Raw genomic sequence first — 57,407 nt, forward strand, 5'->3', positions numbered from 1 at the left:
AAATCAGTCCCTCTGTTGCAGCCGTAGGGAATCACGGCAAAAACCCAAAAGCCAGAGGGCTTTTTCAGCAGCCTGCTAGGCCGCGCTGCGCACGCTGCCGATCACATTGACCAGCTCGTCGACGATGCGCTCGACCTGGCCGCGGTCGTCGCCCTCTGCCATGACCCGGATCAGGGGTTCGGTGCCGGAAGGACGGATGAGGAGACGACCGTTCCGGGCAAGCTCGGCCTCGGCGTCGGCGATCGCCTCGCGCACCGCGGCGTCCTCCAGCGGCTTGCCCTTAGCAACGCGGACGTTCTTCAGGATCTGCGGCACCGGCTCGAAGCGGCGGCAGACCTCGCTCACCGGCTTGCCCTGGCGCTTGACCACGGCAAGGATCTGCAGCGCCGCGACCAGGCCGTCGCCGGTCGTTCCGAAATCGGAAAGGACGATGTGGCCGGACTGCTCGCCGCCGACATTCAGGCCGTCCTGGCGCATCTGCTCGACGACGTAGCGGTCGCCGACCTTGGTGCGGTGCAGCTTGAGGCTCCGTGCCTCGAGGTAGCGCTCGAGACCGAGATTCGACATTACCGTCGCGGCGATGCCGCCGCCCTTCAGCATGCCGTCGGCCGCCCAGCTGTCGGCGATCACCGCCATCAACTGGTCACCGTCGATCACCGCGCCGGTCTCGTCGATGATCAGAACCCGGTCGGCGTCGCCGTCGAGCGCGATGCCGATATCCGCCCGCACCTCGTGCACCTTCTTCTGGAGCGCCAGCGGATGCGTCGACCCGCATTCGAGGTTGATGTTGACGCCATTCGGCTCGGTGCCGACCGTGACGACTTCGGCGCCGAGCTCCCAGAGGGCCGAGGGTGCCACCTTGTAGGCGGCGCCGTTGGCGCAGTCGATGGCAATCCTGAGGCCCTGCAGCGTCACGTCGCGCGGCAGCGTCCGCTTCGCCTGTTCGATATAGCGGTAGATGTCGCCGTCGACGCGTTTGGCCCGGCCGATGTCTTCCGGCTTGGCGAGCTGCGCCGTCATGTCCTGGTCGAGGAGCTCTTCGATCTTCTCCTCGATCTCGTCGGAAAGCTTGTAGCCGTCCGGTCCGAACAGCTTGATGCCGTTGTCGCGGAACGGGTTGTGCGAGGCGGAGATCATCACGCCGATATCGGCCCTCAGCGAACGCGTCAGCATGGCGACGCCCGGCGTCGGGATCGGGCCGAGCAGGAAGACGTCGAGCCCGGCCGCCGTGAAGCCGGCGACCATGGCGTTTTCGAGCATGTAGCCGGAAAGCCGCGTGTCCTTGCCGATCACCACCCGGTGCCGATGCGCGCCGTTTCTGAAAATCGTTCCCACCGCAATGCCGACCCGCATGGCGAGGTCGGGCGTCATCGGAAAAATATTGGATTGCCCGCGAATACCGTCGGTGCCGAAATATCTGCGCTTCATCGAAACTCCATCGTCCTGCTTCGGCAGGCTCTCTTTAGTCGGCCGCATCCGTTTGCGTGTTCCGCGACTGGTTTTCATCTACCCGGGACCTCGCTTGCGGGCCTGTCATTCAGGATGAGAAACACGAGGCGGTATTTCACCCCATCCACTCTCAACGATCCGATCGCCCTTCCCGATCGCATCGGGAAAATCAAGTGGTTTTGCGCCATTTTTGGCATAAAACCGTGAAAAGCGGCAGCATGCTACCATCAGAAATCATTACAACGCGTTACCGATCGTCGCTTCCGATGCCTGTCGTCCGAAACCGGCCGCAATAGATAACCTGCACGTCAAGGCCCTGCAGGCGGCTTTCCCCGTCGCGGTGAGGCGCGCCGCCGCAGAGACGATAGGCGCATCGCAAAAAAGCCGCCGTTCCATCAGGAACAGCGGCTCCGATTGGTCATTCTGCTGCGGCAGGCCTATTGCGGCTGCGGCTCGAAGCCGCCTTCGGGCTCTTCGCCCTTGTTGCCGACCTCCTTCTTCGTGCCAGCCGAGGGAACGGCCGAGCCGCGATGCGGCGGCGTGTCGTCGCCGAGGTCGCGGGCCGGCTTTTCGCCGCGGATCAGCGCCTTGATCTCATCGCCCGTCAGCGTCTCGTATTCGAGCAGCCCCTCGGCGAGCGCCACGAACTCGTGGTTCTTTTCCGTGAGAATGCTGCGCGCCGCCTCATAGGCATCGTCGATCAGGCGGCGGATTTCATTGTCGATCTTCTGCGCGGTCGCTTCCGAAACGTTCTTCTGCTGCGCCACCGAATGGCCGAGGAAGACCTCCTGCTGGTTCTCGCCATAGGCCACCTGACCGAGCTGGTCGGAAAAGCCCCATTGCGTCACCATCGCCCGCGCGAGCTTCGTCGCCTGCTCGATGTCGGAGGAAGCGCCGGAGGTGATGTTCTCCTTGCCGAAGGTCAGTTCCTCGGCAACGCGTCCGCCCATCATGATGGCAAGCCGCGAGATCATCCACTTGTAGCTCATCGAATAACGGTCGCCCTCGGGCAGCTGCATCACCATGCCGAGCGCGCGTCCACGCGGAATGATCGTCGCCTTGTGCAGCGGATCGGCGGAGGGCACGTTGAGCGCGACGATCGCGTGGCCGGCCTCGTGATAGGCGGTCAGCTTCTTCTCGGCCTCGGTCATCGCCGACGAGCGGCGCTCCGCACCCATCATGATCTTGTCCTTGGCGTCCTCGAACTCCTGCATGGTGACGAGACGCTTGTTGCGCCGCGCCGCCATCAGCGCCGCCTCGTTGACGAGGTTCATGAGATCGGCGCCGGAAAAGCCCGGCGTGCCGCGCGCCAGCACCTTGAGGTCGACATTCGGCGCCAGCGGCACGTTGCGCACATGCACCTTGAGGATGCGCTCGCGGCCGTTGATGTCCGGGTTCGGCACGACGACCTGGCGGTCGAAGCGGCCCGGGCGCAACAGCGCCGGGTCGAGCACGTCGGGACGGTTGGTCGCGGCGATCAGGATGATGCCCTCATTCGCCTCGAAGCCGTCCATCTCGACGAGCAACTGGTTCAGCGTCTGCTCGCGCTCGTCATTGCCGCCGCCGAGGCCCGCGCCGCGATGGCGGCCGACCGCGTCGATCTCGTCGATGAAGATGATGCAGGGCGCGTTCTTCTTCGCCTGCTCGAACATGTCGCGGACGCGCGAGGCGCCGACGCCGACGAACATCTCGACGAAGTCCGAACCCGAAATCGTGAAGAAGGGCACGTTCGCCTCGCCGGCGACCGAGCGCGCAAGCAGCGTCTTACCGGTGCCGGGCGGGCCGACGAGCAGCACGCCGCGCGGGATGCGGCCGCCGAGGCGCTGGAACTTCTGCGGATCGCGCAGGAATTCGACGATCTCCTCGAGGTCCTGCTTGGCCTCGTCGACGCCGGCGACGTCGTCGAAGGTCACGCGGCCGTGCGCTTCCGTCAGGAGCTTGGCCTTGGACTTGCCGAAGCCCATGGCGCCGCGCGAGCCGCCCTGCATCTGTCGCATGAAGAACAGCCAGACGCCGAGGATCAGGAGCATCGGCAGAAGCGTTCCGATATAGCTGAGGAAGCCCGACGAACCGTCGGTCTCCGGACGGACCGTGACGGTGACGTCCTTGGCTTCCAGCCGCTCCGTCAGCGCCGTGTCGACGGCGGGAGCGTAGGTCTGGAAAGTCGCCCCGCTTTCCGTGTAGCTGCCGATCACCTTGGAGCCCGTGATCACCACTTCCTTGACGCGGCTGGCGTCGACGTCCTTCAGGAACTGCGAGAAGGGGATTTCACGTGAACCGGTCCGCTCGGTCGGCTGCTGGAACATGCTGAACAGCGCTATCAGCAGAAGCGCTATGATTGCCCAGAGGGCAAAATTACGAAAATTAGGGTTCATCGAACTCCCCGGAACCTGCAGCAGCCCGCACGATCGGCGAGCTGCACTCTTGTTCCTAACATAGGGTTCCGGCGCCGCCTTGCCAAGGCAAACCGCCGGCTAGCCTACCATTTCTGTCAACACATCGCGAACCGGCGAAGCGGGATACCGATCACGCCCGAACAAGACGGCGATCGCATCAGCCATGATCCTGTCGAAACCCGGCAAAAAGGTGTCGAAAAGGGCAATGTGGCATTCGACTTCCGCCGAAGCCTCGCCCGCAATGTCCGCTGGCATGATGCGAGGTGCCACCAAAGCGGCGCGTTTGGCAACCCCCGCCGGCAGTCCTGCGTCAATAAGCCTCTGCGCCCACGCGCCGGACGCCCCCGCCGCGGCAACGGTGAGCGCCGGTCCCTTGCTCGTGACGGCGAACCGCCCGTCCCAGACGCCGCGCGCCGCCGGCGCGATGGCGAGCGCCGGAAGGCTGCGCGCCTCGCGGTAGAGATAGAGGCCGCTTGCGCGCCGGTCGAAGACGACCCGCCCGGCCGTCAGCCGGCCGGGCTCGCCCGATCGCAGGAAGGCCGAGAGCCGCTCGATCGTGGCCCGCGCCGGCAGGTGATCGCGCCCGCCGAGGACCGCCGCGACGGAAAGGAGAGCGCGGCGCCAGTCGGGATCGTCGACATTGCCGGCCTGCCGGGCGGAAACTTCGGCCGCAAGGCCTTCGCACACGCGGATATGCCGCTCGATGAACGCCGCGGATCTTGCCGCGGCGGCGGCGCGCTTCCGCCCGCCCGGCGACAGTGCCGGTAGCTCCCCGGTCGCGAGCCGGGTGCGCACCCGGACCCGCTCGAACTCATGATTGGCGTTGCTCGGGTCGTCGATCCAGCCGATGCCGCGCGCTTCGAGAAAGGCCCTTATGTCGCCGCGCCGCAGCTTCAGGAACGGCCGCATGACCCAGAGCCGGCGTCCGTAGAGCATGGTTGCCGCCATGCCCGCAGCGCCCTGCCCCTCGGCGTCGCGCAGGCTGCGCATGGCGATCGTCTCGTATTGATCGTCGAGCGTGTGGCCGGTCGCGATGCAATCGGCGCCGAGCTCATCGGCAGCCTCGCAGAGCAATGCATAGCGCCTGGTTCGTGCCGCCGCCTGGATGCCGCTTCGCGGTTTATCGCCCTCCCAGCGGTAGACGCGATGGGCAACGCCAAGCCCGGCGCAGAACGCTGCCACGGCTTCGGCTTCGCTCGCGGAGCCCGGCCTCAGGGCATGATCCACGGTGCAGGCGACAAGCGACAATCCGCGGTGCTCTTCCGCCTGGAGGCCCGCATGCAGCGCCACGAGCAATCCCTTGGAATCGCTGCCGCCGGAAACCGCGACGAGAATCCGCGCCGGCCTGATGAAAGATCGTAGAAAAGAGCTGGCCGTATCGAGCACGGCATCGGGCATGGGGTCGGCCTCAGCAGCCGAAGCGGCTCTGCTCGCTCGTCACCTTCGCCTTGACGGCGGACGACGCCTTCGGATAGCGCTTCGTCACCTCGCGCAGCGTCGCGCAGGCGGTTTCCTTGTTGTCGAGGGCACCGAGCGACATGCCGAGCTTCAAGAGCATCTCGGGCGCCTTCGGCGATTTGCCATAGGTCTGATGCGCGTTGAGGAAAGTCTTCGCCGCATCGCTGTACTTGCCCTGGGAATATTGCGCCTCGCCCATCCAGAAGCTCGCGTCGGCGGCCTTGTCGCCCTCCGGGAAGGCATCGAGATAGTCGCGGAACTGCTGCTCGGCAATGCTGTAATCGCCGGAAAGCACGTGGCCATAGGCGGACTGGTAGAGGTCGCCGGGATTGCTCAAGGACGCAGTCTGCTGTCCGCTTCCCGGATTGTCGTTCAAACCGCCGCCCTCGCTCGCGATACCGGTGTCGACGCCCGGCGGGGTGGCGTTCGCCCCGGGCTGTGTCTCCGTCGTCGCGGAGACCGGATTGCCGTTCTCGTCGAAGATGATCTGGCCGAGCGTAGACGGCGCCGGCGCGGCCCCCGCGGCATTCGGATCGGAGGCGGCCATGTCGTCGCCGCCGGCGGGAGGGGCGGTCATCGTCTGGCTATCCGTCACCTCGGGGGTGACGGACGCCTGATCGCTGGACTTCGGCGCTTCAAGCGCGCCGCTCTTCCTGGAGGAGGACTTGCCGCTTTCGAGATCCTGGAAGCGGAACTCGTTGTCCTCCTGGAACTTCCGGATCTGCTCCTGCATCTGCAGGAGCTGGAAGCTCATTTCCTCGATACGCCCGTTGAGCTGGCGGATCTGTTCCTCGAGTTGGCCGACCCGACCGACGTCGGCCGCTTGAACCTTCACCACCGGCAATTGGGCCTTGCTGGCGGCGCCGGGATGAGGCGCACGGGCGAAAAGCCCGGAAAGAGACATGGCATTCGCCGTTGGGCCGAGGCCCGCAAGGGCCGCGAAACCAATCAGTCCTGCCACGACAAATTTCTTCATTTCATTTGTCCTGTTCATACACCGATTACTCCACCCTGCGATCGCGGTCCGCAATACGATGTCGACGATTCCATGGGTGAGTGCCGCACAGTTTTCCAATTGCCCGGAAAAAGCAACGGAGTTCGGCCAAAGTGTGGTAAAAAAGAAAGGGCGGCCGATGGCCGCCCTTTCAAATTCATCCGCACGACCTCAAATCAGCTTCCGGCGCCGCCGAGAACGGTGACGGCACGACGGTTCTGCGACCAGCAGGAGATGTCGTCGCAGACGGCGACCGGCTTTTCCTTGCCGTAGGAGATCGTGCGCATGCGGTTCGCCGGAACGCCGCGGCTGGCGAGGTACTCCTTGGTCGCAGCGGCACGGCGGGCGCCGAGCGCCAGGTTGTATTCGCGGGTGCCGCGCTCGTCGGCATGACCCTCGATGGTGATGGCATAGTTCGGATACTTCGCCAGCCACTGTGCCTGGCGGTCGAGCGTCGCCTGGGCGTCGGCGCGGATGGAGCTCGAATCCGTGTCGAAGAAGATGCGGTCGCCGACATTGACGGTGAAGTCCTGCTGCGAGCCCGGCGTCGCAGCACCGGCGCCAAGGCCGAGGCCGGCGGCATCGTTCGGCAGGTTCTTCTTGGAAGCGCAGCCGGCGAGAGCAAGCGTCATGACGAGGGCGAGCATGACGGGGTTGCGGGCGAGGGTCTGCATGCGGCTTGCGGCCGGGGTGTCAATTCGGCTCATGGGCCGGGTCTCCTTGAGAAGTGTCGAAATTCACGGTTGCCAGACTGTAACCGGAAGCAGTTAATTGCTTTTCAACAGTTATGGTTAACAAATCGACAATCTGCGTCGGGGGCCTGCTACACCAGCACTTTGCGGCGAGAAAGCGGCACATCTGCCACATTCCCCGCCGCGGCTGTGGACACCCGATCACGATAGTTTCGCGCCGATCGCAAACGTGATCGGGCCGGGTAAATGACGCCCGGCAGGGCGCCTCTACTCCATCAGCGGCGACCATGCCGGGTCGGAGGCGAAGCCCTGCGTCTGGATGAGCTGCTCGTTGTAACCCGTGAGATCGATCGAATAGAGCTGCGGCCCGCCGGCGCCGGCATTCTGGCGGAAGAACATCAGCACGCGGCCGTTCGGCGCCCAGGTCGGGCCCTCGTTGTGGAAGCCGGTGGTGAGGATGCGCTCGCCCGAGCCGTCCGGCTTCATCACGCCGATCGAGAACTTGCCGCCCGATTGCTTGGTGAAGGCGATGAGGTCGCCGCGCGGCGACCAGACCGGCGTCGAGTAGGAGCCGTCGCCGAAGGATATGCGCGTCTGGCCGGAGCCGTCCGCCCCCATCACGTAGAGCTGCTGCTTGCCGCCGCGGTCGCTTTCGAAAACGATCCGGCTGCCGTCCGGCGAATAGGAGGGCGACGTGTCGATCGCGTTGGTGTTGGTGAGCCGCGTGGTCGTGCGCGAGCGCAGGTCCATCGTGTAGATGTTGGCGTTGCCTTCCTGCTGCAGGCTCATGATCACCCGCTGGCCGTCCGGCGAAAAGCGCGGCGCAAAGGTCATGCCGGGGAAATTGCCGACCACCTCGCGCTGCCCGGTTTCGAGCTGCAGCAGATAGACGCGCGGCTGCTGGTTCTCGAACGACATGTAGGTGATTTCCTGGCGGTTGGGCGAGAAGCGCGGCGTCAGAACGATGTCGTTGGAATTGGTGAGCGCGCGGGCATTGAAGCCGTCCTGGTCCATGATCGCGAGCTGGCGCTTGCGCGCATTCTTCGGTCCGCTTTCGGCGACATAGACGATCCGGGTGTCGAAATACCCCTTCTCGCCGGTGATGCGCTCATAGATCGCGTCGGCGATGATGTGGGCGACGCGGCGCCAGTTTTCCGGCTGGGTGTAGAACTGCTGGCCGAGCATCTGCTGCCCGGCAAAGGTGTCCCACAGGCGGAATTCCGCCTTCAACCGGCCGTCGCCCTCCTGGGTGACGCGGCCGATGACGAGCGCCTGCGCGTTGATCACCTTCCAGTCCTCGAAGCGCGGGCTGGCGTCCGGATTGGAGACCTTCTCGATGAAGGCGCCCTTGTCGATCGGCGCGAAGAGCCCGGAGCGCTTGAGGTCGGCGGCGACCACGTCGGAAATCTTCCGGGCGAGCTCGCCCTGCAGGAAATCGGTGACGGCGATCGGCAGCGGCTCGACATTGCCCTTGTTGATGTTGATTTCGACGAGGGCGTTCGCCGGCGAGGCCATGAGCCCGCAGCCTGCAAACAAGACCATCAGGAGGCGGAAAAAGTTGCGTCTCAGCATTTCCATAAAGCCTTTCAGCCTTTCATCTTCCGGGCAGGGGAGAGGAAACCGTGCGCGGTTTCCGCCCGCATCCCGCCCCAACCTAGCTAGAGCATCGAGCTCGGGTCGAAATTGACGACGACCTCGCTCCACGAATCGTATTTGTCGGCCGGCAGCCCCTTGAAGGGCGTGGATTTGAGGATGGCGCGGCGCGCACCGCCCATGAGCGCCCGGCGCGCCGCGTCTGAGCCGCCGGTCGCCTCCACTTCCGGTTCGCCGATCAGCTCGCCGTTCGGATCGAGCCGCATCGTCACCTTGATGCGCACATCCGCCGCATCGGCCATGCCGGGGATGATCGACCAGTTGTTCTGGATCTGGCCGCGAAGCGCGTCCATCTCGCTCTGCGAAAGCGTATTGCCGGTGGTCGTCTTCTTGCCGCCGAGCGCCGCCTCCTCGGTCGAGCGCTTGGCGCCGCCGCCGGAGGAGTCCTGCTTGTTGAGCAGCGCCGCGATCTCATCGGCGTTGAAGTCGCTCTCCTTCTGCGAGGACGCCTTCTTCTGCTCCTTCTTCGTCTCTTCCTTCTTGCGCTCCGGAGTCTTGGCCGTCTGCGCCGGCTTTTCGACCTTGGGCTTCAACTGCGGCGTCGGTACCTTGTCCGGCAGGGCCTCGGCCTCGGGATTTTCCGCCGGCTGCTCCTCCGCCGGCGTCGGTTCCGGCTTCGGATCGGGCTTGACTTCCTGCTTCGGTTCGGGGAGCGCCGCCACTTCCGTCGCCGGCTCGGCGGCCGGCTTCGTCTCTTCGACCTTTTCGATCTCTTCCTTCACCGGGTCCGGCGTCGGCGGGGCCTTTTCCGTCTTTTGCGGGGCTGCCGCGGACTCATTCTCGACCGGCTTCGCATTCGGCTTCGGCGGCGACTTGAGGTCCACGTCGTTGTCGCCGATGTTCTCGGCGTTCTCGACCGGCGTCGGCTTCTTGGTCGGGACCGGCGAAGCCTTTTCCTTGGCCGGCGCCTTCTTGTCGCCCTGCTGGATCTGGGTCATGTCCGTGATCGGCACGATGTCGACCGGCAGCGCCTCGACATCCGCGACCTCAAATTCCGCCGGGCTGCCAAGCGACACCAGCGCCCAGGTGAGGACCAGGGCGTGGAGGACAGCAGATGTGGCTAGACCGCCCTTCATGACCGGGGATCACTTTTCCTGTTCTTGAAGCGTTACGAGCCCGAGATTCTTGAAGCCGGCCGCCGAGATGCGCGCCATCACCTTCATCACCGTGCCGTAGTCGGCATTGGTGTCGCCGCGCACGTAGATGCGCTCGTTGTAGCCGGTCGTGGAGATCGCCTCGAGCTTAGGCACGACCTCGTCGATGCCGATCGGGGTCTCCTGCAGGAAGATCTCGCCTGCCGGATTGACCGAAACGGTGATCGGCTGCGTATCCGCATTCATCGCCTTCGCCTGCGTTTCCGGCAGGTCGATCGGCACGCCCACCGTCATCATCGGTGCCGCCACCATGAAGATGATCAAGAGCACCAGCATGACGTCGACGAGCGGCGTGACGTTGATTTCGCTGATCGCGCCGCCCCTGCCCCTGCGCCGACGGCGTCCGCCGCCCGAACCCTTGGCTCCGCCAACTGCCATACCCATCAGCGTCGTCTCCGTGCTCGAGGCTCGTTATTGCGCGGCCTGGCGCGAAGGCTGCAGCTTCTCGTCGATCTGCCGCGACAGGATGGCGGAGAATTCGTCGGCAAAGGCCTCCATGCGCGCCGTCAGCTTGCCGGCATCGGCGGTGAACTTGTTGTAGGCGATGACGGCGGGAATAGCGGCAAGCAGGCCGATGGCGGTCGCCAGCAGCGCTTCGGCGATACCGGGCGCCACGACCGCGAGGTTGGTCGACTTCGAACCGGCGATCGCCTGGAACGAGGTCATGATGCCGACGACCGTGCCGAAGAGGCCGATGAAGGGCGCGGCCGAGCCGATCGTCGCGAGCGAACCGAGACGCGCCTCGAGCGTTTCGGATTCCCGCGCCAGCGTCACGTCCATGGCGCGGTCGATGCGCATCTGCAGGCCGATCGGCGAGCGGGCGCCGCGCTCGAAGCTCTTCTTCCACTCACGCATCGCCGAGACGAAGATGGCGCCCATGCCGCTCGTCTGCCGGTCCGAGAGCGTGCGATAGAGCTCCTCGAGCGACTGGCCGGACCAGAACACCTGCTCGAAATTGTCGAGCTGGCGGCGGACACGCCCGTAATTCAGCGACTTGTCGACGACGATCGCCCATGTCCAGACCGAAGCGCCGATGAGCCCCAGCATGACCAGCTTCACGACCAAGCCCGCTTCCATGAAGAGCGACCAGAGGGTCACATCGCTCGTCGCGGCCAATCCAACCTGTTCCATCGATCTCAGTCCCCGAATCCGAATACCCGGCAGAGCAGCTCATGCTCGTGACCGGGTCGCCCAAACGTCTTTTGCAAGTATGCCCCGGCATTGCCACCAATCGCGGCATTGCGATCTATTGCTTCAGCCTGCCTTCTTGCCGTCAATTTTGGTCAAAGGATGACGTGCACTGCACAAATCCTGATACACGGATTAAGACACCGTTATGGTTAAAGGAGCGTTACCGGGCGCGAAATGAAGCGCCGCCGCAGCGCGGAACTTAGCCGGCGATCGCACGTTTCGCTGCCATGAGCTCCCGGCCCCTATGGCACAACACGAGAAAACCGGCGCGGCGGACCTGCCGCGTGCCCCCGGTCCTTTGAGGCGTGGCTATGGCACCTCGCGCGATGTGGAAAGGACAGCTTCGTCTTTCCCTGGTCTCGATTCCGGTGGAGCTCTTCAGTGCGACGCAGACGGGAGCGAGCATCTCCTTCCGCCAGATTCACAAGCCGTCCGGCAAGCCGATCCGCTACCAGAAAGTGGCGGAAGGCATCGGCCCGGTCAATGTCGACGACATCGTCAAGGGCTACGAATACGAGGACGACAGATATGTCCTCCTGGAGCCGGAGGACATCGACGCGGTCAAGCTCGAGACCAAAAAGACGCTGGAGCTCGTTCAATTCGTCGATGTCGGCGAGATCTCGCCGCTTTATTACGAAAAGCCCTATTATGTCGTACCCTCGGACGAACTCGCCGAGGACGCCTATCGCGTCGTCCGCGACGCGCTGCGGACGACCAACAAGGTCGGGCTCGGCCAGCTGGCATTGAGGGGGCGCGAATATCTGGTCGCCATCAAGCCGTGCGGCGACGGCCTGCTCCTGGAGACGCTGCGCTATACCGACGAATTGCGCAAGGCCGATCCGCTGTTCGCTTCGGTCAGCGGCAAGAAGGCCGACAAGGAACTGCTGGACGTCGCGACCGCACTCATCGAGCGCAAGACCGCCGCGTTCAATGCGGAAGCCTTCAAGGACAATTACGCCACCGCGCTCAGAGAGCTCGTGAAGCGCAAGGTCAAGGGCAAATCGGCGCGCGTCGAGATCGAGGAAGGCGAACGCCCGCAACGGCGCGGCGACAATGTCGTCGACCTGATGGCGGCATTGAAGAAGAGCCTCGAGGGCAGCGAGGAGAAGAAAAAGCCGGCAACGAAGGCGCAATCCTCGTCGCCGCGCCGCGGCCGGCGGAAATCCGCGTGAGGACGAAAATGGCCGCCCGCGAACAACCGCTTTCCGAGTACAACCGACGCCGCGACTTCACCAGGACGCGCGAGCCGAAGGGCACGGTGGCGCCGGCCGAGCACCCCGGCAGGAATCGCTTCCTCGTCCAGAAGCATGACGCAACGAGGCTGCATTACGATTTCCGCCTCGAATGGCAGGGAGTTTTGAAGAGCTGGGCGGTCACGCGCGGCCCAAGCCTCAACCCGGAAGACAAGCGGCTCGCCGTGCGCACCGAGGATCACCCGCTCGCCTATGGCGATTTCGAAGGCACGATCCCGGAAGGCGAATATGGCGGCGGCACCGTGATGCTGTGGGATACCGGCTGGTGGGAGCCGGACGAGGACCCGGAGAAGGGCCTGAAGAAGGGCAAGCTGACATTCCGGCTCTACGGCAGCCGCATGAAGGGCGGCTGGGCACTCGTGCGCATGCGGCCGCGCGATGGCGAGAAGCGTGAGAACTGGCTTCTCGTGAAGGAGACCGACGAGGTTGCCGACGAGGACGGCGAGAGCCTGATCCGGGACAACGTCACCAGCGTCGTGACCGGCCGCACGATGGACGAGATCGCCGAAGGCAAGGGTGAGAAACGCGCGCGCATCTGGCATTCGAACAAGAGCACGGCGGCGAACGTCAAGGCCGGAGCGGTCGCCGACGCCGGCGAGCGGCGCAAAAGTTCGACGCGAAAATCCTCCGCTAGGCTGCCCGCCTTCCGGGCACCGCAGCTCGCGACACTGGTGACGAAGGCACCGGGCGGCGACGCCTGGCTGAACGAAGCCAAGTTCGACGGCTACCGCCTGATCTGCGCGGTCGCCGGCGAGCGTGTCCGCTGCTACACGCGCAACGGCCTCGACTGGACCGAAAAATTCCCGGCGATCGCCTCCGCCCTTGCCGAGCTCGACTGCAAATCGGCGCTGATCGACGGCGAGGTCGTGGCGTTGTCGGATGCCGGCTCCAACTTCTCGGCGCTCCAGAAGGCGCTCAGAACCGGTGCCAGCACCCGGCTTTACGCCTTCGACCTGATCGAACTCGACGGCAAGGACCTGAGCCGCAAGCCGCTCGCCGAGCGGAAGGAAAGGCTGAGGGCCCTGCTCGATACGCTCGGCACCACCGCAACCGTTCAATACAGCGAGCACGTCCGCGGCAATGGCGAGCATGTGCTTCAGGCCATATGCAAGGCCGGACAGGAGGGCATCATCGCCAAGGAGGCGAACGCTCCCTATCGCAGCGGACGAACCCGGAGCTGGCTGAAGGTCAAATGCACGAAACGCCAGGAATTCGTCATCGGCGGCTATACGCTTTCGACGAAGAAGGGGCGCCCCTTCGCCTCGATCCTCCTCGGCACGTTCGAGAACGGCAAGCTGATCTACCGCGGCGGCGTCGGCACCGGCTTCTCGCAGGCGACGCTCGAGGAACTCGCCGCCGCCTTTGCCAAGCGCAAGCGCGAAACGCCGCCGTTCGACGCGGTGCCACGAGAAAGAACGCGGGATTCGATCTGGCTGAAGCCCGATCTTGTGGCGGAGGTCGACTTCGCCGAATTTACCGATGACGGACATATCCGCCACGGCTCTTTCCAGGGCCTGCGCGAGGACAAGGAGGCCAAGGCCGTGAAACTGGAAACGCCACAACCGGCATCCGCCAAGACGACCGGCAGGAGCAAAGCCTCGACGAAGACGGACACGGCACCGCCTGCCAAGGGCGATGACGATGTCCTCGGCATCCGCATCTCGCATCCGGATCGCATCCTCTTCGGAGGCCAGGGCATCACCAAGATCGACCTCGCGCGCTACTATGCCGTCGTCGCCGAGAGGATGCTGCCCTTTGCTGCCGACCATCCCGTTTCGCTCGTGCGCTGTCCGCAGGGCGGACAGAGGCAGTGCTTCTTCCAGAAGCATGCGAACGAAGGCTTCCCCGAGGCGATCCGGGAGGTGCCGATCACCGAATCCTCCGGCGAGACCGAGAACTATATGTATCTACACGATGCCGAGGGGCTCGTTGCGGCGGTGCAGATGGGCACGCTCGAGTTCCACATCTGGGGTTCAAGGATCGACCGGCTGGAAAAGCCCGACCGCCTGGTCTTCGATCTCGACCCCGATCCGAGCGTCGACTTCGCCACGGTGAAGGCCGCTGCCGCCGCCCTCAGGCGCGAACTTGCCGGGATCGGCCTCAAGACGGTCGCGATGGTGACCGGCGGCAAGGGCGTCCATGTCATCGTGCCGCTCCGTCCGCATGCCGAATGGGAGGAGGCAAAGGGGTTTGCCAGGGCCATCGCGCAATCCTTCGCCGACCGCGATCCGGAGCATTTCGTCGCCACCATGTCGAAGGCGAAGCGCAAGGGGAAGATATTCATCGACTGGCTGAGGAACGACCGCGGCGCCACGGCGATCGCCCCCTACTCCACCCGCGCCCGCGCAGGCGGCCCCGTCGCCACGCCGGTCGGCTGGGACGAACTCGAGGACCTCGACGCGGCCAACACGTTCCACATCGCCGACATTGTCGAACGCATCGACGCCGGCACCGACCCCTGGGCTGAAATCGGCAAGATCAGCCAGTCGCTGACGAAGAAGATATTGGGCGCGGCGGTCGGCTAAGACAGGCATCGATCTGCCTGGATCGCCGCTCTCGACCATAGCGAGAGGGATAACGAGACAGCCGCAAGGCAATCACGCCGGCGCTCGCTGCGCCGCCAGGAACTTGATCGCCAGCGCCTCCGGCAGTCGCCGCGGCCGTCCCTGCCCGTTGATCACCGCGATGATCACCTTGGCGGCGATCAGCAGCGTGTCGCCCCGGCGGATTTCCTGCTGCAGCACCATCTTGGCGCCGCCGGCCTTCTCGGTGGTCGTCGCGATCGTCAATATGTCGTCCATGCGCGCGGGCTGCTTGAAGTCGATCTCCATCCGGTGAACGACGAAGACGAGGCCTTCCGTGTCGCCTTCGATCGCCAGCGAAGCCTGCTCGACCCCGAGCAGCCGCAGGTAGTCGGTTCGCGCGCGTTCCATGAAGTGCAGGTAGCGCGCGTGATAGACGACGCCCGAGAAATCGGTGTCCTCGTAATAGACCCGCTGAATCAATCGGTGGCCGGTCTCGGTCAGCTCGCCGGCAAGCGAAATCAGTGACATGGCATTCTCCGGAAGCGATTTGCCTTTTCCTGTGCAGGAACAAAAAGACATTTGCAAGCATTGCAGCTTTGTCACAATCCTGTCCTATCAGGTCACCTGACCTCTTCCCGATCTGGAGAACCCTGCATGAAGATTGCAATCCTCGGCGGTGACGGTTTTGTCGGCTGGCCGACCGCGCTCCACCTTTCCGATGCGGGCCACGATATCCACATTCTCGACAACCTCTCCCGCCGCTGGATCGACACGGAGCTCGGCGTGCAGTCGCTGACGCCGATGGATTCCATCCAGGAGCGCACCCGCATCTGGCATGCGGAGACCGGCCGGCGCATCCACTTCAAGCTGATCGACCTCGCCCGCGACTACGAGCTTCTCAAGAACTGGCTCGCCGAGCATCGGCCGGACGCGATCGTCCATTTCGCCGAGCAGCGCGCCGCCCCCTATTCGATGAAGAGCGACCGGCACAAGAACTACACGGTCAACAACAACGTCAATGCGACCCACAATCTGTTGAACGCAATGGTCGAGCTCGACCTCGACGCCCATCTCGTCCACCTCGGCACCATGGGCGTCTACGGCTATTCGACCGTCGGCGCGGCGATCCCGGAAGGCTACCTGCCCGTCGGCATCGAGACGATGGACGGGGAAACGGTCAGCCAGGAGATCCTCTATCCCTCCAATCCCGGCTCGATCTACCACATGACCAAGTGCCTCGATCAGCTGCTCTTCCAGTTCTATGCCAGGAACGATGGCCTGAGGATCACCGACCTGCACCAGGGCATCGTCTGGGGCACGCACACGGAGCAGACGCGCCGGCACCCGCAGCTCATCAACCGCTTCGACTATGACGGCGACTACGGCACCGTTCTCAACCGCTTCCTCATCCAGGCGGCGATCGGCTATCCGCTGACGGTCCACGGCACCGGCGGCCAGACCCGTGCCTTCATCCACATCCAGGATTCCGTGCGCTGCATCGAGCTCGCGCTCAAAACCCCGCCGGCGCGCGGCAGCCGCGTCGAAATCTTCAACCAGATGACCGAAACGCATCGCGTCCGCGATCTCGCCGAAATGATCGCCCGGATGACCGGATCCGAAATCGCCTGGCTGCCCAATCCGCGCAAGGAAGCGGCCGAGAACGAGCTCGTCGTGCGCAACGAGAAGTTCCTGGCCCTCGGCCTCGACCCGATCCGCCTCGAGGACGGGCTGCTCTCGGAGATCGTCGACGTGGCGAAGAAGTTCGCCTACCGGATCGACCGTTCGCGGGTGCCGGCCGTCTCGGCCTGGACGAAGGAAATCGCTCCGCTGATCAACCATGATCCGGAGGGCAAGCGGCTGAAATCCGCCTCATGAACGGCGCTGTCCCCAATCCGGAAGGGATGAGCCCCTCCGCTCCGGCCGCTGCCGCCCACGCCTTCGTGACGCTCGTCACCAATGCCGACTACGCGCTCGGCGCACGGGCCCTGTTGCGCTCGATCCGCCTGACGCGGACGCCGGCGGACATCGTCGTGCTCCATACCGGCGGGACAGATGCCGCCGCGCTCGAGCCGCTCACCGAATTCGATTGTCGCCTGATCGAGACGCAGCACCTGCCGCTTTCCGACGCGTTCAACGCCCGGCATCAGCGCCGCAACGTGCATGAGCAGGCGCCCTTCACCAAGGGACGCAAGCCCGACTTCCATTCGCCGCTCGACAATTTCTGCAAGCTCACGCTCTGGCAGCTTGTCGAATACGAGCGCTGCGTCTTCATCGACGCCGATGCGGTCGTCCTGCGCAACATCGACAGGCTCTTCCGCTACCCGGAATTTTCCGCCGCGCCGAACGTCTATGAGAGCCTCGCCGATTTCCACCGCCTGAACTCCGGCGTCTTCGTCGCCGAGCCTTCGCTCGCCACCTTCGACAGGATGCTTGCGGCGCTCGATGCCCCCGACGCCTTCTGGCCGCGTACGGACCAGACCTTTCTTCAGAGCTTCTTTCCGGACTGGCATGGCCTGCCGGTAACGATGAACATGCTGCAATATGTCTGGTTCAACCTGCCGGAGCTCTGGGACTGGCGCTCGATCGGCATCCTTCACTATCAATATGAAAAGCCGTGGGAGAAGGACCATCCGCGCGCGGAAGCCCTGCGTCCGCTGATCGATCTCTGGCATGCCTACCTGACCGGCGAGAACATCCCCGACGTCGCCACGCTCGCGAATCCCGCGCCGGCCGGCGAGAGATCATGACCCGCGTTCTCGTCTCGGGCGGCACCGGCTTCGTCGGCCGCTTCATCGTCGAACATCTGATCGCCAGCGGCTACGAGGTCACGGTCGGCGGCCGCTCGCGCCCGGCGGCGGGCTTCTTCTCGCAGGCGGTCTCCTACGTTCCGCTTCGCCTCGATCCGGAGGCGGACCAGACCGCCGCCTTTGCTGACAGCCACGCCTTCGTCCATGCCGGCCTCGCGCATGTCGAAGGCAGGTATCGCGGCGGCGAAGGCGCGGATCCGGACGGGTTTCGCCGCGCCAATCTCGACGGCACCGTCCGGCTCTTCGAGGAAGCGCGCGCTGCCGGCGTCCGCCGCTGCGTCTTCCTGTCGAGCCGCGCCGTCTACGGAGAAAAGGCGCCGGCAATGGTCGACGAGACGTCGCCCGCCGAACCCGACACGCTCTATGGTGAGGTGAAGCTTGCCGCCGAACGAGCGCTGACGTCGATGGCCGGCCACCATTTCGTGACCGCGACCCTGCGCGTGACCGGCGTCTACGGGCCGGCGGGCCCGGGGCGAAGGCACAAATGGAGCAACCTCTTTGCCGACTATCTCGCCGGCAGGCCCGTGCCGCCGCGCGCCGGGAGCGAGGTGCACGGCGACGACGTCGCGCAGGCGGTGAAGCTGATGCTGGAGGCGGACGCAGCAAAGCTCTGCGGCGAGGTCTTCAACGTCTCGGACGTGCTGACGGACAACCGCGAAATCCTCTCCCTTCTCCAGTCGGCGACCGGCTGCCCTCACGCCCTGCCGCCGGCCGCGGACACGAGCGCATTCAAACTGATGTCGACGGAAAGGCTGCGCGCCCTCGGCTGGACGCCCGGCGGAGGGGAACGCCTGGCTGCGACGGTCCGGGAGCTGGCCAGGGACGTCTGATAGGCTCGCAGAATGCGGGCGATGGCCCCTCATCCGGCTGCCGCCACTTTCTACCCGTTTTGACGGGAGAAGGGACTCGTTGCGCCTCGCGCCGGATACGGAGATGGTGCGCACTCGTCCCCGCTCCCGGTCAAAACGGTGCGAGGGTTTGGGTGAGAGGCAAACGGCACTGCCCGCAACAACGATCACCCGAGATCGACCACGACAATCTCCGGCGGGACCCCGAAACGGATCGGCGCGATCGAGCAGCCAAGGCCGCCGGAGACGATCAGGCTGCGGTCATCCTCGACAATATGGCCGTAGGCATAACGGTCGCCGTAGCTCGACGGCACCATCGGAGAGTGGCCGAGAAGCCGCACCTGGCCGCCATGGGTATGGCCCGACAATGTCAGCGCCACGCGCGACGGCACCTTCGGAAAGATGTCGGGTTCGTGCGCCAGCAGGATCGTCGGAGCCGTGTCGCTGACTTGCGCCAGCGTGCCGTCGAGATCATCGAGCCCCTTGAGGTGCTTGCGTTTCCACTTCTTGCCGGCTCTCAAGGCGCGCTGGTCCTCGAGGCCTGCCAGCCAGAAGCCGTTGCCGTCCTTCTCAAAGCGGACCGCCTCGTTGCTGTAGACCTTGATGCCGACGTCCTGGAGCGCCCTGTGTCCGAATGTCGGCCCGCGGCCATTTCTTTGTGCGGTCCTGTCTTCCCACCAGTCGTGATTGCCCATGATGGCATGAACGCCGAGCGGCGCCTCGAGCGTCGCGAGCGCCTTGGACCACTCGCTGGAATGAACGTGGCGGGTCACGAAATTCATGCCGGATGCATAGTCGCCGAGCAGCACGGTGATGTCGCCCCCGAGATCGTTGGCCTGGCGGCAGATCGAGACGATGCGGCTCGCCGACATCCAGGGCTCGCAGGCATGGATGTCGGCGAGTGCCACGATCCGCAGCTTCAACCCGGGCGTCCAGCCGGGCGGCGTCAACGCGTAACGGGTCACGCTCAGCCGGGCCAATGGCTCGAAGGCAAAGGCATAGCTGCCGAGCGCCGTGAAGCTCGCGAAACTGCCGCCGACGAATTTCATGAAATCGCGACGGGTGATCATCCTCATTCGTCCTCGAGCGTCAGCCGGAACTGCGCCGCCTCGATGTCCTTCGGCGGGTTGAGGCCGAGATGCTTCCAGGCGTTGGCGGTCAAGACGCGGCCGCGCGGCGTCCGTTGGATGAAACCCTGCTGGATCAGGTAGGGCTCGATGATGTCCTCGATCGCGTCGCGCGGCTCCGAAAGGCCGGCCGCGATCGTGTCGATGCCGACCGGCCCGCCGCCGAAATTATGGGCGATCATCGTCAGGTAGCGGCGGTCGAGCTGGTCGAGCCCCATATTGTCGACCAGCAGCCGCGTCAGCGCCTCGTCGGCGATGGCTCGTGTCACCGCCTCGGCGCGCGCAACCTCGGCGAAGTCGCGCACGCGCCTGAGGAGCCGGCCGGCGATGCGCGGCGTGCCGCGCGCCCGGCGGGCGATTTCGCGCGCGCCTTCGTCGGTCATGCCGAGGCCCATCAGCCGGGCGCCGCGGCGGACGATCAGCTCGAGCTCGTCGACCGTGTAGAAATTCAATCTCACCGGAATGCCGAAGCGGTCGCGCAGCGGCGTCGTCAACAGACCGAGGCGGGTCGTCGCCGCCACCAGCGTGAACTTCGACAGGTCGATCTTCACCGAGCGCGCCGCCGGCCCCTCGCCGATGATGAGGTCGAGCTGGAAATCCTCCATCGCCGGGTAGAGGATTTCCTCGACCGCCGGGTTCAGGCGGTGGATTTCGTCGATGAACAGCACGTCCCGCTCTTCGAGATTGGTCAGCAGCGCCGCGAGATCGCCGGCCTTGGCGATGACCGGCCCGGAGGTCGAGCGGAAATTGACGCCGAGTTCCTTGGCCATGATCTGCGCGAGCGTCGTCTTGCCGAGCCCCGGCGGGCCGACGAACAGCACGTGGTCGAGCGCCTCGCCGCGATTGCGCGCTGCCTCGATGAAGATCTTGAGATTGGCGCGCGCTTCCGCCTGCCCGGTGAATTCATCGAGCGATTGCGGCCGCATCGTCGCATCGAGATCCTCGCCTCGCTTTTCCGGCGCAATCAGGCGTGCCGCTTCACTCATGTCCAAACTTCCGCTTCGGGCTGAACCGCGGTCAGGCGCCAAAGAGCCACAAGGCCGACGATCCCTGCCGCACACTCAACCATAATGCGAGCATCGCAACCAAGCCAGCGCAATCGGCCCGCGATCCCCTTACTCCATTGCCTTTGTGGCCGCAGGAAGGCCCGCCCGCGTGTCACCGCGACAGTTCCCGCAAGCCGAGACGGATCAGCTTGGCGCTGTCCGCCCCCTCGCCGCCATTCTTCAATGCCGCCGCAACGGCGTTCGCGGCCTGGTCGCGCGAATAGCCGAGATTGGTGAGCGCCGAGACCGCATCCGAGACCGGCGCTGCGGCTACCCCCTCCCCGAGCTCCTGCTTGAGGCCGATCGATGGAGCCATGTCGCCGGCAAAGGCCGGGGCCTTGTTCTTGAGCTCGGTGACGATGCGCACGGCCACCTTCGGGCCTACGCCGGGGGCACGCGCGACCGACGTCTTGTCCTGCAGCGCGATGGCATTGGCAAGCTCGCCGGGCGTCAGCGTCGACAGCAGCGCCAGCGCCACCTTGGCCCCCACCCCCTGGACGGTCTGCAGCAGACGGAACCATTCCCTTTCGAGCGCCGTCAGGAAGCCGAAAAGCCTCAGTTGATCCTCGCGCACATAGGTCTCGATGAAGAGCACGGCGGCCTCGCCCCCCGATCCGAGTTTCGCAAGCGTGCGCGCCGAACAATAGGCGACATATCCGACCCCATGCACGTCGAGGACCACGTGATCCTCGCCGATCTCGTCGATGGTGCCCTTGAGCTTGCCGATCATCTGGTTTCCGTCTTTCTGGGTCCGTTTCCTTGGAGGTCGTGCTCAACCCACCCCCTCTGGCCTGCCGGCCATCTCCCCCACAAGGGGGGAGAATGCGTGCGGATCGCTCCTCGCTCCGGCCGATGCGCTCCAGCATGCAAAACGCTCTGGCGGCGGCGCGGATGGCGCCACGAGTCTTCTCCCCCCTTGTGGGGGAGATGGCCGGCAGGCCAGAGGGGGTTCGAGCACGCTGCAAGCATTCCGTCGCTAGCCCGCAAGCGCTGCAAGGCGGCTCGTCACCGCCTGCCTGTTATGGGCATGGCAGATGGCGATCGCAAGCGCATCGGCGGCGTCGTTGCCTTTGAACTCGACCTTCGGCATCAGCACCTTGAGCATCATGTGGATCTGCTGCTTTTCGCCGTGGCCGACGCCGATGACGGCCTTTTTGACGGCGTTGGGCGCGTATTCGGCGACCCTGAGGCCCGCCCGCGCCGGAACCAGCATCGCGATGCCGCGCGCCTGACCGAGCTTCAGCGTCGCCGTCGCATCCTTGTTGACGAAGGTCTGCTCGACCGCCGCCTCGTCCGGCTGGTAGCCGTGCACCACCTCGGCAAGGCCGTCATGCAACTGGCAGAGGCGCGAGGCGAGGTCCATCTCGCCGTCGGAGGTCACGGTGCCGGAAGCAACGAAACGCAGCGAGTTGCCGAGCGTCTCGATGATCCCCCAGCCGGTGCGCCTCAAGCCTGGATCGATGCCGATGATGCGAATCGTCTTCTGCATGCCTCACCCTATGTCTGTCGGCGGGACGCTGCCAGTAAAAAGTGAACAAAACAAAAACATTGCACAGAAATGCCGGGCCCTTTGCGGAATTCCGCCGGGGCGCCCTTGGAGTAAGGAAACTTGAACCTACATTGCGATCGATCAATTTCCCTTAATCGAAGGCGCTGCCATGATCCCCTTCTCCATTCTCGACCTGTCGCCGATCACCGAGGGCGGCAGCGTCGCCCAGTCGCTCGAAAACTCGCGCCTGTTGGCGGTCGCGGCCGAGGAGAACGGCTACAAACGCTTCTGGCTGGCGGAACATCACGGCATGAGGGGGATCGCCAGCGCCGCAACCTCGCTCGTCATCGCCCATGTGGCAGCGGCCACCCGCATCATGCGCGTCGGTTCCGGCGGCATCATGCTGCCCAATCATTCGCCGCTGGTGATCGCCGAACAGTTCGGCACGCTCGCCGCCCTCTATCCCGGCCGCATCGACCTCGGTCTCGGCCGCGCGCCCGGCACCGACATGCGCACCGCGCAGGCGCTCAGGCGCAACATGGAGGCGAGCGCCAACAATTTCCCGAACGATGTAGTGGAACTGCGGGCGCTGCTCGGCCCCGTCACCGGAGACCAGAAGATCATCGCCGTGCCCGGCGCGGATTCGAACGTGCCGATCTGGCTGCTCGGCTCGAGCCATTTCAGCGCCCATCTCGCCGGCATGCTCGGGCTCCCCTTCGCCTTCGCCTCGCATTTCGCGCCGGACATGCTGCTCTCGGCCCTCGAAATCTATCGCGAGCGCTTCACCCCGTCGGGCGAGCTCGACAGGCCGCATGTCATGGTCGGCGTCATGGGTGTCGCCGCCGACACCGACGAGGAGGCGAACTTCCTCTTCACCTCCATGCAGCAATCCTTCGTGGCGCTCCGCCGCAACGCCCGCGGCCGCTTCCCGCCGCCCGTCCGTTCGATGGACGGGCTCTGGAGTGCTGATGAAAAAATCTTCGTGGATCACGCCATGACCTATGCGGTCGTCGGCGGCCCGGAAACCATCCGCCGCAAGATCGAGGCGTTCCTCGATCTCACCAGGGCGGACGAGCTGATCATTTCGATGCCGATCTTCGATATGGAAGCCCGGCTGCATTCCTTGAAGCTTTTTGCGGAGGCACAAAGAGGTCTCGAGGACAGGCCTTTAGGGTAGTGCGCCCTGGTCCCCGAACCTTTTGCCGTCAGGCCGACAGCTTCGCCAGTACTTCCTCGGACACCTCGAAGTTCGAATAGACGTTCTGGACGTCGTCGTCGTCTTCGAGGTTGTCGATGAGCTTCATCAGCGACTGTGCCTTTTCCTCGTCGACCGGCACGGTGTTCTGCGGCTTCCAGATCGCCTTGACCGTCTCGGCCTCGCCGAGCACGCCTTCAAGCGCCTTCGACACTTCGCCGATGTCCTCGAAGCCGCAGATGATGGTGTGGCCTTCCTCATCGGGCTCGACGTCGTCGGCACCGGCCTCGATCGCGGCTTCCATCACCTTGTCGGCGTCGCCGGCCGAAAGCTTGTAGGTGATCTCGCCGACGCGATCGAAGGAGAAGGAGACGGAACCGGTTTCCCCGAGCGCGCCGCCCGCCTTGGTGAAGATCGAGCGGACGTTGGACGCCGTGCGGTTGCGGTTGTCGGTGAGCGCCTCGACGATGACGGCGACGCCGCCCGGGCCGTAGCCCTCGTAGCGGACTTCCTCGTAGTTCTCCGCGTCGCCGCCGGCAGCCTTCTTGATCGCCCGTTCGATGTTGTCCTTCGGCATCGACTGCGCCTTGGCGTTCTGGATCGCCAGACGCAGGCGCGGGTTCATGCCCGGGTCGGGCAGGCCGGTCTTGGCGGCGACGGTGATTTCGCGTGCAAGCTTGGAAAACATTTTGGAGCGCACCGCATCCTGACGGCCCTTGCGGTGCATGATGTTCTTGAACTGTGAATGGCCAGCCATGGCGCCCTCTGCATGCATGAATTTGTTGGGATGCGGCGCCTTATAGTTTCATTGCCGCCTTCCGTCCAGCAGGGGGCCGGGCTTTTCGACCCGCGGCAAGATGCGCCCGCGGGAACGGGCTCGATCTCAGATACCCTTCAGAACATAGATCAACGGCTTGCTCGGCAGGGATCGGAGCGACAACTTGACCGTCGCCTCCGTGGCGAAGCGTTTGTCGAAGTCGTCGCCGAACATGGCGAGGAAGTCGTCGATCAGCGGCGGCCGGTGCATGGGCAGGATCAGCGCTGCACGCAGGCGGGCAACGACACGGCTCATGCTTTCCGCCCCCATGGTCAGGCCGCCGTCGGCCGGCACCATCAGGACGTCGAGCCGGCCGATCTGGCGGTAATGGCTGTCGTCGAGTTCGTAATGCAGGTGGCCGAGATGGCCGATGCAGAGCCCCGCAACCTCGAAGATGAAGATCGAATTGCCGTTCGGCTCCATGCCGCCGAAGCCGGAGCGGATGTCGGTCGAAACGCTGCGGATATAGACGTCGCCGACGACGAGGGCGTGGCGGGCCGGCTCGCCGTCGTCGGCCCAGCCGTGCAGCACGTGACGGATCGCCGGATCCGGCGTCAGCGTGTAGTGGCTGGTATGCGCCTTGTTCATCGTCACGACGGTCGGCGGCGAGGTGGTGCGAAACCAGCCGTTATAGTCCGTGGCGATCGAAATGCCGCCGGGCGTTTCGATCAGGAAGGTCGAATGGCCGAGATAGGTGATGGCCACCTCGCCTTCGCCAGCCGCCGCGGCGGGCGTCGCGCCAGGCATCGCGAAACGGACGAATGTCGCCATCGGCGTCGCCTCGGCGATCGCCTGGCATTGGCTGACGGGAGCGGGGGTCTGTTGCGCATGGGCCTGTTCCGGCCACAGCGCATGAATGAGCCAGATCAGGGCCAGAGTGTAGGCAAGGCATCTGAGCAGCATCCTTCACCTCCCACGTTTTTCAGCGGCAGGCAGGATCAATCACGGCCGCCGCTCCGTCCAGCAACGAACGGATGACGGCCGCTCACAATCGCGTCATTTGCGGCTATTCTCCCGGTGCCGGCGCCGGCGCCGGCTCCGCCGCCGGCGACCGCTTCCGCCGCAGCGACCGCAGCGCCACGTAGAAGACCGGCGTCAGGAACAGGCCGAGGAAGGTGACGCCGAGCATGCCGGCGAACACGGCAGTGCCGAGCGACTGGCGCATTTCGGCGCCGGGGCCGGTCGCGACCACCAGCGGCACGACGCCGAGGATGAAGGCAAAGGCGGTCATCAGGATCGGCCGCAGCCTCAGCCGGCTCGCCTCGATCGCCGCCTCGACCGGCGTCCTGCCCTCCTCCTCGCCCTGGCGGGCGAACTCGACGATCAGGATCGCATTCTTGGCCGCAAGCCCGATCAGCACGATGAGCCCGATCTGCGTCAGCACGTTGTTGTCGAAACCGCGCAGCGAAACGCCGACGAGGGCGGCAAGAACGGCAAGCGGTACGATCAGGATGATCGCCAGCGGCAGTATCCAGCTCTCATATTGCGCCGCCAGCGCCAGGAACACGAAGATGACCGAAAGCGCGAAGATGAAGACGGCGGTATTGCCGGTCTGGCGCTCCTGGAAGGCGAGCTCCGTCCATTCGAAGGTCGTGCCCTGCGGCAATATCTGGGCGGCAAGCGCCTCCATCCTGTCGAGCGCGGAGCCGGTCGAGACGCCGGGCGCCGGACTGCCCTGCACGGGGACGGAGACATACATGTTGTAGCGCTGGACGAGCGAGGGTCCGCTCGTGTCGCGGATCTCGACGAGCGTGCCGAGCGGCACCAGTGCACCCGAGGCGGAACGCACCTTCAGCGCGAGGATGTCGTCCCGCTCGACGCGGTACTGCTGGTCGGCCTGGGCGCGGACCTGGTAGACGCGGCCGAACGCGTTGAAGTCGTTGACGTAGGAGGTCCCGAGATTGATCGACAGCGTCTCGAAGATGTTCGGGATCGGCACGTTCAGCGCCCGCGCCTTGTCACGGTCGATCGCCAGGAAGAATTGCGGGCTCGAGGCCGAGAAGGTGGTGAAGACGCCTATGAGGTCCCTGGTCTGGCTGGCGGCTCCCATCATCTGGTGAGCAAGCGTCAGCGCCCGGCCCATGTCGGCGTTCTGGCGGTCCATGATCTGCATCTTGAAACCGCCGGAATTGCCTATGCCGCGCACGGGAGGCGGCGGCACCGCGATGATGAAGGCCTCCTGGAGGCTCTGCATCGTTCCGAAGATCTGGCCGACGATCTCGGTGGCGCTTTGCCCGTGCTCGAGCCGCTCCTCGAAACTGTCGAAGGGCGTGAAAATGACCCCTTGATTGGAGGCATTGGTGGAGGTGGCGCCGCTGAAGCCGGCAAAGGCGACCGCGTCGCGAACGCCCGGCACTTTGCGCACCATCTCGGAGGCCCGCTGCACGACGGCGTCGGTCCGCGCCAGCGAAGCCCCATCCGGAAGCTGGATAACGACGATGGCATAGCCCTGGTCCATCTGCGGTATGAAGCCCCGGGGCACGACCTGCGCCATGTAGGCGGTCGCGCCCAGGAGGCCGACGAAGACGACAAGGGACGCAACGATCGCCATCCGCGTCTTGACGAGATGGCGGACCGCCCATCCATAGCCATCGGCCATGCGGTCGAAGCCGCGATTGAAGCCATTGGCGAAGCCGCGACCGAGCCGCGTCAGCGGATTGCGGCTCTCATGTTCATGGTTCTCGTGCGGGCGCAGCAGGACGGCGGCAAGCGCCGGCGACAGCGTCAGCGAGTTGATCGCCGAGATCACCGTCGCCACCGCGATCGTCACCGCGAATTGCAAATAGAACTGGCCGGCAATGCCCGGGATGAAGGCGGTCGGAACGAACACCGCGGTCAGGACGAGGGAGATTGCGACCACCGCCGCGCCCACCTCGTCCATTGTCACATGCGCCGCCTCCCGCGGCGTCATGCCTTGCGCCAGATTGCGCTCGACATTCTCGACGACGACGATCGCGTCGTCGACGACGATGCCGATCGCCAGCACCAGGCCGAAAAGCGTCAGCATGTTCAGGGAGAAGCCGAAGGCATAGAGCAGCGCGAAGGTGCCGACGAGCGAAACGGGAATGGCGACGATCGGGATGATCGCGGTGCGCCAGGACTGCAGGAAAACGATCACCACCAGCGCCACGAGGATAGCCGCCTCGCCGATCGTCTTGTAGACCTCGTTGATCGACTCGGAGATGAATTCGGTCGGGTTGTAGACGATCTTGTATTCGAGGCCTTCGGGAAAGTCCCTCGACAGGTCCGACATCGTCGCCTGGATGGCTTCGGCCGCGGCGAGCGCATTGGTGCCGGGGCGCGAGAAGATGCCGAGCGCCACGGCCGGGCTGCCGTTCAGGTAGCTGTTGGTGACATATTCGCGGGCGCCGAGCTCGATGCGGGCGACGTCCTGCAACTGCACCAGCCTGCCCTCCTCGGAAGCCTTGACGATCACGTAGCGGAATTGCCGCGCGTCGCTGAAGCGGCCGTCGGTCGTCACCGTGTACTGGAATGCCGCGTCGCCCGACATCGGCGGACCGCCGATGGAGCCCCCCGAGACCTGGACGTTCTGTTGCCGCAACGCGTCGACGACGTCGCCGGAGGTCATGCCATAGGCGGAGAGCTTCTGCGGGTCGAGCCAGACGCGAAGCGCATATTCACGCTCGCCGAACAGCGTGACATCGCCGACGCCGTCCAGCCGCACGAGAAGATCGCGGATGCGCGTGCGCGCGTAGTTTGAGACGTAGAGCTGGTCATAGCGATCGTTCGGCGAAAGCAGGTGCACGACCATCATCAGGTCCGGCGAGCTTTTCGTCGTGGTGACGCCGATGCGGCGGACGTCCTCCGGCAATCGCGGCTCGGCGATGGAAACACGGTTCTGCACCAGCACCTGCGCCTGGTCGAGGTCCGTGCCGAGCTTGAAGGTGATCGTCAGCGCCATTGACCCGTCGGCGGTCGAATAGGAGGACATGTAGAGCATGTTCTCGACGCCGTTGATCTCCTGCTCGAGCGGGGTGGCGACCGTATTGGCTACCGTCTCGGCGTCGGCCCCGGGATAGGAGGCTCTGACGACGATGGTCGGCGGCGCGATTTCCGGATATTGCGCCACCGGAAGCTGGGAATAGGCGATGCTGCCGACGATCAGGAGAACGATCGACAGCACCGATGCGAAGATCGGCCGATCGACGAAGAAGTGCGCAAACCTCATTGGCTGTTCTCCGCCGACTGCGGTGCTTCCTGCGGCAGCACGACGAGTTCCGGCTTCACCTTCGCGCCCGGTCTGGCGGCACGCATCACGCCGTTGACGATGATCGTCTCATCCCCCGTCATGCCGCTGCGGATAACCCGATAACCATGCACGCGCGGTCCAAGCCGCACCGGCTTGGGGGTGACGCTGCCATCCTGGCTGACTTCGTAAACGACCCGTTCGTTCTGGTCGGCACCGATGGCCTCGTCCGGAACGAGGATCGCCCGATAGGTGTTGGAGCCCTCCACTTCGACGCGCCCGAAGAGGCCCGGCTGCAGTATGAAATTCGGATTGGAAAAACGGGCGCGCAGGCGCATCGTGCCGGTCTGGTTGTCGACGCGATTTTCCGCAAAATCGAGCTTGCCCTCGAAGGGCGCCTCGTTGGCGTCGGCGATCGTCACCAGCACCTTGAGCGAGCCGGCGCCTTCCTGCAATGCGCTCCCCCGCTCGCGCGCCGTGCTCGCATAGGAGAGCAGCCGGCGCTCGTCGACGTCGAAGTAAAAGTCGATCGGGTCGAGCGAAACGATCGTCGTCAGCACCGTCTGGTCCGCCTGGACGAGGTTGCCCGGCGAGATCAGCCGGCGGTCGACCCGGCCGCTGAGCGGCGCGGTGATGGTGGTGTATTCGAGATCGAGCTTGGCCCGCTCGACGGCCGCTTCCGCGCCGCGCACATTCGCCTGCGCCGCCAGCAGCGCCCGCCGGTCGTCGTCAAGCCTGGATACGGAAAGCGTGCCCGTGCCGGCAAGCGACTCCGTCCGCTTGAACGTCGTGTCGGCAAAATCGAGCGTCGACCGCGCTGCCTCGAGCGAGGCTTCCGCCTGGGAGAGTGCTGTCTGGAACGGCCGCTGGTCGATGAGGAAGAGCTTGTCGCCCTTCTTCACCATCGAACCGTCGGTGAAGAAGACCTGATCGAGGTAGCCGCCGACGCGCGAGCGGATCGACACCTCGTCGACCGCCTCGAAGCGACCGATGAACTCGTCGGCATCGATGACGTCGCGCACCACCGGCTTGGCAACGGTAACCGTCGGCAGTTGCGCATCCTGCGCAGACGCGGACACCGACGTGAAAAGGGAAATGGCGAGAATCGCCGGCAAATGCCACTTTCGCAACATGCATGCTCTCCAGGACACTTGAAACTTCAAGATCGCCCCGGCGCGGGATAGAAAAGTGGCCGCGGCGACATTCCAGTCGGAGCACTCGGCTCCGGCGGCACCCGGGCGGGAGGAAAGAGATATGCGGTCTTCCGCCGCGTCCCGCCTAACTCTTTAGAAACATGGAAACTTGCGACAGCGACCGCTCGATGCGGCTCTGGTTTTGTGCGCTAACCTGCCACCATTTTTGCGCAGTGTCACCCCGAAAAAGACAGGTCTGCGCTTCGGCTCCGAGACGCGTCGCCGCCCGCAGGCGCATTTGGACACCCCGAAAGCGCGTCGCACTTGTTCAGGACCAGAAGTCCGGAACCGTCTCGGCGAGCCGCGGGCCGATGCGCAGCGGCGCGATCTTTTCGGTCAGCCCGGTGCGGTCGGAGATCTCGACGCCGACGCCACAGAGCGTCGCCGGTCCCGACGCCGCCTCGAAACGGCCCTTCGGCATTTTCGAGATGAAGCGGTTGAGCGGCTCTTCCTTGTCCATGCCGAGCGAGGAGTCGTAGTCGCCGCACATGCCGGCGTCGCTGATATAGCCGGTGCCGCCGTTGAGTATCTGGTGGTCGGCGGTCGGCACATGCGTATGGGTGCCCACCACGAAGCTGGCGCGGCCGTCGACGAAATGGCCGAAGCACTGCTTCTCGCTCGTCGCCTCGGCATGGAAGTCGAAGACGATGGCATCGGCCTGTTCCCGCAGCGGGCACGCATCGAGGATCGCTTCGGCGCATTTAAAGGGATCGTCGAGCTCGGGATGCATGAAGACCCGGCCCATGACGTTGGCGACCAGGACACGGGCGCCGTTGCGGGCGAAGAAGAGATTGGAGCCCCGGCCGGGAGTCCCCGCCGGATAGTTTGCCGGCCGCAGGAACTGGTCGTGCCGCTCGCAGAAGACCACGGCCTCCTTCTGGTCCCAGACATGGTTGCCGGTCGTCACCACGTCGGCGCCGGCGCTGATCGTCTCGAGGAAGATGTCCTCGGTGATGCCGAAGCCGCCGGCGGCGTTCTCGCCGTTGACGATGACGAAGTCGAGCTTGAAGTCGCTGACCAGCCCCGGGAGGCGTTCCCAGACCGCCATGCGGCCCGTCCTGCCCACCATGTCTCCCAGAAACAGAAGCCGCATGCGCTCAATCCTGCTTGGAACGGCGATGACCCGGGCCGCATCTGCCCGGTCCGGAACGCCGTCGATTCGAAAACGTCGGAGCGGAATGCGGGCGGAAACCCGAGCACCCTTTCCCCATCCCGCTCAAAAATGCCGAAAACCGCTCTCCGTCAATACGGCGTCCAACGGCACGTCATGCGGTTCGGCCGGTACTGATGCCACTTCCTGGCAGTCGAATGCAATCCCGATCAGGCGCGGAAGGTGGCCTTTCCGTCGCAAGCGGTCGATCGCGCGATCGTAATAGCCGGCGCCGTAGCCGATGCGATGACCGGTAGCGTCGAAGGCCGAAAGCGGCACGAGCATGATATCCGGGTCCACCTCCGGCGCGTCCGGGCCCGGCCCCGTCGTGCCGAAACCGGTTTCGACCACCGCGATGCCGTCGAGGAGTTCGCGGAACACGATCGTCTGCTTGTCCATGATCACCGGCAGGCAGAGCCGCGCGCCGCGGTCCTTGAGCCGCACCATCAGCGGCCGGATATCGGCCTCCGAGCGGATCGGCCAGAAACCCGAGACGACATGGCCGGGGTCGAGCGCGATGATGTCGCCGGCATGGTCGGCCATGGCGAGGCTCGCCTCGATCCGCACTTCCGCCGGCATCGCGTCACGCAGCGCCAGGCTTTCCTTCCGCAACGCAGCCTTCAAATCCTTCGGTGACATCCAACGCCCCTTTCCCGACAGACCGGCCCGGTGCCGCTTCTGCGCTCATGTAGCGCAAAAAGCCCGGTAGCTGGAACCATGTCGGCGCCGCTTTTGCAACAGTTTCGCGACAGGGGCTGGGTCGTTCCCGAACCCGCACGGCATTGGTGCGCCGTTCATCATCGCCGCCGGTCGCGCGTCGCACGCAGGAAGATATGCTCATGCATTCAGATAATTAGAGGATCAGGACGCACGATCGCGCCAAGGCGATCTTCCGCGGCCATCGGCTCGAGCTGATTTATAGCATCCAGTGGAGATGGCGAACGCCACTGTCCGGCCGAGCGCACTCCGCAATGCCGGCGTCCGCAAGGAGTCGCCTGTCGCCACGGCGACGGACCAGTGCCCGTTCGCAATCAAGCGCGAGGCGGAGCGCCACCATTCGGCGACGGCGGCAAACGGCGATGGTGTGCGGGGAAGCGGATCGGCGGGAATGACCAGGACAGGCATGGCGAGAACCTTCGGAAGAACGCGACTCCGATCTTCCGCTTTCCGTTGACATGCGACAAACGAATTGGGAGCATGCCTGTCATCAGATTTTCTAATGGCGCCCCGATGTCACTTCCCCTCGACAGCGACCTGCTCCGAACCTTTCTTGCGGTTGCCGATACCGGCAACCTGACACGGGCTGCCGATACGGTCAGACGCACGCAGTCGGCCGTCAGCATGCAGATCAGGAAGCTCGAGGATCAGATCGGCCTGGCGCTTTTCGAGCGGCATTCGCGCGGCGTGGTCCTGACCGCACAGGGCCGGCGCCTCGTCGATAATGCCAGGCGCATCGTCGCCCTCCTCGACGATACGGCTGCCGCAATGCGCCTGCCGGTGCTCGACGGCTCGGTCCGCATCGGCATTCCCGAGGAATACATCAACTCCGCGCTGCCGAAGGCGCTCGGCGCCTTCGCCGCCGTCCATCCGGGCGTGGAAGTGACGGTGCAGCAGGGAACCTCGATGTCGAACCTCGCCGCCCTCGATGCCGGCGAAATCGACGTCGCCGTGGTTTTCGAGCCCGGCGGACGAAGCCGCAACGAGGTCCTGATGGTCGACCCCACCGTCTGGGCGACCTCGGAGCAACACGGCACGCACGAGCGCCGGCCCGTGCCGATCGCCACCTACACCCATATAGAAGGCGGCTGGTGCGACGACCTCGCGATGCGCTGCCTGAAGAAATGCGGCGTGGAGAGCCGCGCCGCCTATGTGAGCCGCACCGGCAGCGGCCTGATCGCCGCCGTCGTCTCCGGTCTCGCCATTGCTCCCCTGTCGCGCAGCGCCATACCGCCCGGCTGCCGCGAACTCACCGAGGAAGACGGTTTCGGCATCATCGACATGTCGAATGTCGTGCTGCGGACCCGACGGGGAAACCGGTCGCCGACGCTCGACGCGATGGCCGACGCCATCCGCCGCGCCTTCGGGGCGGGGTCATAGGGCGCACTGGCTGCAAGCCCCTCCCGAACCCCCTCCCCACAGGAGCGAGGGCTGTCCTTGCCGCAACCGTCACCGTCCCCCGCTATGTTCGCGCTTGATGCGGCTGTCGAAAATGGCAGGCGGGCACAACGGGCGCTTGCCCCTCGCACCTTTGGGGAGGGGTCTTTTCTCACAAAGAAGGAAAGTGCGATCCACAACGACCGATGGATAATCTACGATCCCGGGCGCCTACTAGGTAGGTGGGCACCGTATGTCCGAACCCACGAGTCCGGCCAGGGACAGTTCCCTTGAGATCGTGTATGGCCCCGGGGATTGTGGTTCCTGTCGGGAAGCGCAGACCGCGCCCGAGATATAGAACGTCGCGGCGGATTTCGCCAGAGTGCTCTTGCACTCGCCTCGCAAATTTCGCGGAAAAGGAGCCGGGGCGTCAGTTCGCCGGCGCCGCGGGACGGCCGTTGAGCCTTGCGGTGATGCCGTGGATCTGCGCCGTCACTTCGGCAAGCGCCGAGGCGAGCGCCTCCTCGCTTCTCGCCTGATCGGAAAGCGATGCGTCTCGGCCCCTCTTCAAGCTGTCGACCTCGGCCTCGAGGCCCTTCAGCCGCCGGTTGACCTCGCTCAGTTCGTCCATGACCATGATGCCCGCCATCACCGTCAGCCTGAGGTCGCCGATCTCGCCGAACTGGCCCTTGAGATGGCTGACATACTGGTCGAACCGAGCGGCGAGGTCACTGAGGTGGTCTTCCTGTCCCTCCTCGCAGGCCATGCGATAGGCCTTGCCGTCGATCGTCACCGTAACCTGCGCCATGCTTCAGAACCTCAACGATCGAGCACCGCCCGAATGGTTTCCATTGCCGTCACGAGACGACGGGACACCTCGCGATTGACCTCTTCCAGCCGGTTGGCGCGGAACTGCGACTCGTCGAGCTCCTGCGCCAGCCGCGAGCGGTCCTCGTTGACCCGCCGCACTTCGCCCTCGAACTCGCTTAAATCCTTTTCCTTGTCGAAGCGGCCGTCGATCGCGATGTCAAGGGATTGAACCGCGCTCTGCAACTCCTCGATCGCCGCCTTGACCGTCTTTGCCGGCATGACTTTCGATACCTCTCCAGGGAAGCGGCTTCGCGCTGCCCGAAAACAAAGCGCCGAGCCCTCGCGCCTTACTCCGATGCGCCCGCTCCGGGCCGAATCGCAGCAATGAACCCGTCCCGGCGCCCTATCCTTTTAAACCTATTATCCAAGTCTCAACAATGCCAGCCGCGACGATGGCGAGCGGAAGCTGTGGATCGTCGATCTTCATGCGCGGACGGCGCCCTGGCGGTGCGTTTTGCCTCCGAAAAAGGCATACTAAAGGCGGCGCCGCCAATTGTCGCGGAGGTGCCCGTATTTGTTGACTCAGCCCGTGCACCTGCTATGTGTCTGCCGCTTCTCATACGGTCTTTGGAGGATAGAGACCGTCCCCTGACCACCGAACGCAAACGGAACAGTCATGATCTCTCGCGAAAAACACGATCGGATGGCGAATGCGATCCGTTTCCTCTCCATGGACGCCGTCGAGAAAGCAAATTCCGGCCACCCGGGCCTCCCGATGGGTGTCGCCGACATCGCAACGGTCCTCTTCACCCGTTATCTGAGTTTTGACCCGAAGCATCCCGGCTGGCCGAACCGCGACCGCTTCGTGCTGTCGGCCGGCCACGGCTCGATGCTGCTCTATTCGCTGCTCTACCTGACGGGCTACGACGACATCACGATCGACGAGATCAGGAACTTCCGCCAGCTCGGCTCGAGGACGGCCGGCCATCCGGAATACGGCCACGCCGCCGGCATCGAGACGACCACCGGCCCGCTCGGCCAGGGCATTGCCAATGCCGTCGGCATGGCGCTCGCCGAGCGCAAGCTCGGCGAGGAGTTCGGCGCCGAGCTGATGGATCACTACACCTATGTGATCGCCGGCGACGGCTGCCTGATGGAAGGCATCAGCCAGGAGGCGATCGCACTTGCCGGCCATCTGAAGCTCAACAAGCTGATCGTCTTCTGGGACGACAACAACATCTCGATCGACGGCCCGATCTCGATCGCTGACTCGACCGACCAGCACGCCCGCTTCCGCGCCTCCAAGTGGCACACGATCGCCGTCGACGGCCATGATCCGGAAGCGATCGCCGCCGCGATCGAGGAGGCGCAGAAGTCCGACAAGCCGACGATGATCGCCTGCAAGACGGTGATCGGCTTCGGCGCCCCGAACAAGGCCGGCACGCACAAGGTCCATGGTTCGCCGCTCGGCGCCGAGGAAATCGCCGCCACGCGCAAGGCGCTCGGCTGGGAAGCCGAGCCCTTTGCCGTTCCTTCCGACGTGCTCGACGCCTGGCGCCTTGCCGGCCTGCGCTCGGTCAAGGCGCGCAAGGAATGGGAAGAGCGGCTCGAAGCGGCCGAGGCGGAGAAGAAGGCACAGTTCGTCCGCCGTTTCGCCGGCGAACTCGAAGGCAGCCTCGCCCCGGCGATCAGCGCCTACAAGCAGAAGCTCGCCGAAACCAAGCCGTCGCCCGCGACCCGCAAGGCCTCCGAGGACGCGCTTGAAGTGATCAACGGCGTGCTCGCCGAGACGATCGGCGGCTCTGCCGACCTGACCGGCTCCAACAACACCAAGACGAGCCAGACCCACTCGATCACCCCGAGCGATTTCTCCGGCCGCTACATCCACTACGGCGTGCGCGAGCACGGCATGGCGGCGGCCATGAACGGCATTGCCCTGCACGGCGGCCTCATCCCCTATTCCGGCGGCTTCCTGATCTTCTCGGATTACTGCCGCCCCTCGATCCGCCTCGCCGCGCTGATGGGCATCCGCGTCATCCACGTGCTCACCCACGATTCGATCGGCCTCGGGGAAGACGGGCCGACCCACCAGCCGGTCGAGCACCTGGCCTCGCTGCGCGCCATCCCGAACCTCCTGGTGTTCCGCCCGGCGGACGCGACGGAGACCGCCGAATGCTGGCAGCTCGCGCTTGAAAGCCGCAAGCGTCCCTCGGCAATCGCGCTCACGCGCCAGAACCTGATGGCCGTGCGCACCGAATACAAGGAGGAGAACCTCTGCGCCCGCGGCGCCTATGACCTGATCCCCGCAAGCGCTGCGCAGGTCACGGTCTTCGCCACCGGCTCGGAAGTCGAGATCGCCGTCAAGGCGAGCCAGGCACTCGCCGCCAAGGGCATCTCGACGCGCGTCGTCTCCGTACCCTGCGTCGAACTCTTCGCCGAGCAGAGCGAAGAATACCAGCAGGCGATCATCGGCAATTCGCCGGTCAAGATCGCGGTCGAGGCCGGCGTTCGCCAGGGCTGGGATCATATCATCGGCAGCGACGGCACGTTCGTCGGCATGTCGAGCTTCGGTGCCTCCGGTCCCTACAAGGACCTTTACAAGCACTTCGGCATTACGCCGGAAGCGGTGGTCGCCGCCGCGGAAGCCAAGCTGTCCTGACCAAGCCGGAGGGCGTCCCCGGGGCGACCTCCTTTCCGACCACGCATTCTGACTGACAGGGAGAGACCCGATATGACAGTGAAAGTCGCCATCAACGGTTTCGGCCGCATCGGCCGCAACGTTCTCCGCGCCATCGTCGAATCCGGCCGCACGGACATCGAAGTCGTCGCCATCAACGACCTTGGTCCGGTCGAGACCAACGCCCATCTGCTGCGCTTCGATTCGGTCCATGGCCGCTTCCCGGCCGATGTGAAGGTCGACGGCGACGCGATCGTCATCAACAACGGCAAGCCGATCAAGGTGACCGCGATCCGCAACCCGGCCGAACTGCCGCACAAGGAGCTCGGCGTCGACATCGCGATGGAGTGCACCGGCATCTTCACCGCCCGCGACAAGGCGGCCGCCCATCTCGAGGCCGGCGCCAAGCGCGTCATCGTCTCGGCCCCGGCCGACGGCGCCGACCTGACGGTCGTCTACGGCGTCAACCACGACAAGCTGACGAAGGATCACCTCGTCATCTCCAACGCCTCCTGCACGACCAACTGCCTGGTGCCGGTCGCTAAGGTGCTGCACGACGCCATCGGCATCGATCACGGCATGATGACGACGATCCACTCCTACACCAACGACCAGCCGTCGCTCGACCAGATGCACAAGGATCTCTACCGTGCCCGTGCCGCGGCGCTGTCGATGATCCCGACGTCCACCGGCGCTGCCAAGGCGGTCGGTCTCGTGCTGCCGGAACTCAAGGGCAAGCTCGACGGCATCTCCGTGCGCGTGCCGACCCCGAACGTCTCGGTCGTCGACCTGAAGTTCGTCGCCAAGCGCGAAACCACCAAGGAAGAGATCAACGCCGCCATCAAGGCTGCCGCCGATGGCCCGCTCAAGGGCGTTCTCGGCTATACGCTCCAGCCGAACGTTTCGACCGACTTCAACCATGACCCGCATTCCTCGGTCTTCCACATGGACCAGACCAAGGTTATGGAAGGCAAGTTCGTGTCGATCCTGTCCTGGTACGACAACGAATGGGGCTTCTCCAACCGCATGGCCGACACGGCGGTCGCCCTCGGCAAGCTCCTCTAAGACCGATGTTCCGGGCCCTTTCCTCAACGACGGTGCGCTGGCGCCCGCTCGAGGGGGAAGGGCTCGAACATCTGACGGTCAGACCTTTGGACACACCCGTCGGCGCGGCCATCCGCGCCGAAAGCGTTCTCATCGGCGAGCGCGGCGGCGTGCCCTACGGCGTGCGCTATCGCATCGACTGCGACGCCCTCTGGCGCGTCTTTTCCGTCCTTGTCGAAACCACGCAGGGACGGAGGCTCCATCTCCTGTCCGACGGACACGGCCATTGGCGCCGGGCCGACGGCACGGCACTGCCGGAGTTCGACGGCTGCATCGACGTCGATCTTGCCGGCACGCCCTTCACCAACACGCTGCCGATCAGGCGCCTCGGCCTCGACCGGCAATCCGGCACCGCCAGGCTCAAGATGCTCTACGTGCCGTTCGACAGCTTCGAACCCACGGTCGACGGCCAGCATTACACCTGCCTCGAAGACGGCAAGCTCTATCGCTACGAGGCGGAGGACCGCAGCTTCACCGCCGATCTCGCCGTCGACGAGGACGGCCTCGTCATCGACTACCCCACCCTTTTCCAGAGACTATCCGGAGACCATCTGATGACTTTCAAGACTCTCGACGACCTGACCGACATTGCCGGCAAGCGCGTGCTCGTACGCGTCGACCTCAACGTGCCGGTGAAGGACGGCCAGGTCACCGACACCACCCGCATCGAGCGCGTGGCGCCGACAATCCGCGAGCTCTCCGAAAAGGGTGCGAAGGTCATCCTGCTCGCCCATTTCGGTCGTCCGAAGGGTGAACCCGTCGAAGACATGTCGCTAAAGACGATCGCTCCGGCCGTCGAGGAGATCCTCGACCAGCGCGTCTATTTCGCCGCCGACTGCATCGGCGACAAGGCCGCCGGGGCGATTGCCGAGTTGAACGACGGCGACGTGCTGCTCCTCGAAAACACCCGCTTCCACAAGGGCGAGGAGAAGAACGACCCCGCCTTCGTCACGGCGCTCGCCGCCAACGGCGACCTCTATGTCAACGATGCGTTCTCGGCAGCCCACCGCGCCCACGCCTCGACCGAAGGCCTCGCGCACCATCTTCCCGCCTATGCCGGCCGTACCATGCAGGCCGAACTGGAAGCGCTGGAAAAAGGCCTCGGCAATCCGAAGCGCCCGGTCGTCGCGATCGTTGGCGGCGCCAAGGTCTCGACCAAGATCGACCTCCTGCAGAACCTCGTGAAGAAGGTCGACGCGCTCGTCATCGGCGGCGGCATGGCCAACACGTTCCTCGCCGCGCAGGGCATCGATGTCGGCAAGTCGCTTTGCGAGCACGACCTTGCGGAAACCGCGAGGTCGATCGTCGCGGCGGCGGACGCCGCCGGTTGCGCCATCGTGCTGCCGGAAGACGGCGTCGTCGCCCGTGAATTCAAGGCCGGCGCCGACAACGAGGTCGTCGACATCAAGGCGATCCCGGCCGACGCCATGGTGCTCGACGTCGGCCCGAAATCCGTCGCGGCCGTCAGCGACTGGATTTCGCGCGCCGAAACCCTCGTCTGGAACGGTCCGCTCGGCGCCTTCGAAATCGCGCCCTTCGACAGGGCGACCGTCGCCGTGGCTGAGCACGCGGCGAGCCGCACCCGGGCCGGCGCGCTCGTCTCCGTCGCCGGCGGCGGCGATACGGTCGCAGCACTCAACCATGCCGAGGTCGCCGACGACTTCAGCTATGTCTCGACCGCCGGCGGCGCCTTCCTCGAATGGATGGAAGGCAAGCCGCTGCCGGGCGTCGACATCCTCCGCCAGGCGAAGTGAGCGCGGCAGCAGCTATTGCCGCCCCCCCATCCGGCCTGCCGGCCCTTCTCCCCGCAGGCGGGGCGATGGGACTCGTGGCAACCTCCAGTCCCTTCTCCCCGCCAGAACGGGGAGAGGGTCAGGGTGAGGGGCAGCCTCTCGGATGGACCGCCAAAAAGTTCTAATTTTTCAAACGATTAAAATTATTTAAATCGTTTTAGGCGATTTTACTGCCATTTTCCCACACGGTATCTTCTGTTATCGCGCCTTTGTTCGGCGGCGCGAGAGGCGTCTTTCGCGCCTTCAGACCGAGCCTGTTTCATGCGCCGTTCCGCTGGAAATCGGCGCTTGTGTGTAGGAGAACAAGATGAGCGAAAGACTGGAAGATATCGCGGTTGCCATGGTCGCCAACGGCCGGGGGCTGCTTGCTGCTGACGAGTCGACCGGAACGATCAAGAAGCGCTTCGACAGCATCGGGCTCGAGTCCACCGAGGCGTCGCGCCGTGACTATCGCGAGATGCTGCTGCGCTCGGACGAGGCGATGCGCCAGTACATCTCCGGCGTCATCCTCTACGAAGAGACCCTTTTCCAGAAGGCGGCCGACGGCACCCCGCTCGTCGACATCATCCGCAAGGCGGGTTCGGTTCCCGGCATCAAGGTCGACACCGGCGCCAAACCGATGCCGTACTTCCCGAACGAGACGATCACCGAGGGCCTCGACGGGCTCGCCGCCCGCCTCGCCAAATATCATCAGGCCGGCGCGCGCTTCGCCAAATGGCGCGGCGTGATCGCCATCTCCGACGCCCTTCCGACCTGGGGCGCGATCAAGGCCAATGCCCATGCTCTGGCCCGCTATGCCGCCCTCTGCCAGGAAGCCGGGATCGTGCCGATCGTCGAGCCGGAAGTTCTGATGGACGGCGCTCCGGGCAACCACTCGATCGAACGCTCGGAAGAAGTCACCGAATGGGTGCTGCGCACCGTCTTCGAGGAACTCGGCGACGCGCGGGTGAAGCTCGAAGGCATGATCCTGAAGCCGAGCATGGTGATCGACGGCAAGAAGGCGCGCAAGGCCTCGGTCGACGAGGTCGCCGAGCGCACCGTCAAGGTGTTGCGGCGCACCGTTCCGGCCGCCGTGCCCGGCATCGCCTTCCTCTCCGGCGGCCAGTCGACGGAAGAGGCGACAGCCCATCTCTCGGCGATCAACAAGGCGCATGACCTGCCCTGGAAGGTCACCTTCTCCTACGGCCGGGCGCTGCAGCAGGAGGCGCTCAATGCCTGGAGCGGCAAGGCGGAAAACGTCGCCGCCGGTCAGCGCGCCTTCACCCATCGCGCCAAGATGTGCAGCCTCGCCGCCAAGGGTAGCTGGGAGAAGGCTCTCGAAAAGGCCGCTTGATCGGCGCAACGTTTACAGCGCCGCGCGTCCTGTCAGACGCGCAAATGTCGCTGTAACCCTTTGAAGTTACAGCGTCTTTCTCCTTCAAGCGAGGTCGATTTAAGGAGACATGCATAGGGGAGCGAGGAGAAGCCCGGCGTCAGCGATGTCGCCGGGCTTTGTATGCGCGGAACTATTGTCAGGGAGACAAGTTCGCTGTTTCCGCCGATCCGGCAAGCGCTCTAAAGCTGTCGTCGGTCGAAATCGGAGCATTTCCATGAACAGCGTCGCCTATGTCACCGTCGACGTCTTCACCACCGAGCGCTTCGCCGGCAACCAGCTCGCCGTCATTCCCGACGCTCGCGGCTTGAGCGACGCCAGGATGCAGGCGATCGCCACGGAATTCGGCTATTCGGAAGTGACCTTCGTCCTGCCGCCCGAGGACCCGGCCAATACGGCGCGGGTGCGCATTTTCACGCCGACGACCGAAATACCCTTTGCCGGCCATCCGAATGTCGGCACGGCCTTCGTGCTCGGCCGCCAACGGGAAATCTTCGGGAGGGGACCGGGCGACAGGCTCCGCTTCGAGGAAAAGGCCGGGCTGGTCGAGGTCGCCCTCATCCGCGAGAGCGGCACGGTGACGGGCGCGCGGATCGTCGCCCCGCAGGCGCTTCGCGTCGGGCCCGCCATCGACGCGACGACGATTGCCGCCTGTGCCTCGCTCAGCCCCGACGATCTCAGCGACGCGACCCACGCGCCGGTGCGCATTTCCGTCGGCCTTCCCTTCGCGGTCGCCGAGGTGCGTGACATTGCAACGCTATCGCGGGCGCGGCCGAACGTTTCGGCCTTCGATGCGGCAAACGCCCGCTGTCGGTTCGCCAAAGACAGTTTCAGCCTGTTCCTCTATGCCCGCACCGGCGAGCCGTGGCAGATCAGGGCGCGCATGTTCGCGCCGCTCGACAACGTCATCGAGGACCCGGCCACCGGCAGCGCTTCCGCGGCGCTTGGCGCCTATCTCGTCTCCCTCTTTGCCGATGCGGACGCCGAGGTCGAAATCGGCATCGAGCAGGGCGTGGAGATGGGGCGCCGCAGCCTGATCACGATCGGCGTCAGCAAGAGGGACGGCTCGGTCCGCGAGGTCGGCGTTTCGGGCAGTTGCGTGACGGCGATGCGCGGGTCGATCGAGATCTGACCGCGCGTCGCCGGCGGGACCGAAATCAACCCACCTGCGAATGTTCATCCGCGAGTGCGTCGAGGAGCGCGCGGAAGCGGGGATGGTCGCGAATCGCATCCAGGTCGGCATCCTGCTTGAACCACAGGAGATGGTAGGCAGAACTCTGCGGCACCACGGTCTCGAGCAGGTCCAGCGCGCGGTCGCATTCGCCGAGAAGCGAATGGACGCAGGCCGCATTATACTGCGCGACCACGTCGTCCGGATCGATCGCCAGCGCGCGCGCCACCCATTCCCTCGCGCGCTCGGCTTCGCCCAGATGCGCAAGCGCCAGCGCGCCGCGATGGGCGGGGCTCGCATTTTCCGGGTGCTGCTCGAGCGCGCGTTCGGCCCGCTCGATGCCGATGCGCGCCCAGTGCCGGCGTTCGGCGTCCATTCCGAGCGAGAAATAGCAGCCCATCAGGTGAATCGGCGAAAAATAGTCATCCGACCGGATCTCGGCCGCCCGCTCGAAGAATCCGACCGCTTCCTCGAACCGTCCCTCCGCAAACAGGAAGCGCCCATAGTACATGTTCGCCTCGTAGAGCGAGGGGGCGAGCGCCAGCGCCTGGCGGAACTCGCGGCCGGCCTCCTCCCTTTGCCCGTCATGAGTCAACGCCAGCCCGCGCGAGGCGTGGGCCTCGGCCAGATTCGGATCGAGAGCCAGGGCCCTGGCGCTCATCTCGAAAATGCTCTCCAGCGGAAACTCCTTCTCGTGCCACTCCCTGATCGCCGCCTCGCAATCGGCGATGCCGGCATAGGCGCGGGCATAGTTCGGATCGATCTCGACGGCCTTCAGGAACATACGGCGCGCAAGCAGCAGGTACGGCCGGGTCCAGGTATGCGAGAACTGCCGGCCGCGGAGATAATAGGTATAGGCCTCGACGGAGGTGGTCGGATCGCTCTCGATCGCCTTCTTCTCCTCCGGCAGGAGCTTGATCCTCAGCTGGTCGACGATGGCATGGGTGATCTCGTCCTGGATCGCGAAGATGTCCGTCAGGTCGCGATCGTAGCGATCGGCCCACAGGTGCAGGCCCGTCTGCGCATCGATGAGCTGGCCGGTAATGCGCACGCGCTCGCCTGCCTTGCGCACGCTGCCTTCCAGAATGAAGCGCACGCCGAGCTCATGGGCGGCCTGCTTCACCTTCACGGCCTTGCCCTTGTAGGTGAAAACGGTGTTGCGGGCGACGACGTGCAGGCGCGAAATCTTCGACAGATCGGTGATGATGTCCTCGGTGATGCCGTCGGAGAAATATTCCTGCTCCGGATCGAGGCTCATATTGGTGAACGGCAGGACGGCGATCGACAATTCATAGCCCGGCTCCACCATCGAGCCCGACGGTTCGGCCGCTTGCCGCGCCGAGGCATCGCCGAGCGACACGGTGTAGACGCGCACCGTCGAGGCAATGTTCTTCAGGCTGTATTCACCCTTGTCGATGAAGCCGATGTCCAGTCTCGAGCCGACATGGTCGCGCACCGAGGCGGAAACGGCAATGCCGGATGGATCGGCGAGCCCCTCGAGCCGCGCCGCCACGTTGACGCCGTCGCCAAAAATATCGTCGTCCTCGACGATCACGTCGCCGAGATGAATGCCCATCCTGAGTTCGATGCGCCTGCTTCGCGGCAGGCCTTCATTGCGCGCCAGCATGCCGCGCTGGATTGCGGCGGCGCAGGCGACCGCATTCACGACGCTCGGGAATTCGAGGAGCATGCTGTCGCCGGCTAGCTTGACGATGCGCCCCCTGTGTTCGCCGATCTGCGGCTCCAGGAACTCGCGGCGGTGCCGCTTCAGCGCCGCCAGCGTGCCGGCCTCGTCCGTCCCCATGAGACGGCTGTAGCCGACGATGTCGGCAGCGAGAATGGCGGTGAGGCGGCGTTCCAAGAGACCCTCGATTTTCATCTTGTGGCCGAGCACGGTAATTTAACCTTTTCCTGTCGACGTGTCTGCGGAGACTTGCGCGTCCTGGCCGCAAACTTAGCCCGGATTTGCCGGGCGCGCTGTTTCTCATGGAACCCGAGAGCGGGAAGAACGCGCGCGGATATGCCCCCCGTGTCTCACTGCCGGAGAGCGGCTTGGCGCCGGCGGCGGTCGCGGCGTCTGCGTAAGGAGGAGAGATGGTGTCGCAGTTCTGGCGCCGCTTTGTGCCGGGCCCGGCCCGTTATGGCCGCAAAAGCACCGTAACCATCATCAGGGCAATGGCGAAGACCGCTATTTTCCAGAAATCCCGGCGCTGCCTGAGGCCCGGATACCCGAGCGGCTTGATGAGTTGGACGCACATGGCCACGAGCAGGAGAACCGTTAGTGCCTTTGACATTCGCTCGTTTCCGCGAGAGTTCCGCTGCCCTGTGAGCGGCGCCATACCGCCGTCACTTTTCGTCGCATAGAGGGCTATTGTTTTCGCCGCCGATTTGCAATGACCGGCGGCATCGATTCCGTCGGCGCAGCGGTGATTCCCGCAAAGGCCTGCCGACGGCAGAGCGAGTTTCGAATGATGATGAGAAAGAACCTGCTTCCGGTCGCCGCGCTGCTGCTTGGCACACTGTTCCTCTTTCTTGGAAACGGTCTCCAGAGTCTGCTCCTGCCCGTCCGCGGCACGGCGGAGGGCTATCCGACCACCGTTCTCGGCCTGCTCGGCACCTCCTGGGCCTCCGGCTTCGTGCTCGGCTGCTTCTTCTCCCCGAATGTCGTCAAGCGCATAGGCCATGTGCGCGCCTTCAGCGTCTTCACCTCGCTGATCGCGATCATCTCGCTCCTCACCGGACTGCTGGTCGATCCGGTATGGTGGATCGTGCTGCGCGCCGTCACCGGTTTCGCGACGGCCGGCACCTCGATGATCATCGAGAGCTGGCTGAACGAGCGCGCCACCAATGAGAGCCGCGGGGTGATCTTCTCGCTCTACATCGCCATCACCCTTTTCGGCGTCGTCGGCGGCCAGATGATGATCCCCTTCGGCGAGACCTCGACGACTCTTTTCTTCATGGTCTGCGGCATTCTCTACTGCGTCGCGATGCTGCCGACGCTGCTTTCCAAGGCGGCATCGCCGCAACCGCTGAAACAGGTCCGGCTCGATCTGCGCGGCCTCTATCGCAATTCGCCGGTCTCCTTTCTCGGTATCCTGCTGGTCGGCATCGCCAATGGCGCCTTCGGCACGCTCGGCGCGGTCTTCGGCCGCCAGGCCGGCCTCAGCGACAGCACGGTCGCGACGATGATGAGCGTTGCGATTTTCTCGGGGGCGATCATGCAATTGCCGGCCGGCCGCATTTCGGACCGGGTCGATCGCCGCTACGTGCTCGCAGTGCTCGCCGGTGTCGGTGCCTTCGCCGGCCTCCTGCTCTTCCTCGTCGAGCCGAGCCAGGTGTGGATCGTGCTGACGCTGATCGCCGTCTACGGCGCCGCCGCCAACGCGCTCTACCCCATCGCCGTCTCCCACGCCAACGACTTCGCCACCCCCGAAGACTTCGTCAAGGTATCGGGCGGTCTCTTGCTGCTCTACGGCATCGGAACCATCATCGGCCCGACGATCGGCGGACCGGTGATGACCGCCACCGGCCCCTATGGCCTCTTCATGATTACGGCCTGCGCGCATATGCTGATCACGGCTTACGCGATCGTCCGCAGCCGTCGGCGCGCACCGGTGCCCGTCGCCGAGCGCGAAACCTTCTCGCCGGTCAATGCCGGCACCGCGACGACGCCCGAAAGCCTGCAGCTCTCGCCGCGCGCGGCGCCTTTCGATGAGCCGCGCGATGACGCCGTCGACGATCCTGAAGAGGAGGAGAGATCGAATGAGCCTGTTTGACGATGACCAGCCGAAGAAGAAGACCGCCCATGAGATCGGCAGCGATCTCTCGCAGCTCTCCGTTGACGAGCTCACGGCGCGGATCGCGCTGCTGACCGAGGAGATCGCAAGGCTCGAGGCCGAACGGGCCCGCAAATCGGCGAGCCGTTCGGCCGCCGAAAGCCTGTTCCGTTGACGAAAGGGCAAGGTCTTCCTGCGCCGGCACGGTCGCGTGCTTAACCGCCGGTTAAGCATTTTCTGCGATTGTCCGATCATCCGGTTCCTTCCGGACTCAGACATTTTCACCGACTGGCGAATGGGTCTGATTTTTCTCCCTGTTTTACCTTGAGAGCCGCTTCGCGCGGCTCTTTTTTTGTTTCACGGCCGGTAGAATCAAAGAATTGTGGAGATTAACCCTTTCTTAAGAATACCCTTGCGCGGAATGCGCTATGGGATCATTCTTCGACCATGAAGGGTGCCAAGGAAACTTTTCCCAAAGCAACCCGTTACCTGACTTGTCGTGATGCGTTGGAACCAGGGAAAACAGGCATGTCCGAGAGAGGATTGAATACCGTCAGTTTCGCGGGGCACGCCGCGTCGTCGGCGCAGTTCAAGGCGCTATATGCTGAAGGGATGGGCCTGGTCGAGGAAACGGCAAGCTATCTCGACGGTCCCGGACGCACCGCTTCCAAGGTGCTGCCGCGCATGGCCTCCGTGCTTTATGCCGCCGAGTCGATGCGCCTCACCACCCGGCTGATGCAGATGGCTTCCTGGCTCCTGCTCCAGCGTGCCGTCAACAATGGCGAAATGAGCCGCGAGCAGGTGCTGTCGGAAAAGAGCAAGGTTCGCCTCGACAGCTTCAACGTCGATCGCAGCGCGCCCGGCTGGAACGACCTCCCGGAGACGTTCCGCGACCTCATCGAGCGCTCCCTCAGGCTCCAGAACCGCGTCGCCCTGCTCGACCGCGAGATCTACCGGCCGCAGGAGGCGACGGCCTTCGTTCCGGACAACCAGAACGGCGTCAAGGCGCAGATCAAGCTGCTGCAGACCGCCTTCGGCGCCAACTGACGCGACAGACCTCCCGCCGCGACGTCTTGAGCCCGGCCCTGCGCCGGGCTTTTCGTTTCGCGCATGCGAAGCCGAGTGCGGATCGTATCGCTCCATTCTCTTCTCTTTTAACGAGCGAACAGGAGTGCTTGTGCGCGGATCCTCGGGTCAAGCCAGGACAAGCCTCGTCAAGCCCGAGGATGACGGCAGGAGAAATTGGCCGCTGACGCGCGGGGCGAGCGATACAGGATTGACCATCCCTGCCGGTGTCATTCCTCCGCTCCGACCACCAAAGGCGTCATCCTCGGCCTTTACCGGGCGTGGACCCGAATCCACGCACCAGTCGCGGGAGCTCGAAGTCGAGACCCCGCCAAGCGGAACCTGCCCCTGATCGAACACCCAACAAAAAAGCCCGGCAATGCCGGGCTTTAAAACAGTCCAAAAAAGGGGACGGCGATCAGAGGCCGAGGCCTTCGAAGCGCTTCTTGAACTTGGAAACGCGGCCGCCGCGGTCTACGAGCTGCTGGTTGCCGCCGGTCCAGGCCGGGTGCGACTTCGGATCGATTTCCAGGTTCATCGTCGCACCTTCCGTACCCCAGGTCGAGCGGGTTTCGTATTCGGTGCCGTCGGTCATGACCACCTTGATCATGTGGTAGTCGGGATGGATGTCTGCCTTCATAACAATCTTCCTAGAGTTCCAGGGTCCAATTGTCGCAAGGCATTGCGACTTTGGGACCGAACACGTAAATGAAGCCGCAGACCGCTATGGCCGCGGCTTCCCAATTCGATGCCGTGCCCTATACATGAAGGTCTGCGGGATAACAAGTGCCGCGCGGAAGACTTATCACCAAGGCCTCCGTGGGCGACTGGGGGGCACGTGCCGAGACAAGAGAACCAACCGCCAGCGCGCAGGTCCGTGCGCCCGCTCGCAACCGTGCTGCCCTATCTTGCGCGGTACCGCCGCCTGGTCGTCGGCGCCTCGATTTCGCTGACGATCGCCGCCGTCACCACCCTGACGCTGCCGATGGCCGTGCGACGGATGATCGACAACGGCTTCTCCAATTCCGACTCCGGCTTCATCAACACCTATTTTTCCATGCTGATGGTGCTGGCGATCGTGCTCGCCCTCGCCAGCGCCGCCCGCTACTATTTCGTCATCTCGCTCGGCGAGCGCATCGTCGCCGATCTTCGGCGCGACGTTTTCCAGCGCGTCATGCGGCTCTCCGCTTCCTTCTTCGACGTCAACCAGTCGGGCGAGATCGTTTCGCGGCTGACCGCCGACACGACGCAGATCAAGTCGGCCGTCGGCGCGACCGCCTCGGTGGCCCTGCGCAACCTCATCCTCTGTCTCGGCGCGATCGGCATGATGGTCTATACGAGCCCGAAGCTGTCGAGCCTCGTCATTGCAGCGATCCCGCTGATCGTCTTCCCGCTCGTCGGTTTCGGCCGTTCGGTGCGCCGGCGCGCCCGGGCGGCTCAGGACAGGCTCGCCGCCGCGTCAGCCTATGCCGGCGAGGCGATCGCCGCCACGCGTACGGTGCAGGCCTTCAACGGTGAAGAGAGTGCCGAAGGCCGCTTCGGTGCGGCCGTGGAGGAGGCCTACCACGCCGCCCGTGCGGCCACCATGGCGCGCTCGGTGCTCACCGCCTTCGCGATCACCATGGTCTTCGGCAGCGTCGTCGCCGTGCTCTGGTTCGGCGCGCGCGACGTGCTCGCAGGCACGCTTTCCGCCGGCACGCTCAGCCAGTTCCTGCTCTATTCCGTCTTTGCCGCCGGCAGCCTCGGCGCGCTCTCGGAGGTCTGGGGCGAGCTCTCGCAGGCGGCCGGCGCCGCCGAGCGCCTGAAGGAGCTTCTGACCGAGGTCCCGCAAATCCGCTCGCCCGAACGGCCGGTCCCCATGCCCGTGCCGGCAAGGGGCGCGATCGACTTCGCCGACGTTCACTTCGCCTATCCCGCCCGCCCGGATTACAAGAGCCTCAAGGGCCTGAGTTTCTCGGTGCGGCCAGGGGAGACGGTTGCCATCGTCGGCCCCTCCGGCGCCGGCAAGAGCACCGTCTTCTCGATGCTGCTGCGCTACTACGATCCGACCGGCGGCACCGTCCTCGTCGATGGAACGGACATCCGCGCCGTCGATCCGAAGGAGCTGCGCGAGCGGATCGCGATCGTGCCGCAGGACGTAACGATCTTCGCCGCCTCGATCCACGACAACATCGCCTTCGGTGCGCCGGAGGCAAGCCGCGAGGCGGTGCGGGCCGCCGCCGCCGCGGCACAGGCCGACGAGTTCATCGCCAGGCTCGACCGGGGCTATGACACGCTCGTCGGCGAGCGCGGTGTGACGCTCTCCGGCGGCCAGCGCCAGCGGATCGCGATTGCGCGGGCGATCCTGAAAGATGCGCCGATCCTTCTGCTCGACGAGGCGACGTCGGCCCTCGACGCCGAAAGCGAGACGCTGGTGCAGACCGCTCTCGACCGGCTGATGCGCGAACGCACCACGCTCGTCATCGCCCACCGGCTCGCGACGGTGCTCAAGGCCGACCGCATCCTCGTCATGGATCACGGCCGCATCGTCGAGGAAGGCACCCACGCGTCGCTGATCGGCCAGGGCGGCCTTTACGCGAAGCTCGCAAGGCTTCAGTTCGACCATGGGGCGGAAGGACTGTTCGTCGCCTCCGGGAGTTGATGCGTGTCGCCCAACATGCATGAAAACAGGAACCGGAAGCGCGTCGCATCATTATTTCATCGCGACGCGCTTTAGACTTTCGTTCAACCCCGGCGCTTGATCTTCCGGCACGCCATTGCCACGCGTCAGCCCGGCCCTATTCTAAGGGAGCCGGCCGTCGGCCCGCACCTTTTACGATTGGGAGGATTTTCCGCATGGCATTCCTGAGCTTGACCCGCCGCGCCGCCATCGCCTTCGGGGTCGCCGCTTTTTCCGCACTGACCATCGGCGCGCCGGCAAAGGCGCAAGACTTTCCGGACCGGACGATAACGCTCGTCGTTCCCTTCGCCGCCGGCGGCTCGACCGACGTCGTCGCCCGGATCATCGCGCAGAAGATGTCCGAGGATCTCGGCCAGCAGGTGATCGTCCAGAACGTCGCCGGCGCCGGCGGCAACCTCGGAGCGGCCAATGTCGCGCGCGCCGACCCGGACGGCTACACGATCCTCATGGCGACGGTCGCGACCCATGCGTTGAACCCGCTGATCCTGAAGACCAAGCCCTACGATCCCGAAAAGGACTTCGCGCCGGTCTCGCTGCTCGTCATCGTTCCGAACGTGCTGGTCGTCAATCCGGAACTGCCGGTCAAGAACGTCGAGGAACTGCTGGCGCTCCTGAAGGCGGAGCCGGAAAAATACGCCTATGCCTCGTCGGGCAACGGCACGCCGCTCCATCTTTCCGGCGAACTCTTCAAGAAGATGGCCGGGGTCGAGATGCAGCACATCCCCTACAAGGGGTCCGGCCCGGCGCTGAACGACGTCATCGGCAACCAGGTGCCGATCATGTTCGACAACCTGCCCTCCTCGTCGGGACACATCAAGGCCGGTACCCTGCGCGCGCTCGCCGTGACGACCGCGGAACGCGCGCCGTCCTTCCCCGATGTGCCGACCATCGCCGAATCCGGCATTCCCGGTTACGAGACCTACACCTGGAACGCGCTCTTCGCCCCAGCGAACACGCCGCAGCCGGTGATCGCCCGCCTCAACGAGGCGGCAAGGAAGGCGCTCGCCGACCCGGCGGTGCAAAAACGCATGGAGGAGTTCAGCGCCAAGATCGTCGGCTCGACGCCCGAGGAGCTTGCCGCCCACGTCAAGGCGGAGCTCGCCAAATGGACGCCGGTAGTGCGCGACGCCAACGTGCAGATGGATTGACGAGAGACCGCGATTGCCCTCATCCGCCTGCCGGCACCTTCTCCCCGCAAGCGGGGCAAAGGGGACCCGCAGCGCTCCCATCTCCAGTAACCTCTCCCCGTCAAAACGGGGAGAGGGTTAGGGTGAGGGGCGATCCACGGCACAACCTCGGCGATTCCGACAATCAGACCTCCCCGGCGGCGCCGCGTCCGGCGGCGCGGCCGGAGAAGATGCAGCCGCCGAGGAAGGTTCCTTCGAGCGCGTTGTAGCCGTGCATGCCGCCCCCGCCGAAGCCGGCGACCTCGCCCGCGGCGTAGAGGCCCGGCACCGGTTCGCCGGAAAGCTCCAGCACCTGGCCGGAGAGATTGGTCTGCAGCCCTCCGAGCGTCTTGCGCGTGAGAATATGCAGGCGCACCGCGATCAAGGGGCCGGCCTTCGGATCGAGGAGGCGATGCGGTCTCGCGGTCCGCAGCAGCCGGTCGCCGCGATAGGCGCGCGCACCGCGAATGGCCGTGACTTGAGCGTCCTTGGAGAAGGGGTTGTCGATCTCGCGGTCGCGCGCCTCGATCTGCTCCTTGAGGTGCCGGGCCGAAAGCCGGTTCTCGCCCGTCAGCCTGTTCATCCCCTCGACGAGCTCTTCCAGCCGGTCGCGGACGACGAAATCCTCGCCCTTCTCGATGAAGGCCTGGACCGGGCCCGGCGGATTTTTTCCGAGCCGCCTCAGGAGAAGCGCGATGCTCTTGCCGGTGAGATCCGGGTTCTGTTCCGACCCCGACAGCGCGAACTCCTTCTTGGCGATCGCGCGCGTCAGGATGAACCAGCTGTAGTCGTGGCCGCTGCGGCGGATCGCCTCGAGCGTCGCAAGCGTATCGAAACCCGGCATCGCCGGCACCGGGAAACGGTTGCCGTCGGCATCGCACCAGAAGGACGAGGGACCAGGCAGAATGCGAATGCCGTGATCCGGCCAGATCGGGTCGAAATTCTTCAGGCCCTCGGTGTAATGCCACATGCGATCGGCATTGATGACGGAACCGCGCGCCCTGCTCGCGATCTCGAGCATCCGGCCGTCGACATGATGCGGCACGCCGCTGAGCATCGCGGCCGGCGGCTGGCCGAGGCGCTTGCGCGGCCAGTTGCGGCGCACAAGTTCGTGACTGCCGCCGATGCCGCCGGAACTGACGATGACCGCGCCGGCCGAAATCTCGAAATCGCCGACCACGTCGCGTGAGCTCTGCTCGCCGCGCAGGACCGGGTCGGTCTTGAGGATTGCCCCGCGCGCGCCGGTCACGGCACCGTCGGTGGTCACGAGCTCATCGACCCGATGGCGGAAGCGGAAGCGAACGAGGCCGCGGCTTTCCGCTTGCCGCGCCAGCCGGACGAAGGGTTCGAGCACCGCGGGACCGGTGCCCCAGGTGACGTGGAAGCGGGGAACGGAGTTGCCATGGCCATGGGCGAGCCCGCCGCCGCGCTCCGCCCAGCCGACGACCGGAAACCAGCGCAGGCCCAGCGAATGCAGCCAGCGCCGCTTCTCGCCCGCCGCGAAGTCGAGATAGGCCTCGGCCCAAAGCCGCGGCCAATGGTCTTCCGGCCGGTCGAATTGCGACGCCCCCATCCAGTCCTGCCACGCCAGGTCCCGGCTGTCGCGGATGCCCATGCGCCGCTGCTCGGGACTGTCGACGAAGAAGAGGCCGCCGAGCGACCAGAAGGCCTGGCCGCCGAGGCATTGCTCCCCCTCCTGATCGACAAGGATCACCTTGCGCCCAAGCGCGGCCGCCTCGGATGCCGCCACGAGCCCGGCCAGGCCCGCACCGATGACCAGCACATCGCAATCCATGAAAAGCGCCCCCCCCCTCGTGTCTCCCCGACCGCAACTGTTACGCATACGTCAAGGTCAACTCAAGGGCGGGGGGGGGCTCGCGGCCCGTAAGGCGGCAGTTCATGCGCCGCGCTTCAATCCGCTGCACAGTTTTCGGCGAGATGCCTTTATTTCTCGGTGAGCTTGAGCTCGATGCGGCGGTTCTGCGCGCGCGCCTCCGGGCTGTCTCCGGGCGCGATCGGCTGATATTCGCCGAAGCCGGCGGCGACTAGGCGGTCGGCGGGAACGCCCTTCGAGATCAGGAACTTGACGACCGAGGTCGCGCGGGCCGACGAGAGCTCCCAGTTATCGGCGAACCGGCCAATACGGGAGAACTGCACATTGTCCGTGTGACCGTCGACACGCAGCACCCAGTTGATCTCCGCCGGGATTTCCTTCGCGAGGTCGAGAAGCGCCGTGGCGAGCTTCGCCATTTCCGCCTGGCCCTCCGGGTTCAGGTCGCTGCTGCCCGAGGGGAAGAGGACTTCCGACTGGAAGACGAAGCGGTCGCCGACGATGCGGATATTTTCCCGATCGGAGAGGATTTCCCGCAGCCGCCCGAAGAAATCCGAACGATAGCGGTTAAGCTCCTGGACGCGTTGCGCCAGCGCCACGTTCAGCCGGCGGCCGAGGTCGGCGATCTTGGCCTGCGAGGCCTGGTCCTTCGCCTCGGAGGCCTGCAGCGCTCCTTCGATGGCGGCGATCTGGCTGCGCAGCGCCGCGATCTGCTGGTTCAGGAGCTCGATCTGGCTCATGGCGCGGGCGCTGACCTGCCGTTCGCTCTCCAGCTCCGAGCCGAGCCGGCCGATCCTCTCGCTGGCGGCCTCCTCGCTGCCGGCGCCCTTCTCGAGCAGTGCCTGCAGCCGCGACCGCTCGCCCTCCGACTGGGCGAGCGAGGCCTGCAGGTTGGCGAGCGAATCCTCGAGATCCTGCTTGCCGCTCTTTTCGAGCGCCAGGAGCTGGGTGAGTTCGTTGATCTGGCTGTTCAGCCGGTTCAAAACCTCGTCCTTGCCGCTGATCTCGCGTCCGAGCAGGAACTGCGCCGTGACGAAGACGCTGAGCAGGAACATGATCGCCATGAGCAGGGTCGAGAGCGCGTCGACGAAGCCCGGCCAGTAGTTGATCGTCCGCGGTTCGCGGCCTCTTCGGGCGAGCGCCATGGATCAGTCACCCCCGCTCTCTTCGACGCGGCTGAGCTTTGCCTGCGTGATCGCCTTGTCGGGCTGGACGCTGATGCGGTCCGCCTGCCCGATGCGCGCGGTCAGGCGGTCGAGCGTCTTGCGCATCGACTTCGCCTCCTCCTGCTGCGCCTCGATCCAGTCGCGCAGCATCTGCTGCTCGCCGCGCATGTTCTTGACGAGGCCCTGGATGCCCTCGGCGAGGCTCGCCATGGCCGCGGTCGTGCGCTGGTTTGCGCCGCCGTCATGTGCAAGCCGCGCGAGCTGGTCGGTGAGCCGCCGCAACTCCTCCGCCGGCGCGCCGTCGACCGTTTCGATCGACGGCGAAAGACCGGAGCCGACATCGGTCACCGACGAGAGCCAGTTCTCGAGCTCGGTATAGAAACGGTTCTGGGCGCGACCGGCCTGGAGATCGAGGAAGCCGAGGATCAGCGATCCGGAAAGGCCGAACAGCGACGCGGAGAAGGCCGTACCCATGCCGGTCAGCGGCGCCGAGAGGCCGCCCTTCAAGGAGGCCAGCAGATCCTCCGTGCTGCCGCTTCCGGCGTCGAGCGACTGGATGACGGTGTTGATCGAGCCGATCGTGCCGAGCAGGCCCCAGAAGGTGCCGAGCAGGCCGAGGAAGACGAGGAGCCCTGCGAGGTAGCGGGTGATGTCGCGCTGCTCGTCGAGGCGCGTGGCGATCGAATCGAGGATGGAGCGGAGCGCGGTCGTCGAGATCGTCGTGTGGCGGCCGCCGATCAGCGCCCGCATCGGCGCGAGCAGCACCGGATCGCGCCCGACCTTGTCGGCGCTGCCGGCGGCACGGAACGAGTTGAACCAGCGGACCTCGGGCCTCAGGCTGAGGACGTGGTTGAACGCGAGCAGGATGCCGATCAGCAGCACGCCAAGGATCAGCCCGTTGAGACCGGGATTGCCGGCAAAGGCCTCGCGTGCCTGCCGGAAGAGGATCGCAGCGACGAAACCGACGATGATCAGGAAGAGCACCATCGTCCAGAAATAGGGCATTGGGCTCGAAAGCTTGTGAGGATTGTAGTTCTCCTCAGCACCTTCGTGATCCCGCCACCCGGACAGATTCAGTTTCGCCATTGCTTTGCCAGTCTCCCGGTTTTGCGGCCGTTCCGCGCCTGCTCGGGCGAGTCGAGACGGGCGGCCGCAACGCTCTGAATTGCCCCATCATTCTTGAATCGACGGCGATTGGCGGAATGATGCCGCGATTGGCCGGAAAGCCATCACATTGGCCCGGAGCCTAGTGGAAGTTTGCGCCAAATTGAAGGGAAAACAAAAGCCTCCGCGCACATAGGGCGCCGAGCGCGGGCATGGCGCGTCCGGTGACGCGGGCATCTGCTCGCCTGAAACACGAGAGGCGCCAGGCGGAGACCGCCGGGCGCCCCTCTCGCCGTCGAGCATGTTCGCTGGATCAGCGCGCCGGAACCGGCCGGTGGATGACCTCGACGAGCGCCTTGGCCATATATTCGTTGCCGCAGACGACCGAGCCGTCTTCGAGCGGCTTGCTGCCGCCATCGGCGTCCATCACCCAGCCGCCGGCCTCGCGGATGAGGAGAATGCCGGCGGCGATATCCCAGGCGGACAGGTCACGCTCCCAGAAACCGTCGAAGCGCCCGGCGGCGACATAGGCAAGGTCGAGCGCGGCCGCGCCGAAGCGGCGGATGCCGGCGGTCTCGCCCATGACGTGGCGCAGCTCGATCAGGTATTTGCCGTGGTTGCCGCGGCCGAGGTGCGGCGTGCCGGTGGCGATGACGGCATCGGAGAGCGCCCTGCGTGCGCCGACCCGGAGGCGGCGATCGTTCAGGAAGGCGCCGCCGCCGCGCTCGGCGGTGTAGAGCTCGTCCGTCGCCGGATTGAAGACGACCCCGCCGACGATTTCGCCCTGGCGCTCCAGTGCGATCGAGACGGCGAAATGCGGAATGCCGTGCAGGAAATTGGTCGTGCCGTCGAGCGGATCGACGATCCAGCGATGGGCGCCGTCGGTTCCCTTGATCTCCTCGCCCTCCTCGCCGAGAAAACCATAGGTGGGACGGGCCTTCAGGAGTTCCTCGCGGATGATGCGCTCGGCCTTGCGGTCCGCCTGGGAGACATAGTCGCCCGGCCCCTTCAGCGAGACCTGCAGGTTCTGGACTTCGCCGAAATCGCGCGCCAGCGATTTGCCGGCCTTGAAGGCGGCCTGGACCATGACATTGAGAAGGGCAGAACGGGCCATGTGGGCAATCCTTTCGCGAAGACCGGCCGAGCCACTCTCGACCGGGCATGGAACCTGTCTGACGGTCGATGCGCCGGCGACCGCGCCATGCGCCAGCCGGATCTGCGGAACCGTCGTCAAAAAACCGAGTGAAACGTCACTCCGCCCGCGGCGGCGATCGATCGGAAGGCCGCGGACAAAACCGCGGTTTCAAGACCATAAAAACCCCGGCAGTTCAAGCGAGGAAATCCGAATTATGGCATTGCACCTTTCAGGACCAGGAATTGTCTGTTCGGCCTCCTTGCCGCGATTGGCGTGGTGGCGAGGTGCGGCGCGCATGTGCATGCCAAAGGGAGGGTACTCAACGTTGCGGATGGCTGCTGCTCGGCTTCGTCACATAGCGGATGAGGCGTTTCTCAAAAAATTGAAGATAATCAAATGTAAAACTATCTTCTTCCGGCGTATTTTTCCGGACTTCTTCAACCGATTCGCCATCGCGCAGCCTTCGAGCAATAGATAATGCTCTCACTCCGCGCTTCAGCTCCGGCTCTCTCCAAAACTCCGATTCTGTTGCTCCCTCCCCCTTCTCCACCAGCAGGGAAAAAGTGCCAAATCTGTCATCGGTTGTGAAGACAGCCCAATTGATTGTTGCTGCTCTAACGTTGATATCTAAATCGAAGAACCCGTGTGCCAGCGCCTGGGCAATTCTATCATCATAGAGACCTGAAGCCGTTATGTAGCCCACGAGAGTCCTCCGGCAATAAGAGTGAGGATCACTGGCAAGCTTTACCGCGGTATCTATTATGCCCTCGCCCGGGGGAAGCGCTTCTCCGAGGTAGTAGGCACCCCGAAGCCGCTCCTCGCTTGTTTCCGAGTCCAGAAGACTTACGAGAAACTTCAAATCAATGCCTTGCCGCCACCTCTTGAACAAGCATTGCTCGGCCTCATAGATAAGACCGCCCTCACTACCCGCCTCATCTTTTATCATCTGAAGCAGATCGGCAGTGGGATGTGCAGCTATCTCGCCTGTCATTTTTCTTACCAGGTCATTTCTTTAGCTTTTGATTGCTTTAAACGTGTTGAGAGCGCGCGCCGGCCCGCTGTGACGGCCGGCTCAGGAGGAGCGGAACTTGTTCGCCGCCGCGAGCGCGGACTTCTGCTGCGTGTCGTTGAGGCCGAGATAGAAGTCTTCGAGCGCGTCGTCCTTGAGCCCCGCCCGGCGCGACAGAACGTACCATTTCGCCGCCTCAACCGGATCCGGGCGCGTGCCGATCGCATTGATATAGAGGTGCGACAGCCGGTTCTGCGCCACGACATTGCCGCCTTCCGCCGCCCGCTTCATCCAGGCGAACCCCGCCTCGAGATTGCGCTCGCCGGCGATCCCCTCGATCAGCCAGATCGCCATGTCGAGCTGCGCCGTGTCGTAGCCGGCGCGCGCGGCTCTCACCAGCCATTCGCGCGCACGGGCGCGTTTGCTTTCCTCGATGCCGTCGACATTGAGGTAGATCTGCGAGAGTGCGTATTGCGCGTCGGCAATGCCCTGTTCGGCGGATTTTTCGTAATAGGGCATCGCCGCCTTCAGCCCCTTTTCCCCCGGCATGTCGGCAACCAGCGTCTGGCCGTAGTTGAACTGGGCCGAAGCGTTGCCGAGATCGGCGGCCTTCTTCATCAGCTCGTCGGCCTTCTTCCGGTCGCGTTTCGCATAGCGCCCTTCCATCAGGATCAGCGCATATTTGAACATGGCCGCCGGGTCGCCGTTCTGCGCTGCCTGGCCATACCAGAAAGCCGCCGCCTTGGCGTCGCGCGCGACACCGAGGCCCTGCTCGAGGATCGAGGCGACGAGCGTCTGCGCCGCCGGGTC

General features: G+C 64.9%; 48 protein-coding genes, 1 other RNA gene and 1 pseudogene (1 of these 50 running past the window's edge). 18 read left to right on the top strand and 32 right to left on the bottom strand.

Annotation, left to right across the window (positions count from 1 at the left end):
* Positions 1-75: 75 nt before the first annotated feature.
* The 9 genes from glmM to tolQ all read right to left on the bottom strand — a co-directional run bounded on the left by glmM (position 76) and on the right by tolQ (position 10,927).
* Complete coding sequence (glmM, locus tag ATB98_RS07310) at positions 76-1,428, bottom strand: phosphoglucosamine mutase (RefSeq protein ID WP_066871461.1); 1,353 nt, start codon at positions 1,426-1,428, stop codon at positions 76-78.
* 458 nt (positions 1,429-1,886) lie between these two features.
* The gene (gene ftsH, locus ATB98_RS07315) at positions 1,887-3,824 is read right to left on the bottom strand and encodes an ATP-dependent zinc metalloprotease FtsH (protein ID WP_066871239.1); all 1,938 of its coding nucleotides are present in this window, start codon (positions 3,822-3,824) and stop codon (positions 1,887-1,889) included.
* A gap of 99 nt (positions 3,825-3,923) precedes the next feature.
* Positions 3,924-5,243 carry a tRNA lysidine(34) synthetase TilS gene (gene tilS / locus ATB98_RS07320; protein WP_066871243.1) on the bottom strand — a complete coding sequence of 440 codons (1,320 nt, stop codon included), beginning with the start codon at positions 5,241-5,243 and terminating at the stop codon, positions 3,924-3,926.
* Positions 5,244-5,253: 10 nt separating this feature from the next.
* Positions 5,254-6,279 carry a tol-pal system protein YbgF gene (gene ybgF / locus ATB98_RS07325; protein ID WP_066871246.1) on the bottom strand — a complete coding sequence of 342 codons (1,026 nt, stop codon included), beginning with the start codon at positions 6,277-6,279 and terminating at the stop codon, positions 5,254-5,256.
* Positions 6,280-6,473: 194 nt separating this feature from the next.
* Complete coding sequence (gene pal / locus ATB98_RS07330) at positions 6,474-7,004, bottom strand: peptidoglycan-associated lipoprotein Pal (RefSeq protein WP_066871249.1); 531 nt, start codon at positions 7,002-7,004, stop codon at positions 6,474-6,476.
* 252 nt (positions 7,005-7,256) lie between these two features.
* Positions 7,257-8,567: a Tol-Pal system beta propeller repeat protein TolB gene (gene tolB, locus ATB98_RS07335; RefSeq protein WP_153435748.1), complete on the bottom strand. Its 1,311-nt coding sequence runs from the start codon at positions 8,565-8,567 to the stop codon at positions 7,257-7,259.
* An 80-nt stretch (positions 8,568-8,647) separates the two neighbouring features.
* Entirely contained in the window at positions 8,648-9,718 is a 1,071-nt protein-coding gene (locus ATB98_RS07340) for a hypothetical protein (RefSeq protein WP_066871252.1), read from the bottom strand.
* A gap of 9 nt (positions 9,719-9,727) precedes the next feature.
* Positions 9,728-10,180 carry a protein TolR gene (gene tolR, locus ATB98_RS07345; RefSeq protein WP_066871255.1) on the bottom strand — a complete coding sequence of 151 codons (453 nt, stop codon included), beginning with the start codon at positions 10,178-10,180 and terminating at the stop codon, positions 9,728-9,730.
* A 27-nt stretch (positions 10,181-10,207) separates the two neighbouring features.
* The gene (gene tolQ, locus ATB98_RS07350) at positions 10,208-10,927 is read right to left on the bottom strand and encodes a protein TolQ (RefSeq protein ID WP_066871258.1); all 720 of its coding nucleotides are present in this window, start codon (positions 10,925-10,927) and stop codon (positions 10,208-10,210) included.
* Positions 10,928-11,298: 371 nt separating this feature from the next.
* Between tolQ and ku the strand changes: the two genes are divergently transcribed.
* Positions 11,299-12,159, top strand: coding sequence for a non-homologous end joining protein Ku (gene ku, locus ATB98_RS07355; protein WP_066871261.1), 861 nt, complete (start codon positions 11,299-11,301; stop codon positions 12,157-12,159).
* A gap of 8 nt (positions 12,160-12,167) precedes the next feature.
* On the top strand, positions 12,168-14,765 hold the full coding sequence (ligD, locus tag ATB98_RS07360) for a DNA ligase D (RefSeq protein ID WP_066871264.1): 2,598 nt from the start codon (positions 12,168-12,170) through the stop codon (positions 14,763-14,765).
* A gap of 72 nt (positions 14,766-14,837) precedes the next feature.
* On the opposite strand, the gene ybgC is transcribed toward ligD, so the two are convergent.
* Positions 14,838-15,293, bottom strand: a complete 456-nt coding sequence (gene ybgC / locus ATB98_RS07365) for a tol-pal system-associated acyl-CoA thioesterase (protein WP_066871268.1) — start codon at positions 15,291-15,293, stop codon at positions 14,838-14,840.
* 126 nt (positions 15,294-15,419) lie between these two features.
* Between ybgC and ATB98_RS07370 the strand changes: the two genes are divergently transcribed.
* From ATB98_RS07370 to ATB98_RS07380, 3 genes are read left to right on the top strand one after another with little or no spacing between them, the layout of a single operon-like run.
* On the top strand, positions 15,420-16,640 hold the full coding sequence (locus ATB98_RS07370) for an NAD-dependent epimerase/dehydratase family protein (protein ID WP_066871271.1): 1,221 nt from the start codon (positions 15,420-15,422) through the stop codon (positions 16,638-16,640).
* Positions 16,637-17,512 (top strand): glycosyltransferase, encoded by an 876-nt coding sequence (locus ATB98_RS07375; protein ID WP_066871274.1) that lies wholly within the window; start codon positions 16,637-16,639, stop codon positions 17,510-17,512. The genes ATB98_RS07370 and ATB98_RS07375 overlap by 4 nt, the downstream gene beginning before the upstream one ends.
* Positions 17,509-18,402 (top strand): NAD-dependent epimerase/dehydratase family protein, encoded by an 894-nt coding sequence (locus ATB98_RS07380; protein ID WP_066871277.1) that lies wholly within the window; start codon positions 17,509-17,511, stop codon positions 18,400-18,402. The genes ATB98_RS07375 and ATB98_RS07380 overlap by 4 nt, the downstream gene beginning before the upstream one ends.
* Positions 18,403-18,587: 185 nt before the next feature.
* Here the strand turns inward: ATB98_RS07380 and ATB98_RS07385 are convergent, their stop codons facing one another.
* The 4 genes from ATB98_RS07385 to ruvC form a co-directional block, all read right to left on the bottom strand.
* Complete coding sequence (locus ATB98_RS07385; protein ID WP_066871280.1) at positions 18,588-19,490, bottom strand: metallophosphoesterase; 903 nt, start codon at positions 19,488-19,490, stop codon at positions 18,588-18,590.
* A 2-nt stretch (positions 19,491-19,492) separates the two neighbouring features.
* Complete coding sequence (ruvB, locus tag ATB98_RS07390) at positions 19,493-20,533, bottom strand: Holliday junction branch migration DNA helicase RuvB (RefSeq protein WP_066871283.1); 1,041 nt, start codon at positions 20,531-20,533, stop codon at positions 19,493-19,495.
* 172 nt (positions 20,534-20,705) lie between these two features.
* Positions 20,706-21,323: a Holliday junction branch migration protein RuvA gene (gene ruvA, locus ATB98_RS07395; RefSeq protein WP_066871286.1), complete on the bottom strand. Its 618-nt coding sequence runs from the start codon at positions 21,321-21,323 to the stop codon at positions 20,706-20,708.
* Between the two features lie 246 nt (positions 21,324-21,569).
* Positions 21,570-22,082, bottom strand: coding sequence for a crossover junction endodeoxyribonuclease RuvC (ruvC, locus tag ATB98_RS07400; protein WP_066871289.1), 513 nt, complete (start codon positions 22,080-22,082; stop codon positions 21,570-21,572).
* Between the two features lie 169 nt (positions 22,083-22,251).
* On the opposite strand from ruvC, the gene ATB98_RS07405 reads away from it, so the two are divergent.
* Entirely contained in the window at positions 22,252-23,259 is a 1,008-nt protein-coding gene (locus ATB98_RS07405; protein ID WP_066871292.1) for an LLM class flavin-dependent oxidoreductase, read from the top strand.
* A 28-nt stretch (positions 23,260-23,287) separates the two neighbouring features.
* On the opposite strand, the gene ATB98_RS07410 is transcribed toward ATB98_RS07405, so the two are convergent.
* The 6 genes from ATB98_RS07410 to ATB98_RS07435 form a co-directional block, all read right to left on the bottom strand.
* Positions 23,288-24,034: a YebC/PmpR family DNA-binding transcriptional regulator gene (locus ATB98_RS07410; RefSeq protein WP_066871466.1), complete on the bottom strand. Its 747-nt coding sequence runs from the start codon at positions 24,032-24,034 to the stop codon at positions 23,288-23,290.
* Positions 24,035-24,160: 126 nt separating this feature from the next.
* Entirely contained in the window at positions 24,161-24,997 is an 837-nt protein-coding gene (locus ATB98_RS07415; RefSeq protein ID WP_066871295.1) for an MBL fold metallo-hydrolase, read from the bottom strand.
* A gap of 103 nt (positions 24,998-25,100) precedes the next feature.
* Positions 25,101-28,283: an efflux RND transporter permease subunit gene (locus tag ATB98_RS07420; protein ID WP_066871298.1), complete on the bottom strand. Its 3,183-nt coding sequence runs from the start codon at positions 28,281-28,283 to the stop codon at positions 25,101-25,103.
* A complete protein-coding gene (locus ATB98_RS07425; RefSeq protein WP_066871301.1) occupies positions 28,280-29,434 on the bottom strand; it encodes an efflux RND transporter periplasmic adaptor subunit in 1,155 nt (384 codons plus the stop codon). The genes ATB98_RS07420 and ATB98_RS07425 overlap by 4 nt, the downstream gene beginning before the upstream one ends.
* Before the next feature lie 328 nt (positions 29,435-29,762).
* A complete protein-coding gene (locus tag ATB98_RS07430; RefSeq protein WP_066871304.1) occupies positions 29,763-30,587 on the bottom strand; it encodes a TIGR00282 family metallophosphoesterase in 825 nt (274 codons plus the stop codon).
* A gap of 123 nt (positions 30,588-30,710) precedes the next feature.
* Entirely contained in the window at positions 30,711-31,283 is a 573-nt protein-coding gene (locus ATB98_RS07435; RefSeq protein WP_066871307.1) for a 5-formyltetrahydrofolate cyclo-ligase, read from the bottom strand.
* A 558-nt stretch (positions 31,284-31,841) separates the two neighbouring features.
* On the opposite strand from ATB98_RS07435, the gene ATB98_RS07440 reads away from it, so the two are divergent.
* The gene (locus ATB98_RS07440; RefSeq protein WP_066871310.1) at positions 31,842-32,741 is read left to right on the top strand and encodes a LysR family transcriptional regulator; all 900 of its coding nucleotides are present in this window, start codon (positions 31,842-31,844) and stop codon (positions 32,739-32,741) included.
* A 184-nt stretch (positions 32,742-32,925) separates the two neighbouring features.
* On the opposite strand, the gene ssrS is transcribed toward ATB98_RS07440, so the two are convergent.
* From ssrS to ATB98_RS07455, 3 genes are all read right to left on the bottom strand, one after another.
* Positions 32,926-33,084: non-coding RNA, 6S RNA (gene ssrS, locus ATB98_RS07445), on the bottom strand.
* An 84-nt stretch (positions 33,085-33,168) separates the two neighbouring features.
* Positions 33,169-33,546: a cell division protein ZapA gene (locus ATB98_RS07450; protein ID WP_066871312.1), complete on the bottom strand. Its 378-nt coding sequence runs from the start codon at positions 33,544-33,546 to the stop codon at positions 33,169-33,171.
* A gap of 11 nt (positions 33,547-33,557) precedes the next feature.
* Positions 33,558-33,827: a DUF4164 domain-containing protein gene (locus ATB98_RS07455; protein WP_066871315.1), complete on the bottom strand. Its 270-nt coding sequence runs from the start codon at positions 33,825-33,827 to the stop codon at positions 33,558-33,560.
* Positions 33,828-34,224: 397 nt separating this feature from the next.
* Between ATB98_RS07455 and tkt the strand changes: the two genes are divergently transcribed.
* The 6 genes and pseudogenes from tkt to ATB98_RS07480 all read left to right on the top strand — a co-directional run bounded on the left by tkt (position 34,225) and on the right by ATB98_RS07480 (position 41,626).
* On the top strand, positions 34,225-36,207 hold the full coding sequence (gene tkt / locus ATB98_RS07460; RefSeq protein WP_066871318.1) for a transketolase: 1,983 nt from the start codon (positions 34,225-34,227) through the stop codon (positions 36,205-36,207).
* Between the two features lie 72 nt (positions 36,208-36,279).
* On the top strand, positions 36,280-37,290 hold the full coding sequence (gap, locus tag ATB98_RS07465; protein ID WP_066871321.1) for a type I glyceraldehyde-3-phosphate dehydrogenase: 1,011 nt from the start codon (positions 36,280-36,282) through the stop codon (positions 37,288-37,290).
* 5 nt (positions 37,291-37,295) lie between these two features.
* Positions 37,296-37,853: pseudogene (locus tag ATB98_RS29945) on the top strand (putative glycolipid-binding domain-containing protein); the annotation flags it as partial.
* Between the two features lie 30 nt (positions 37,854-37,883).
* Entirely contained in the window at positions 37,884-39,083 is a 1,200-nt protein-coding gene (locus ATB98_RS28830; protein WP_066871469.1) for a phosphoglycerate kinase, read from the top strand.
* A gap of 346 nt (positions 39,084-39,429) precedes the next feature.
* A complete protein-coding gene (locus ATB98_RS07475; RefSeq protein WP_066871324.1) occupies positions 39,430-40,455 on the top strand; it encodes a class I fructose-bisphosphate aldolase in 1,026 nt (341 codons plus the stop codon).
* A gap of 256 nt (positions 40,456-40,711) precedes the next feature.
* Positions 40,712-41,626, top strand: coding sequence for a PhzF family phenazine biosynthesis protein (locus ATB98_RS07480; RefSeq protein ID WP_066871327.1), 915 nt, complete (start codon positions 40,712-40,714; stop codon positions 41,624-41,626).
* A gap of 25 nt (positions 41,627-41,651) precedes the next feature.
* Here the strand turns inward: ATB98_RS07480 and ATB98_RS07485 are convergent, their stop codons facing one another.
* On the bottom strand, positions 41,652-43,559 hold the full coding sequence (locus tag ATB98_RS07485; RefSeq protein WP_157111027.1) for a TPR end-of-group domain-containing protein: 1,908 nt from the start codon (positions 43,557-43,559) through the stop codon (positions 41,652-41,654).
* A 244-nt stretch (positions 43,560-43,803) separates the two neighbouring features.
* On the bottom strand, positions 43,804-43,959 hold the full coding sequence (locus tag ATB98_RS28835) for a hypothetical protein (protein ID WP_153435747.1): 156 nt from the start codon (positions 43,957-43,959) through the stop codon (positions 43,804-43,806).
* Positions 43,960-44,139: 180 nt separating this feature from the next.
* Between ATB98_RS28835 and ATB98_RS07490 the strand changes: the two genes are divergently transcribed.
* The 3 genes from ATB98_RS07490 (at position 44,140) to rcdA (ending at position 46,488) form a co-directional block, all read left to right on the top strand.
* Positions 44,140-45,441, top strand: coding sequence for an MFS transporter (locus ATB98_RS07490; protein WP_066871475.1), 1,302 nt, complete (start codon positions 44,140-44,142; stop codon positions 45,439-45,441).
* Positions 45,428-45,616, top strand: a complete 189-nt coding sequence (locus ATB98_RS07495; protein WP_066871329.1) for a DUF1192 domain-containing protein — start codon at positions 45,428-45,430, stop codon at positions 45,614-45,616. The genes ATB98_RS07490 and ATB98_RS07495 overlap by 14 nt, the downstream gene beginning before the upstream one ends.
* A 353-nt stretch (positions 45,617-45,969) precedes the next feature.
* A complete protein-coding gene (gene rcdA, locus ATB98_RS07500; RefSeq protein WP_066871332.1) occupies positions 45,970-46,488 on the top strand; it encodes a protease adaptor protein RcdA in 519 nt (172 codons plus the stop codon).
* A gap of 436 nt (positions 46,489-46,924) precedes the next feature.
* Here rcdA and rpmE read toward each other — a convergent pair whose 3' ends face one another.
* Positions 46,925-47,146 carry a 50S ribosomal protein L31 gene (gene rpmE / locus ATB98_RS07505; protein WP_066871335.1) on the bottom strand — a complete coding sequence of 74 codons (222 nt, stop codon included), beginning with the start codon at positions 47,144-47,146 and terminating at the stop codon, positions 46,925-46,927.
* Between the two features lie 198 nt (positions 47,147-47,344).
* Between rpmE and ATB98_RS07510 the strand changes: the two genes are divergently transcribed.
* A complete protein-coding gene (locus ATB98_RS07510; RefSeq protein ID WP_066871338.1) occupies positions 47,345-49,147 on the top strand; it encodes an ABC transporter transmembrane domain-containing protein in 1,803 nt (600 codons plus the stop codon).
* A 194-nt stretch (positions 49,148-49,341) separates the two neighbouring features.
* On the top strand, positions 49,342-50,334 hold the full coding sequence (locus ATB98_RS07515) for a Bug family tripartite tricarboxylate transporter substrate binding protein (RefSeq protein WP_066871341.1): 993 nt from the start codon (positions 49,342-49,344) through the stop codon (positions 50,332-50,334).
* Between the two features lie 163 nt (positions 50,335-50,497).
* On the opposite strand, the gene ATB98_RS07520 is transcribed toward ATB98_RS07515, so the two are convergent.
* From ATB98_RS07520 to ATB98_RS07545, 6 genes are all read right to left on the bottom strand, one after another.
* Positions 50,498-52,147, bottom strand: coding sequence for an FAD-binding dehydrogenase (locus tag ATB98_RS07520; RefSeq protein ID WP_066871344.1), 1,650 nt, complete (start codon positions 52,145-52,147; stop codon positions 50,498-50,500).
* 149 nt (positions 52,148-52,296) lie between these two features.
* Complete coding sequence (locus ATB98_RS07525; protein WP_066871346.1) at positions 52,297-53,328, bottom strand: peptidoglycan -binding protein; 1,032 nt, start codon at positions 53,326-53,328, stop codon at positions 52,297-52,299.
* Between the two features lie 3 nt (positions 53,329-53,331).
* On the bottom strand, positions 53,332-54,435 hold the full coding sequence (locus tag ATB98_RS07530) for a MotA/TolQ/ExbB proton channel family protein (protein ID WP_066871349.1): 1,104 nt from the start codon (positions 54,433-54,435) through the stop codon (positions 53,332-53,334).
* A gap of 331 nt (positions 54,436-54,766) precedes the next feature.
* Complete coding sequence (locus ATB98_RS07535; protein ID WP_066871478.1) at positions 54,767-55,567, bottom strand: inositol monophosphatase family protein; 801 nt, start codon at positions 55,565-55,567, stop codon at positions 54,767-54,769.
* Positions 55,568-55,907: 340 nt separating this feature from the next.
* The gene (locus ATB98_RS07540; protein WP_066871353.1) at positions 55,908-56,579 is read right to left on the bottom strand and encodes a hypothetical protein; all 672 of its coding nucleotides are present in this window, start codon (positions 56,577-56,579) and stop codon (positions 55,908-55,910) included.
* 81 nt (positions 56,580-56,660) lie between these two features.
* Positions 56,661-57,407, bottom strand: partial view of a tetratricopeptide repeat protein gene (locus tag ATB98_RS07545; RefSeq protein WP_066871356.1) — the 3' portion only. Its footprint extends 396 nt past the window's final position; only the last 747 of its 1,143 coding nucleotides appear in the window; its start codon lies off the right edge, out of view; it ends in the stop codon at positions 56,661-56,663.

The organism is Sinorhizobium saheli, assembly GCF_001651875.1.
Classification (GTDB): Bacteria; Pseudomonadota; Alphaproteobacteria; order Rhizobiales; family Rhizobiaceae; genus Sinorhizobium; species Sinorhizobium saheli.

Bases quoted from the DNA above. Each gene is read 5' to 3' on its own strand.
- glmM (WP_066871461.1), bottom strand. From the start codon at position 1,428: ATGAAGCGCAGATATTTCGGCACCGACGGTATTCGCGGGCAATCCAAT.
- ftsH (WP_066871239.1), bottom strand. From the start codon at position 3,824: ATGAACCCTAATTTTCGTAATTTTGCCCTCTGGGCAATCATAGCGCTT.
- tilS (WP_066871243.1), bottom strand. From the start codon at position 5,243: ATGCCCGATGCCGTGCTCGATACGGCCAGCTCTTTTCTACGATCTTTC.
- ybgF (WP_066871246.1), bottom strand. From the start codon at position 6,279: ATGAAGAAATTTGTCGTGGCAGGACTGATTGGTTTCGCGGCCCTTGCG.
- pal (WP_066871249.1), bottom strand. From the start codon at position 7,004: ATGAGCCGAATTGACACCCCGGCCGCAAGCCGCATGCAGACCCTCGCC.
- tolB (WP_153435748.1), bottom strand. From the start codon at position 8,567: ATGGAAATGCTGAGACGCAACTTTTTCCGCCTCCTGATGGTCTTGTTT.
- ATB98_RS07340 (WP_066871252.1), bottom strand. From the start codon at position 9,718: ATGAAGGGCGGTCTAGCCACATCTGCTGTCCTCCACGCCCTGGTCCTC.
- tolR (WP_066871255.1), bottom strand. From the start codon at position 10,180: ATGGGTATGGCAGTTGGCGGAGCCAAGGGTTCGGGCGGCGGACGCCGT.
- tolQ (WP_066871258.1), bottom strand. From the start codon at position 10,927: ATGGAACAGGTTGGATTGGCCGCGACGAGCGATGTGACCCTCTGGTCG.
- ku (WP_066871261.1), top strand. From the start codon at position 11,299: ATGGCACCTCGCGCGATGTGGAAAGGACAGCTTCGTCTTTCCCTGGTC.
- ligD (WP_066871264.1), top strand. From the start codon at position 12,168: ATGGCCGCCCGCGAACAACCGCTTTCCGAGTACAACCGACGCCGCGAC.
- ybgC (WP_066871268.1), bottom strand. From the start codon at position 15,293: ATGTCACTGATTTCGCTTGCCGGCGAGCTGACCGAGACCGGCCACCGA.
- ATB98_RS07370 (WP_066871271.1), top strand. From the start codon at position 15,420: ATGAAGATTGCAATCCTCGGCGGTGACGGTTTTGTCGGCTGGCCGACC.
- ATB98_RS07375 (WP_066871274.1), top strand. From the start codon at position 16,637: ATGAACGGCGCTGTCCCCAATCCGGAAGGGATGAGCCCCTCCGCTCCG.
- ATB98_RS07380 (WP_066871277.1), top strand. From the start codon at position 17,509: ATGACCCGCGTTCTCGTCTCGGGCGGCACCGGCTTCGTCGGCCGCTTC.
- ATB98_RS07385 (WP_066871280.1), bottom strand. From the start codon at position 19,490: ATGATCACCCGTCGCGATTTCATGAAATTCGTCGGCGGCAGTTTCGCG.
- ruvB (WP_066871283.1), bottom strand. From the start codon at position 20,533: ATGAGTGAAGCGGCACGCCTGATTGCGCCGGAAAAGCGAGGCGAGGAT.
- ruvA (WP_066871286.1), bottom strand. From the start codon at position 21,323: ATGATCGGCAAGCTCAAGGGCACCATCGACGAGATCGGCGAGGATCAC.
- ruvC (WP_066871289.1), bottom strand. From the start codon at position 22,082: ATGCAGAAGACGATTCGCATCATCGGCATCGATCCAGGCTTGAGGCGC.
- ATB98_RS07405 (WP_066871292.1), top strand. From the start codon at position 22,252: ATGATCCCCTTCTCCATTCTCGACCTGTCGCCGATCACCGAGGGCGGC.
- ATB98_RS07410 (WP_066871466.1), bottom strand. From the start codon at position 24,034: ATGGCTGGCCATTCACAGTTCAAGAACATCATGCACCGCAAGGGCCGT.
- ATB98_RS07415 (WP_066871295.1), bottom strand. From the start codon at position 24,997: ATGCTGCTCAGATGCCTTGCCTACACTCTGGCCCTGATCTGGCTCATT.
- ATB98_RS07420 (WP_066871298.1), bottom strand. From the start codon at position 28,283: ATGAGGTTTGCGCACTTCTTCGTCGATCGGCCGATCTTCGCATCGGTG.
- ATB98_RS07425 (WP_066871301.1), bottom strand. From the start codon at position 29,434: ATGTTGCGAAAGTGGCATTTGCCGGCGATTCTCGCCATTTCCCTTTTC.
- ATB98_RS07430 (WP_066871304.1), bottom strand. From the start codon at position 30,587: ATGCGGCTTCTGTTTCTGGGAGACATGGTGGGCAGGACGGGCCGCATG.
- ATB98_RS07435 (WP_066871307.1), bottom strand. From the start codon at position 31,283: ATGTCACCGAAGGATTTGAAGGCTGCGTTGCGGAAGGAAAGCCTGGCG.
- ATB98_RS07440 (WP_066871310.1), top strand. From the start codon at position 31,842: ATGCCTGTCATCAGATTTTCTAATGGCGCCCCGATGTCACTTCCCCTC.
- ATB98_RS07450 (WP_066871312.1), bottom strand. From the start codon at position 33,546: ATGGCGCAGGTTACGGTGACGATCGACGGCAAGGCCTATCGCATGGCC.
- ATB98_RS07455 (WP_066871315.1), bottom strand. From the start codon at position 33,827: ATGCCGGCAAAGACGGTCAAGGCGGCGATCGAGGAGTTGCAGAGCGCG.
- tkt (WP_066871318.1), top strand. From the start codon at position 34,225: ATGATCTCTCGCGAAAAACACGATCGGATGGCGAATGCGATCCGTTTC.
- gap (WP_066871321.1), top strand. From the start codon at position 36,280: ATGACAGTGAAAGTCGCCATCAACGGTTTCGGCCGCATCGGCCGCAAC.
- ATB98_RS28830 (WP_066871469.1), top strand. From the start codon at position 37,884: ATGACTTTCAAGACTCTCGACGACCTGACCGACATTGCCGGCAAGCGC.
- ATB98_RS07475 (WP_066871324.1), top strand. From the start codon at position 39,430: ATGAGCGAAAGACTGGAAGATATCGCGGTTGCCATGGTCGCCAACGGC.
- ATB98_RS07480 (WP_066871327.1), top strand. From the start codon at position 40,712: ATGAACAGCGTCGCCTATGTCACCGTCGACGTCTTCACCACCGAGCGC.
- ATB98_RS28835 (WP_153435747.1), bottom strand. From the start codon at position 43,959: ATGTCAAAGGCACTAACGGTTCTCCTGCTCGTGGCCATGTGCGTCCAA.
- ATB98_RS07490 (WP_066871475.1), top strand. From the start codon at position 44,140: ATGAGAAAGAACCTGCTTCCGGTCGCCGCGCTGCTGCTTGGCACACTG.
- ATB98_RS07495 (WP_066871329.1), top strand. From the start codon at position 45,428: ATGAGCCTGTTTGACGATGACCAGCCGAAGAAGAAGACCGCCCATGAG.
- rcdA (WP_066871332.1), top strand. From the start codon at position 45,970: ATGTCCGAGAGAGGATTGAATACCGTCAGTTTCGCGGGGCACGCCGCG.
- rpmE (WP_066871335.1), bottom strand. From the start codon at position 47,146: ATGAAGGCAGACATCCATCCCGACTACCACATGATCAAGGTGGTCATG.
- ATB98_RS07515 (WP_066871341.1), top strand. From the start codon at position 49,342: ATGGCATTCCTGAGCTTGACCCGCCGCGCCGCCATCGCCTTCGGGGTC.
- ATB98_RS07520 (WP_066871344.1), bottom strand. From the start codon at position 52,147: ATGGATTGCGATGTGCTGGTCATCGGTGCGGGCCTGGCCGGGCTCGTG.
- ATB98_RS07525 (WP_066871346.1), bottom strand. From the start codon at position 53,328: ATGGCGCTCGCCCGAAGAGGCCGCGAACCGCGGACGATCAACTACTGG.
- ATB98_RS07530 (WP_066871349.1), bottom strand. From the start codon at position 54,435: ATGGCGAAACTGAATCTGTCCGGGTGGCGGGATCACGAAGGTGCTGAG.
- ATB98_RS07535 (WP_066871478.1), bottom strand. From the start codon at position 55,567: ATGGCCCGTTCTGCCCTTCTCAATGTCATGGTCCAGGCCGCCTTCAAG.
- ATB98_RS07540 (WP_066871353.1), bottom strand. From the start codon at position 56,579: ATGACAGGCGAGATAGCTGCACATCCCACTGCCGATCTGCTTCAGATG.